The 56,819-nt window shown below is 71.2% G+C and carries 53 protein-coding genes and 2 tRNA genes (2 of these 55 only partly in view); 16 read left to right on the forward strand and 39 right to left on the reverse strand.

Annotated elements, in window-relative coordinates; translation table 11 throughout:
* The 4 genes from ASF89_RS10015 to ASF89_RS10030 form a co-directional block, all read right to left on the reverse strand.
* Nucleotides 1–588, reverse strand: the 5' portion of a protein-coding gene (locus ASF89_RS10015) for a MoxR family ATPase (RefSeq protein ID WP_055796356.1). 429 nt of this gene lie to the left of the window's left edge; the window shows 588 of its 1,017 coding nt (coding positions 1–588); it begins with the start codon at nt 586–588; its stop codon lies off the left edge, out of view.
* Nucleotides 589–696: 108 nt separating this feature from the next.
* Entirely contained in the window at nt 697–1,179 is a 483-nt protein-coding gene (gene coaD, locus ASF89_RS10020; protein ID WP_055796352.1) for a pantetheine-phosphate adenylyltransferase, read from the reverse strand.
* A 64-nt stretch (nt 1,180–1,243) separates the two neighbouring features.
* The gene (locus ASF89_RS10025) at nt 1,244–3,448 is read right to left on the reverse strand and encodes an ATP-dependent DNA helicase RecG (protein ID WP_055796347.1); all 2,205 of its coding nucleotides are present in this window, start codon (nt 3,446–3,448) and stop codon (nt 1,244–1,246) included.
* 51 nt (nt 3,449–3,499) lie between these two features.
* Nucleotides 3,500–5,206 (reverse strand): acyl-CoA dehydrogenase family protein, encoded by a 1,707-nt coding sequence (locus tag ASF89_RS10030; protein ID WP_055814267.1) that lies wholly within the window; start codon nt 5,204–5,206, stop codon nt 3,500–3,502.
* Between the two features lie 135 nt (nt 5,207–5,341).
* Here ASF89_RS10030 and rsmD point away from each other — a divergent pair, with 135 nt between their 5' ends.
* A complete protein-coding gene (gene rsmD, locus ASF89_RS10035) occupies nt 5,342–5,917 on the forward strand; it encodes a 16S rRNA (guanine(966)-N(2))-methyltransferase RsmD (RefSeq protein WP_055796340.1) in 576 nt (191 codons plus the stop codon).
* Between the two features lie 32 nt (nt 5,918–5,949).
* Here the strand turns inward: rsmD and thiL are convergent, their stop codons facing one another.
* Nucleotides 5,950–6,969 (reverse strand): thiamine-phosphate kinase, encoded by a 1,020-nt coding sequence (gene thiL, locus ASF89_RS10040; protein ID WP_055814272.1) that lies wholly within the window; start codon nt 6,967–6,969, stop codon nt 5,950–5,952.
* 24 nt (nt 6,970–6,993) lie between these two features.
* Here thiL and ASF89_RS10045 point away from each other — a divergent pair, with 24 nt between their 5' ends.
* Nucleotides 6,994–7,521 (forward strand): DUF3515 family protein, encoded by a 528-nt coding sequence (locus ASF89_RS10045; protein WP_055796333.1) that lies wholly within the window; start codon nt 6,994–6,996, stop codon nt 7,519–7,521.
* Between the two features lie 40 nt (nt 7,522–7,561).
* Here ASF89_RS10045 and ASF89_RS10050 read toward each other — a convergent pair whose 3' ends face one another.
* From ASF89_RS10050 to leuC, 6 genes are all read right to left on the reverse strand, one after another.
* Nucleotides 7,562–8,716: a D-alanine--D-alanine ligase family protein gene (locus tag ASF89_RS10050; RefSeq protein ID WP_082489918.1), complete on the reverse strand. Its 1,155-nt coding sequence runs from the start codon at nt 8,714–8,716 to the stop codon at nt 7,562–7,564.
* A gap of 76 nt (nt 8,717–8,792) precedes the next feature.
* Complete coding sequence (locus ASF89_RS10055; RefSeq protein WP_055798285.1) at nt 8,793–9,806, reverse strand: NAD(P)H-dependent glycerol-3-phosphate dehydrogenase; 1,014 nt, start codon at nt 9,804–9,806, stop codon at nt 8,793–8,795.
* Between the two features lie 73 nt (nt 9,807–9,879).
* Nucleotides 9,880–10,665 (reverse strand): 1-acyl-sn-glycerol-3-phosphate acyltransferase, encoded by a 786-nt coding sequence (locus tag ASF89_RS10060; protein WP_055814275.1) that lies wholly within the window; start codon nt 10,663–10,665, stop codon nt 9,880–9,882.
* A 7-nt stretch (nt 10,666–10,672) separates the two neighbouring features.
* Nucleotides 10,673–12,040 (reverse strand): UDP-N-acetylglucosamine 1-carboxyvinyltransferase, encoded by a 1,368-nt coding sequence (gene murA / locus ASF89_RS10065; RefSeq protein WP_055796327.1) that lies wholly within the window; start codon nt 12,038–12,040, stop codon nt 10,673–10,675.
* A complete protein-coding gene (leuD, locus tag ASF89_RS10070; protein ID WP_055796326.1) occupies nt 12,041–12,637 on the reverse strand; it encodes a 3-isopropylmalate dehydratase small subunit in 597 nt (198 codons plus the stop codon). It abuts the gene before it with no gap.
* Nucleotides 12,637–14,106, reverse strand: a complete 1,470-nt coding sequence (gene leuC / locus ASF89_RS10075; protein ID WP_055814278.1) for a 3-isopropylmalate dehydratase large subunit — start codon at nt 14,104–14,106, stop codon at nt 12,637–12,639. Before leuC ends, leuD begins: the two co-directional genes overlap by 1 nt.
* A gap of 211 nt (nt 14,107–14,317) precedes the next feature.
* Between leuC and ASF89_RS10080 the strand changes: the two genes are divergently transcribed.
* Entirely contained in the window at nt 14,318–15,808 is a 1,491-nt protein-coding gene (locus tag ASF89_RS10080; protein ID WP_055814281.1) for a PQQ-binding-like beta-propeller repeat protein, read from the forward strand.
* Complete coding sequence (locus ASF89_RS10085; RefSeq protein WP_055814284.1) at nt 15,805–17,319, forward strand: PQQ-binding-like beta-propeller repeat protein; 1,515 nt, start codon at nt 15,805–15,807, stop codon at nt 17,317–17,319. Before ASF89_RS10080 ends, ASF89_RS10085 begins: the two co-directional genes overlap by 4 nt.
* A gap of 119 nt (nt 17,320–17,438) precedes the next feature.
* Here ASF89_RS10085 and ASF89_RS10090 read toward each other — a convergent pair.
* Nucleotides 17,439–17,511 (reverse strand) — tRNA-Glu (locus ASF89_RS10090).
* 273 nt (nt 17,512–17,784) lie between these two features.
* Between ASF89_RS10090 and ASF89_RS10095 the strand changes: the two genes are divergently transcribed.
* The 5 genes from ASF89_RS10095 (at nt 17,785) to ASF89_RS10115 (ending at nt 22,443) form a co-directional block, all read left to right on the forward strand.
* Nucleotides 17,785–18,225, forward strand: coding sequence for a cupin domain-containing protein (locus ASF89_RS10095; protein WP_235484071.1), 441 nt, complete (start codon nt 17,785–17,787; stop codon nt 18,223–18,225).
* A 444-nt stretch (nt 18,226–18,669) separates the two neighbouring features.
* Nucleotides 18,670–20,229, forward strand: coding sequence for an MFS transporter (locus ASF89_RS10100; RefSeq protein WP_369814550.1), 1,560 nt, complete (start codon nt 18,670–18,672; stop codon nt 20,227–20,229).
* Complete coding sequence (locus tag ASF89_RS10105) at nt 20,222–21,202, forward strand: alpha/beta hydrolase (RefSeq protein ID WP_055814287.1); 981 nt, start codon at nt 20,222–20,224, stop codon at nt 21,200–21,202. The genes ASF89_RS10100 and ASF89_RS10105 overlap by 8 nt, the downstream gene beginning before the upstream one ends.
* Nucleotides 21,203–21,367: 165 nt before the next feature.
* Nucleotides 21,368–21,595, forward strand: coding sequence for a hypothetical protein (locus ASF89_RS10110; protein WP_055796311.1), 228 nt, complete (start codon nt 21,368–21,370; stop codon nt 21,593–21,595).
* Between the two features lie 212 nt (nt 21,596–21,807).
* Nucleotides 21,808–22,443: an MBL fold metallo-hydrolase gene (locus ASF89_RS10115; protein WP_055814290.1), complete on the forward strand. Its 636-nt coding sequence runs from the start codon at nt 21,808–21,810 to the stop codon at nt 22,441–22,443.
* A gap of 100 nt (nt 22,444–22,543) precedes the next feature.
* On the opposite strand, the gene serA is transcribed toward ASF89_RS10115, so the two are convergent.
* The 17 genes from serA to ASF89_RS10200 all read right to left on the reverse strand — a co-directional run bounded on the left by serA (nt 22,544) and on the right by ASF89_RS10200 (nt 41,656).
* Nucleotides 22,544–24,133 carry a phosphoglycerate dehydrogenase gene (gene serA, locus ASF89_RS10120; protein ID WP_055796305.1) on the reverse strand — a complete coding sequence of 530 codons (1,590 nt, stop codon included), beginning with the start codon at nt 24,131–24,133 and terminating at the stop codon, nt 22,544–22,546.
* A gap of 116 nt (nt 24,134–24,249) precedes the next feature.
* Nucleotides 24,250–24,633, reverse strand: a complete 384-nt coding sequence (locus ASF89_RS10125; RefSeq protein ID WP_055814293.1) for a hypothetical protein — start codon at nt 24,631–24,633, stop codon at nt 24,250–24,252.
* Complete coding sequence (locus tag ASF89_RS10130; protein ID WP_055814295.1) at nt 24,630–25,067, reverse strand: hypothetical protein; 438 nt, start codon at nt 25,065–25,067, stop codon at nt 24,630–24,632. The genes ASF89_RS10125 and ASF89_RS10130 overlap by 4 nt, the downstream gene beginning before the upstream one ends.
* On the reverse strand, nt 25,064–26,203 hold the full coding sequence (locus ASF89_RS10135; RefSeq protein ID WP_055814298.1) for a mannitol-1-phosphate 5-dehydrogenase: 1,140 nt from the start codon (nt 26,201–26,203) through the stop codon (nt 25,064–25,066). Before ASF89_RS10135 ends, ASF89_RS10130 begins: the two co-directional genes overlap by 4 nt.
* A 168-nt stretch (nt 26,204–26,371) precedes the next feature.
* A complete protein-coding gene (gene ilvC / locus ASF89_RS10140) occupies nt 26,372–27,397 on the reverse strand; it encodes a ketol-acid reductoisomerase (RefSeq protein WP_055796293.1) in 1,026 nt (341 codons plus the stop codon).
* Nucleotides 27,398–27,489: 92 nt separating this feature from the next.
* The gene (gene ilvN / locus ASF89_RS10145; protein ID WP_055796290.1) at nt 27,490–27,996 is read right to left on the reverse strand and encodes an acetolactate synthase small subunit; all 507 of its coding nucleotides are present in this window, start codon (nt 27,994–27,996) and stop codon (nt 27,490–27,492) included.
* The gene (locus ASF89_RS10150; RefSeq protein ID WP_082475205.1) at nt 27,993–29,879 is read right to left on the reverse strand and encodes an acetolactate synthase large subunit; all 1,887 of its coding nucleotides are present in this window, start codon (nt 29,877–29,879) and stop codon (nt 27,993–27,995) included. Before ASF89_RS10150 ends, ilvN begins: the two co-directional genes overlap by 4 nt.
* Nucleotides 29,880–30,008: 129 nt before the next feature.
* A complete protein-coding gene (gene ilvD / locus ASF89_RS10155) occupies nt 30,009–31,721 on the reverse strand; it encodes a dihydroxy-acid dehydratase (protein ID WP_055814300.1) in 1,713 nt (570 codons plus the stop codon).
* Nucleotides 31,722–31,774: 53 nt separating this feature from the next.
* The gene (mnhG, locus tag ASF89_RS15405) at nt 31,775–32,332 is read right to left on the reverse strand and encodes a monovalent cation/H(+) antiporter subunit G (protein ID WP_082475204.1); all 558 of its coding nucleotides are present in this window, start codon (nt 32,330–32,332) and stop codon (nt 31,775–31,777) included.
* The gene (locus ASF89_RS10165) at nt 32,329–32,592 is read right to left on the reverse strand and encodes a monovalent cation/H+ antiporter complex subunit F (RefSeq protein WP_055796283.1); all 264 of its coding nucleotides are present in this window, start codon (nt 32,590–32,592) and stop codon (nt 32,329–32,331) included. Before ASF89_RS10165 ends, mnhG begins: the two co-directional genes overlap by 4 nt.
* The gene (locus tag ASF89_RS10170; protein WP_055796281.1) at nt 32,589–33,209 is read right to left on the reverse strand and encodes a Na+/H+ antiporter subunit E; all 621 of its coding nucleotides are present in this window, start codon (nt 33,207–33,209) and stop codon (nt 32,589–32,591) included. Before ASF89_RS10170 ends, ASF89_RS10165 begins: the two co-directional genes overlap by 4 nt.
* On the reverse strand, nt 33,206–34,837 hold the full coding sequence (locus ASF89_RS10175) for a Na+/H+ antiporter subunit D (protein WP_082475092.1): 1,632 nt from the start codon (nt 34,835–34,837) through the stop codon (nt 33,206–33,208). The genes ASF89_RS10170 and ASF89_RS10175 overlap by 4 nt, the downstream gene beginning before the upstream one ends.
* Nucleotides 34,834–35,379, reverse strand: coding sequence for a Na(+)/H(+) antiporter subunit C (locus tag ASF89_RS10180; RefSeq protein WP_055814303.1), 546 nt, complete (start codon nt 35,377–35,379; stop codon nt 34,834–34,836). The genes ASF89_RS10175 and ASF89_RS10180 overlap by 4 nt, the downstream gene beginning before the upstream one ends.
* Nucleotides 35,376–38,390 (reverse strand): Na+/H+ antiporter subunit A, encoded by a 3,015-nt coding sequence (locus ASF89_RS10185; RefSeq protein ID WP_082489919.1) that lies wholly within the window; start codon nt 38,388–38,390, stop codon nt 35,376–35,378. Before ASF89_RS10185 ends, ASF89_RS10180 begins: the two co-directional genes overlap by 4 nt.
* 135 nt (nt 38,391–38,525) lie before the next feature.
* Entirely contained in the window at nt 38,526–39,305 is a 780-nt protein-coding gene (otsB, locus tag ASF89_RS10190; protein WP_055814306.1) for a trehalose-phosphatase, read from the reverse strand.
* The gene (gene otsA / locus ASF89_RS10195) at nt 39,302–40,801 is read right to left on the reverse strand and encodes an alpha,alpha-trehalose-phosphate synthase (UDP-forming) (protein WP_055814911.1); all 1,500 of its coding nucleotides are present in this window, start codon (nt 40,799–40,801) and stop codon (nt 39,302–39,304) included. Before otsA ends, otsB begins: the two co-directional genes overlap by 4 nt.
* A gap of 54 nt (nt 40,802–40,855) precedes the next feature.
* The gene (locus ASF89_RS10200) at nt 40,856–41,656 is read right to left on the reverse strand and encodes a fructosamine kinase family protein (RefSeq protein WP_055814309.1); all 801 of its coding nucleotides are present in this window, start codon (nt 41,654–41,656) and stop codon (nt 40,856–40,858) included.
* A gap of 18 nt (nt 41,657–41,674) precedes the next feature.
* Between ASF89_RS10200 and ASF89_RS16115 the strand changes: the two genes are divergently transcribed.
* Nucleotides 41,675–42,730, forward strand: a complete 1,056-nt coding sequence (locus ASF89_RS16115; protein ID WP_235476398.1) for a magnesium transporter CorA family protein — start codon at nt 41,675–41,677, stop codon at nt 42,728–42,730.
* Nucleotides 42,731–42,754: 24 nt separating this feature from the next.
* On the opposite strand, the gene ASF89_RS10210 is transcribed toward ASF89_RS16115, so the two are convergent.
* Nucleotides 42,755–43,909, reverse strand: coding sequence for an SLC13 family permease (locus ASF89_RS10210; protein ID WP_055814312.1), 1,155 nt, complete (start codon nt 43,907–43,909; stop codon nt 42,755–42,757).
* 131 nt (nt 43,910–44,040) lie between these two features.
* On the opposite strand from ASF89_RS10210, the gene ASF89_RS15950 reads away from it, so the two are divergent.
* Nucleotides 44,041–44,217, forward strand: coding sequence for a hypothetical protein (locus tag ASF89_RS15950; protein WP_200913438.1), 177 nt, complete (start codon nt 44,041–44,043; stop codon nt 44,215–44,217).
* Nucleotides 44,218–44,292: 75 nt separating this feature from the next.
* On the opposite strand, the gene ASF89_RS10215 is transcribed toward ASF89_RS15950, so the two are convergent.
* Entirely contained in the window at nt 44,293–45,501 is a 1,209-nt protein-coding gene (locus tag ASF89_RS10215) for a mechanosensitive ion channel family protein (RefSeq protein WP_055814315.1), read from the reverse strand.
* 60 nt (nt 45,502–45,561) lie between these two features.
* Between ASF89_RS10215 and ASF89_RS10220 the strand changes: the two genes are divergently transcribed.
* On the forward strand, nt 45,562–46,377 hold the full coding sequence (locus ASF89_RS10220) for an alpha/beta hydrolase (protein ID WP_235484072.1): 816 nt from the start codon (nt 45,562–45,564) through the stop codon (nt 46,375–46,377).
* Between the two features lie 70 nt (nt 46,378–46,447).
* Here ASF89_RS10220 and ASF89_RS10225 read toward each other — a convergent pair whose 3' ends face one another.
* From ASF89_RS10225 to ASF89_RS10240, 4 genes are all read right to left on the reverse strand, one after another.
* Nucleotides 46,448–46,684 carry a hypothetical protein gene (locus ASF89_RS10225; protein ID WP_055796256.1) on the reverse strand — a complete coding sequence of 79 codons (237 nt, stop codon included), beginning with the start codon at nt 46,682–46,684 and terminating at the stop codon, nt 46,448–46,450.
* A gap of 215 nt (nt 46,685–46,899) precedes the next feature.
* On the reverse strand, nt 46,900–47,808 hold the full coding sequence (locus ASF89_RS10230; protein ID WP_055796252.1) for a glycine betaine ABC transporter substrate-binding protein: 909 nt from the start codon (nt 47,806–47,808) through the stop codon (nt 46,900–46,902).
* Nucleotides 47,809–47,873: 65 nt separating this feature from the next.
* Nucleotides 47,874–48,851 carry a proline/glycine betaine ABC transporter permease gene (locus tag ASF89_RS10235; RefSeq protein WP_055814319.1) on the reverse strand — a complete coding sequence of 326 codons (978 nt, stop codon included), beginning with the start codon at nt 48,849–48,851 and terminating at the stop codon, nt 47,874–47,876.
* Complete coding sequence (locus ASF89_RS10240) at nt 48,848–50,152, reverse strand: glycine betaine/L-proline ABC transporter ATP-binding protein (RefSeq protein ID WP_055796245.1); 1,305 nt, start codon at nt 50,150–50,152, stop codon at nt 48,848–48,850. The genes ASF89_RS10235 and ASF89_RS10240 overlap by 4 nt, the downstream gene beginning before the upstream one ends.
* Nucleotides 50,153–50,641: 489 nt before the next feature.
* Here ASF89_RS10240 and ASF89_RS10245 point away from each other — a divergent pair, with 489 nt between their 5' ends.
* Entirely contained in the window at nt 50,642–52,186 is a 1,545-nt protein-coding gene (locus tag ASF89_RS10245) for an amino acid permease (RefSeq protein WP_055798272.1), read from the forward strand.
* Nucleotides 52,187–52,526: 340 nt separating this feature from the next.
* Here ASF89_RS10245 and ASF89_RS10250 read toward each other — a convergent pair.
* Nucleotides 52,527–52,599, reverse strand: a tRNA-Lys gene (locus tag ASF89_RS10250).
* 96 nt (nt 52,600–52,695) lie between these two features.
* Here ASF89_RS10250 and bcp point away from each other — a divergent pair.
* Complete coding sequence (gene bcp / locus ASF89_RS10255; protein ID WP_055796243.1) at nt 52,696–53,166, forward strand: thioredoxin-dependent thiol peroxidase; 471 nt, start codon at nt 52,696–52,698, stop codon at nt 53,164–53,166.
* A gap of 60 nt (nt 53,167–53,226) precedes the next feature.
* Here bcp and ASF89_RS10260 read toward each other — a convergent pair whose 3' ends face one another.
* A complete protein-coding gene (locus tag ASF89_RS10260; protein WP_055814322.1) occupies nt 53,227–53,685 on the reverse strand; it encodes a hypothetical protein in 459 nt (152 codons plus the stop codon).
* Nucleotides 53,686–53,852: 167 nt separating this feature from the next.
* Between ASF89_RS10260 and ASF89_RS10265 the strand changes: the two genes are divergently transcribed.
* The gene (locus ASF89_RS10265) at nt 53,853–54,101 is read left to right on the forward strand and encodes a WhiB family transcriptional regulator (protein WP_055796236.1); all 249 of its coding nucleotides are present in this window, start codon (nt 53,853–53,855) and stop codon (nt 54,099–54,101) included.
* Between the two features lie 116 nt (nt 54,102–54,217).
* Here ASF89_RS10265 and ASF89_RS10270 read toward each other — a convergent pair whose 3' ends face one another.
* Nucleotides 54,218–55,711: a sensor histidine kinase gene (locus ASF89_RS10270; RefSeq protein ID WP_055796232.1), complete on the reverse strand. Its 1,494-nt coding sequence runs from the start codon at nt 55,709–55,711 to the stop codon at nt 54,218–54,220.
* Nucleotides 55,712–55,867: 156 nt separating this feature from the next.
* On the opposite strand from ASF89_RS10270, the gene ASF89_RS10275 reads away from it, so the two are divergent.
* A complete protein-coding gene (locus tag ASF89_RS10275) occupies nt 55,868–56,362 on the forward strand; it encodes an Rv3235 family protein (protein WP_156357315.1) in 495 nt (164 codons plus the stop codon).
* A gap of 115 nt (nt 56,363–56,477) precedes the next feature.
* On the opposite strand, the gene secA is transcribed toward ASF89_RS10275, so the two are convergent.
* Nucleotides 56,478–56,819, reverse strand: partial view of a preprotein translocase subunit SecA gene (secA, locus tag ASF89_RS10280; protein WP_055814326.1) — the final stretch only. Its footprint extends 2,484 nt past the window's final position; 342 of the gene's 2,826 nt are visible here — the last part of the coding sequence; its start codon lies off the right edge, out of view — the gene reads right to left on this strand; its stop codon occupies nt 56,478–56,480.

A 56,819-nucleotide genomic window follows, 5' to 3' on the forward strand; every position in this document is an offset into this window, starting at 1 on the left:
GTAGCCGAGCGAGATCCGGGCCATGAACCGGTCGCGCTGCGCCTCCGGGAGCGAGTACGTGCCCTCCATCTCCACCGGGTTCTGCGTCGCGACGACGAGGAACGGATCGGGCAGGGGGTGCGTGATGCCGTCGACGGTGACCTGGCGCTCCTCCAGGCTCTCGAGCAGGGCCGACTGCGTCTTCGGCGATGCCCGGTTGATCTCGTCTCCGATGACGACGTTCGCGAACACCGGGCCGGGCTTGAACTCGAACCCGCCCGAGGGCCGGTCGAAGACGGACACGCCCGTGATGTCGCTCGGCAGCAGGTCGGGGGTGAACTGGATGCGCGTCACCGTCGCGTCGACGGCCTTGGCCAGAGCGCGCGCGAGCTGGGTCTTGCCGACGCCGGGGACGTCCTCGATGAGGAGGTGCCCCTCCGCGAGCAGGACGGTCAGGGCCGTGCCGATGGCGCCGTCCTTGCCGTCGATGACCGTGCCGATGGCCTCGAGGATCCCCCGGGCGCGCTGCTGCACCTCGGCGAGCGGCATGAGCCCGACGTCGTCGTGGGCGGCATCCGCCAGGTCGGCGGGTCGGCTGGTCGTGGTCATCGGCGTGCTCTCTGACGAAGGGGTGCGCGGGTGCTGCGGGGCGGGGCGTCGAGCGGTGTTCGGAGCGGTCGCCCCCGAGGAGGCGGTGCTCGGGCTGCCGCGTCGGCCTCAGGTGGTCTGGAGGTACTCCGCGACGACCCGCGGCACGTACGGCGACACGTCGCCGCCGAGCCCCGCGACCTGACGCACGAGCGAGCTGGAGACGTGGGCATGGGCGGGGTCGGGCAGCAGGAAGACCGTCTCGACGCCGGCCAGGCTCCGGTTCATGATCGCCATCGGCGTCTCGTAGGCGACGTCCACCTGCGATCGGATCCCCTTGACGAGGACGCTGGCGCCGACGTCGGTGCAGTAGTCGACGAGCAGCCCCATGCTCCAGCTGTGCACGCTGACGCTCTCGGGCAGCCCGGCGTCGCGGAGTGCGGCAGTCAGGAGCGAGACCCGCTGCGCCAAGGGCAGGAGCGCTGACTTGTCGGGGTTGTGGACGACGAGGACGTGGACCTCGTCGAAGATGTTGGCCGCCCGGGCGATCACGTCGACGTGACCGAGGGTGACCGGGTCGAACGACCCCGGGACGACGGCGATCCTGCTCATGGCCACACAGTAGCGGCCCGGCCCGGGAGGTTGGCCGAGCATCCGCCGGACGACGCCCGAGGGCTCAGTTCTTGCCCATGGCCTCGCGACCGCGGTCGTCGAGCCGCCTGGCGATGGCCGCGGCGAGGGCGGGGTGGTCGAGGAGGCGCGGGTCGGCGTCGAGCACCTCGGACGCGTGCTCGCGCGCCAGACCGATGAGGTCGCCGTCGCGCGCGACCCGGAGCAGACGGAGCGACGAGCGGCCGCCCGACTGGAGGTCGCCGAGGACGTCGCCCTCCCGCCGGAGGTCGAGGTCGACCTGGGCGAGCTCGAAGCCGTCGAGCGTCGAGGCCACCGCGTCGACGCGTTCGCGGGCGACGGTGTCGCTCGGGGCCGAGGTCACGAGCAGGCAGAGCCCGGCGTGCCCGCCACGACCCACCCGCCCCCTCAGCTGGTGGAGCTGCGAGACGCCGAACCGGTCGGCGTCGAGGACGACCATGGTCGAGGCGTTCGGGACGTCGACCCCGACCTCGATGACCGTGGTGGCGATGAGCATGTCGATCGCGCCCGCCGCGAAGCGCCGCATCACGTCGTCCTTCTCGTCGGACGACATGCGGCCGTGCAGAGGTTCGATGACGAGACCCTCGAGGACGGGCAGGGACGCCGTCAGGGCGAGGACCGCCTCGACGCTCGCCCGGGGCGGGGCCGCGGGTCGCTCGGCTCCGTCGGTCTCGGCGTCCGAGCCGGAGACGGGCTCCGCCTCGTCGCCCGGCTCGCTCGTCGCCGCGTCGATGGCGGGGCAGACGACGAAGACCTGACGGCCCGCCCGGATCTCCTCCGCCGACCGCTGCCAGACGCGGTCGACCCAGCCCGGGTGGTCGGCGAGCGGCACGACGAACGACTCGATGGGACGTCGGCCCTTCGGCAGCTCGGCGATGGTCGAGATGTCGAGGTCGCCGAAGACGGTCATGGCCACCGTGCGCGGGATCGGCGTCGCCGTGAGCACGAGGACGTGCGGCGGGGTCGCACCCTTCTTGCGCAGGGCCTCGCGCTGCTCGACGCCGAAGCGGTGCTGCTCGTCGACGACGACGAGACCGAGATCGAAGAACCCGACGGTCTCGCTGATCAGGGCGTGCGTGCCGACGACGATGTGCGCCTGACCGCTCACGATCGACAGCAGCGCCTTCTTGCGCTGGGCCGTGGTCATCTGCCCGGTCAGCAGCGTCGGCCGGAGTCGCGCGGCGAGATCGGGGCCGAGGGTGGCGGTGATCGACCGGAGATGCTGCGACGCCAGGACCTCGGTCGGGGCGAGGAGCGCCGACTGCCCCCCGCTCTCGGCGACGGCGAGCATGGCCCGCAGGGCGACGAGGGTCTTGCCCGAGCCGACCTCGCCCTGGACGAGCCGGTTCATCGGCACGTCGGCCTCGAGGTCGCGGGTGATCTCGTCGCCGACGAGCCGCTGATCGCCCGTCCGGTCGAACGGCAGCGCCGCGTCGAAGGCGGCCAGCATGCCGTCGGGGGCGGCCCGCCGCGGCGTCGCCGCCGAGCGCCGGACGAGCGCACGCTGCTGGAGCAGTGCGCTCTGCAGCACGAACGCCTCGTCGAAACGGAGGGCGTCTCGGGCCCTCAGATGGTCGCGGTCGGTCTCGGGGCGGTGGATGCGCTCGTACGCCTCGGCGACGGGCATCAGCTCGAGCTCGGCGCGCACGGACGCGGGCACGACGTCATCGATAGGAGGCAGGCCGTCGAGCAGCACCTCGACCGACTTCTGGACCTGCCACGAGGCGACGGACGCGCTGGCCGGATAGATCGGGATCGGTTGACGCGCCCACTTCTGCGCCTCGGCGTCGCCCACCCCGGCGACGGCCTCGTGCGAGGCGTCGAACAGCTCGTAGTCGGGATGAGCCAGCTGCCGCAGCCCGCGGTAGTCGCCCACCTTGCCCGCGAAGATGCCCCGGGCCCCGGGTACGAGGTCGCGGGCCCGCCACGCCTGGTTGAAGAACGTCAGGGTGAGGATGCCCTGCCCGTCGCCGATGCGGACCTCGAGGATCGACCCGCGTCGGGCCCGCATCGTGCGCTCTCGGACGTCGAGCACCTGGGCCACGATGGTGACCGCCTCGCCGAGGGGGAGCTGGTCGAGGGCCGTGAGCTCGCCCCGCCGCGCGTACCGGCGCGGGAAGTGCGTCAGCAGATCGCCGACCGTTCGCAGCCCGAACGCCTTCTGCAGAGCGGTCGCCGTGCGCCCGCCCAGGGCACCGGCGAGGGACGCGTCGAGGGGTGAGTCGGGCACGGACTCACGCTACCGCCCACCCCCGACAGACGCTCCCGACCCGGGCGGCCGTCACAGGGTGTAGCGATACCCCCCGGAGGCGCGGGTCTCCGCGGCGAGCGCCGCACCCCGTCGATCGTCGTCGACCTCGAGACCGCGCAGATGCCGTGACACCGCGCGCGCCGACTCCCGGCAGTAGTCGACGGCCAGGCGACGCTCGGCGTCCGAGTCGGCCCGCCCCTCCTGCAGGGCCGTCGACGCGCGCGACAGGACCGCCGTCTGGGCGTAGATGCCGCTCGCCGCGTCCGCGAGGCGCTTCTGCACGAGCTGCTTCTCCTGGACCCTCTTGCCGTGGCGACGGAGGGCGCCCTCCGCGCGCTCGCGCAGCCGCGAGACCTGCTCGCCGAGCTCGGCGGCCGGCTTGGCCAGCGAGGGATGCACGCCGACCGGCCGGTCGGGGCGGATCCTCCGCTGCACCCGCCCGGCCACGTAAGGCGCGAGCACGCCGAGGGCGCGGCCCGGGGCTCCGATGCTCAACGACGCCACGTCGGGCAGCTCGTCGCTGAGCGACTTGAGGCCGTTCAACGCCACGAAGGCCCGCAGGACGTCGTTGGCGCCCTCGAAGATCGGGAAGATGCGGAAGTCCCGGAGCGCCTTCGCCAGCGGGTGGCCCTCCATGTACGCCTCGCCGCCGTGCAGCTGGACCGCGCGGTTCAGCGCGTACCACCCGGTGTCGCTGGCGGCGACCTTCGTCATGGCCGACTCGAGGGCGAAATCGGTGTCGCCGCGGTCGACGAGACCCGTGGTGAGATACGACATCGACTCGACGCCGTAGATCTGGCGCGTCATCCAGGCGAGCTTGTCGCCGACCATCTCGAAGTCCGCGAGCGGTCTGCCGAACTGACGACGCGCCTCCGTGTGCTCGAGGCTCAGCTCGAGGAACCTCTTCATGCCGCCCGCGATGGCCGTCCCCATCGACATGCGCCCGTTGTTGAGCGTGTTGACCGCGATGCGGAAGCCGTCGCCGGGCTCGCCGAGCAGGTTCTCGGCCGGCACGCGGACGTCGGTGAACCGGACGCGCTGCAGGCGATTGGCCTTGAGGCCGTGCGTCTCGAACCGCGGCCCCGTGCTGAGCCCGTCCATCCCCTTCTCGACGATCAGCGCGACGTGCCCCAGGTCGCTCTGCGCGAAGACCGTCAGCACGTCGCCGTCGCCGTTGCCGATCCAGCGCTTCTCGCCGTTCAGCAGCCAGCTGCCGTCGCTCTGCCGCTCCGCCCGGGTCTCGAGCGCGTAGGCGTCGCTGCCCACGTTGGGCTCCGTCAGGACGAAGGCGGCGAGCTTCCGACCGCTGGCCAGGTCGGGCAGCCAGCGGGCCTTCTGATCGTCGGTGCCGAAGAGGTGGAGGGGCTTCGTGCCGATGGACTGGTGGACGCCCATGACCGTGGCGAGCGTGCCGTCGACCCGACCGAACTCCTCGTAGACCCGGCAGTACGCGCTCTGTCCGAGACCCAGCCCGCCGTACTCCTCCGAGACGAACAGGCCCATGAGCCCGCGCTCGCCGAGCTCGCGGACGAGATCGTCGCCGATCCACCCGTCGCGTTCCGCCTTCAGGGGGTCGTAGCCGGACAGGACCTCGCGCGCCGAGGCCGAGATCGTCTCGACCTTCTTCTTCTCGTCGGCGGACATCTGCGGATAGGGCAGGACGAGCTCCGAGGCGATGCGCCCCGCGAACATCGACTTGGTGAAGGAGGGACGGATGGTCCGATCGACGCTGGTCATGCTCAGGGATGCTGCTCGACTCGACGGGACGCGCCAAGTCGCTTGTGCGACATCCACGAAGACGGGCGTGGCACCGCGCGACCGACTTGTCGGGTTGCGCGAAGCCGGCCCCGACGACCTGGCAAGGTTGTCCCCATGTCCCGCATCATCTCCGGCTTCGCCGACAACCTCACGCTCGTCGTCCCGAAGGTCGGCACGAGGCCCACGAGCGACCGCGTGCGGGAGGCCCTCTTCTCGTCGCTCGACGCCCGCGACGAGATCCGAGGGCGAGCCGTGCTCGACCTCTACGCCGGGACGGGCGGGCTGGGGCTCGAGGCGGCCTCGCGCGGGGCCGCGTCGGTCACGCTCGTCGAGAAGTCGCCCGCCGCCGCCAAGGTGCTGCGCCGGAACGCCGACGCGGTGCTCGCACGGGCGCCGAAGCCGCCCCGAGGCGCGCCGCCGCGCGTCGACCTCGTCGTGCAGTCGGTGCGGTCGTTCCTCACCGGCTCGGGCGCCCTCGTCGACCTGGTCTTCTTCGACCCGCCTTACGAGCTCACGACGGACGAGCTGGCCGACGATCTGTCGGCTCTCGTCCCGCTCCTCGCACCCGAGGCCCTCGTGGTCGTCGAGCGGGCGAGCCGCGACGGCGCGCCCCGCTGGCCCGACGGACTGAGCCTCGACGTCAAGAAGCAGTACGGCGACACGACCGTCTGGTTCGCCGTCCGCGACTGACCCGCGAGAGGCCGTGCGGGCGACGGACGGCGTCAGCCGCGGTCTCCGGACCACCGGCGGTACGGGTCCCAGCCCCCGGTCGCACCGGGATCGACACCGTCGACCGTGACCGGCGGCGAGCCCGGATCGGCTGCGCGGACCGTTCCGATCGCGCGGAATCCTCCCGGCAGGAGGGAGTCGGGCGGGAACGTCGCGAACAGCGAGTGATCCTCGCCGCCGGAGAGGGCGGCCGTCGGGTCGGTGCCGAGCGCCCCGGAGTCGAGGTCGATCACGACGCCGCTCGCCCGGGCCACCCGACCCGCGTCGAGGGCCAGACCGTCGGACAGATCGAGCATCGCGGTCGCACCGGCCCGCGCGGCCAGGGGTCCGTCGGCCACGGGCGGGGTGGGCGCCAGCTGCCAGCCGACATCGGAATCGCGTCCGCGCAGACCCGCTGCGGCCACCGCGTCGGGCGCGCCGTCGTGATCGACGCCGAGGCGGAACAGGAGCGCCAGCCCCCGAGCCGCCCGTCCGAGCGGACCCGAGACGGCCACGACGTCACCCGCGGACGCCCCGTCGCGGGTGACGGGACGACGCCCTTCGAGATCGCCGAAGGCCGTCACGGCGATCGTCAGCGTCGCCGAGACCGACAGATCGCCGCCGACCACGCCGCAGCCCGGCGCCATCACGGCGCACGCGTCGCGCAGCCCGTCGGCCAGGGCCTCGAGGTCGGCCACCGGGGTCTCCCCCGGCACCGCGAGCGCGACGACGAGCGCCGTCGGCACCGCTCCCATCGCGGCGACGTCGGCGAGGTTCGAGGCGGCGGCCTTCCAGCCGAGGTCGTACGGCGACGACCAGGCCAGACGGAAGTCGGGGCCGTGCACCATCAGATCCGTCGTCACGACGAAGCGGCCGTCGGGCGCCGACACGACGGCGGCGTCGTCGCCCGGTCCGAGGTCCGTGCGCGAGCCTCGGGGCAGTCGGGGCAGGATGCGCGCGAGCGTCTCGAGCTCACCGGCCCCCTGCACCGTCACGGGTGGTTCGACGTCGACCGACGTGGCGGGGTGCTCCATGGAGACGACGGTAGCCTGAACAGCGTGCCCAGCCCGACCAGGCGACCCCGTCGCCGCCTCCTCAGCCTGCTCGCCGCCGGCGCCGTGGTCGTACCCGCGCTCGCCGGCTGCACGGCCGCCGTGCCCCTGACCGCCGCGGCCGACGCGAACGACCCGGCCTGCGCCCAGGTGACGGTGCACCTCCCCGAGAAGGTCGGCCCCGAGAGCGCGCCCTACGAGCGCCGTGAGACCGACGCCCAGGCCACCGGTGCGTGGGGCACGCCGAGTCAGGTGCTGCTGCGATGCGGCGTCGAGGCTCCCGCCGTCTCGGATCTGCCGTGCTACCCGGTCAGCGGCGTCGACTGGCTAGCCGACCAGGATTCCGACGACCCGGACACCTACGTCTTCACGACCTACGGGCGGACCCCCGCCGTCCAGGTCGTCGTCACGGCCGAGGCGGGCAGCAGCGCGCTGTTCGACCTGGCGGACGCGGTGGGGTACCTGCCGAACGACGGCCGCGGCTGCGTCGGCGTCGAGGACCTCCCCGGCACCGAGGCGACGCCGGCCCCCTGAGTCGGCCCGCGCCTCCTCGGCTCAGGTCTCGGCGGCGCTCTCAGCGCTCGGTCTCGAGGCCCAGTTCGATCAGCTCGGTGATGAGCTCGGGGTAGCTGAGGCCGCTGGCGAGCCAGCAGGCCGGGAACATCGAGATGGGCGTGAAGCCGGGCATCGTGTTGATCTCATTGATCACCCAGCCGTCGTCGGTCAGGAAGAAGTCGACCCGCGACAGGCCCGTGCCGTCGACGGCCTCGAAGGCGAGAGCGGCGAGGCGCTGCATCTCGGCCAGGTCATCTGCCGCGAGCTCGGCCGGGCAGACGAGGTCGGCGCCCGGCGCACCGAGGTACTTGGACTCGAAGTCGTAGAAGGTCTCGCCGCCGAGGACGATCTCGCCGCCCACGGACGTGCGCGGAGCACCCCCGTCGCGGCCGCCGAGCACGGCGCACTCGATCTCGCGGCCGACGACCGCGGCCTCGACGAGCACCTTGCCGTCTTCTGCCAGACCGACCTCCATCGCGGCGGCGAGACCGGCCTCGGAGTCGACCCGGGACACCCCGACGCTCGACCCCGCACGCGCGGGCTTGACGAACACCGGGAAGCCGAGATCGGCGACGTCGGCCGTCACCTGGGCGGGGTCGTCCTGCCAGGCCCGCCGGCGGACGGTGCGCCACGGGGCCACGGCGATGCCGGCCGCCTGGAGCACCGTCTTGGTGAAGTGCTTGTCCATTCCCACCGAGGAGGCGAGCAGACCGGCCCCGACGTACGGCAGGCCCACGAGCTCGAGGAGGCCCTGGACGGTGCCGTCCTCGCCGAACCGGCCGTGGAGGATCGGGAACACGACATCGACCGCGCCGAGCAGGCGCACGCTGCCGTCGGGTTCGACGACCGAGAGCTCGCGACTCGAGGTCGACTCCGGCCAGTGCACCCGCGTGCCGTTGTCGACGACGCCCGGGAGGGAGTCGGCGGAGAGCGAGAAGGCCCCGGCGTCGTCGGGCTGCAGGGTGAAGGCGCCGTCCCGGGTGATGCCGACGGGGACGACGTCGTACCGATCACGGTCGATCGCGGACAGCACGCCGCCGGCGGTCGCGCAGCTGATGGCGTGCTCGCTCGACCGCCCGCCGAAGAGGACGACGACGGTCTGCTTGTGCCCGGCGGGGGCTGAGACGGCCGTCGTGGCCCCGGTCTCTGCGGGGCTCGTCGGATCGATGCTCATCGGGGTCCCTCTCGGGTGGTCGGCGGGCGCGGGCCCCGGCGTCGAGCCGCACCGGGGGCGCGCCGTCGACCGGAGGTCACTCGCCCTGGGGCTCGCTGGTCTCGGTGAGGTGCGGAGCGATGTTCCGCGGGTCAAGCGTACCGGCGAGCACCTCGGCCACCTGCTGCACGATGGGCATGTCGACGCCGCGGCTGCGGGCGAGCTCGAGGATGGGCGCGACCGACGCGAGGCCCTCGGCGGTCTGGTTCATCTGACGGACGACGTCGCCGAACGCGTACCCCTGCCCCAGGAGGCGTCCCGCCGTGTTGTTGCGCGACAGCGGGGACTCGCAGGTGGCGATGAGGTCGCCGAGCCCGGCGAGCCCGGCGAGCGTCTCGGCCTTGGCCCCGAACGAGACGGCGAAGGCCGTCATCTCGGCCAACCCGCGGGTGATGATCGAGGCCTTGGTGTTCTCTCCGTAGCCGACCCCGTCGACGATGCCGATGGCGACCGCGATGAGGTTCTTGAGCACTCCCCCGAACTCCGTGCCGATGACGTCGGTGTTGACGAACGAGCGGAAGTACGGGTTGGTGGCCGTGGCCGCCACGAGGGTCGCGGTCTCGAGGCTGTGGGACGACACCACGGCCGCCGTCGGCTGCCTCTTAGCGATCTCGAGGGCGAGGTTCGGGCCGGACGCGACGGCGATGAGGGACCTGTCGACGTCGAGCTCGCTCTCGATCACCTGACTCATCCGGAGACCGGTCGCCTTCTCGACGCCCTTCATGAGGCTGACGACGGGGACGCCGTGCGGGACGAGCGAGCGGATGGCCGTGAGGTTGTCGCGCAGCGTCTGACTCGGGACCGAGAGGTAGACCTGCTCGGCGCCGTCGAGGGCGGTCGCGACGTCGGACGACGCCACGAGCGTGCGGGGGAGGTTGATGCCCGGCAGGTAGTCCGTGTTGCGCTTGCTCTCGGTGATCTCGCGAGCAACCTCGGGCCGCCGCGCCCAGAGCGTGACGTCGGCGCCGCCCTCCGCCAGGACCTTGGCGAAGGTGGTGCCCCAGCTGCCCGACCCGAGCACGGCGACCCGGCGCGGGACGGACTCGCGCATGACGATCGAGATCGCCTCGGTCGTCACGGCGCCCTCCCCGAGGGCCTCGATGGCGCCTTCGCGCGATTCCGAGCTACTCAAAGCTGCCGGTCTCCCTCTGCTCGTTCTTGGACGGGTTCCATCGTTCGGCGGGCGCCTCCTCGTGTCGGATCCGCTCGAGGAGGGCGGTGATCGACTCCATGACGAGCGCCGTGGCCTCGGTCATGGACGCCTGATCGAGGGGCCTGTCGCGGTACGGCGAGAGGTCGACGGGATCGCCGACGATCACGGTGATGCGCTTCCGGGGGAACGGCCTGAGCTTCGACGAGTACCGCCCCATGAGCTCCTGGCTGCCCCAGTGGGCGACGGGGATGATCGGCACGCCGGCCGCCAGCGCCAGTCGCACCGCACCGCTCTTGCCCTTCATGGGCCAGAGGTCGGGATCGCGGGTCAGGGTGCCCTCGGGGTAGACGATGACGCCGCCGCCGACGGCCGTCAGCCGACCGGCGGCGCCCAACGGATCGCTGTCATGGGTGCGCCCCGCGCGCTCGACGGGGATGTGACCCATGGCGTGCATCAGCCGGCCGAAGATCGGCACCCGGAAGAGAGAGGCCTTCGCCATGAACCGGGGCAGACGACCGAAGCGCCACATCACGCGGCCGACCACGACGGGGTCGATGTTGGTGATGTGGTTCGGCGTCAGCACGAACGAGCCCGACGCGGGCAGCTTGTGCCCGTCGACGACGTCGATCTTGGCCATCAGGTCGAACAGCGGCGCCGCCGGAGTCGCGAGGACCCGGAGGACCGCGCCCTTCTCTGGGCGGCGCTCACCCGGGCCGACCGGGACGACGGGGGCGTCGGGGTCGCCGTGGGGTGCCACGCGGGGATCAGCCCTTGAAGTCGAAGTCGGCGCCCAGCTTGCGGAGCTTCGCGATGAAGTGCTCGTAACCGCGGCTGATGATGCCGACGTTGCTGATCTTCGACTCGCCCTCGGCGGTCAGCGCGGCGATCAGGTGGCTGAAGCCGCCCCGCAGATCGGGGACGCGGATGTCGGCGCCGTGCAGCGCCGTCGGGCCGTTGATGACCGCGGCCTGCTCGAACTCACGACGGGCGACGCGTCGGTCGTGACCGGGGAGTCCGTCTTTGTGCACCGTGATGTCGGCGCCCATGTCGTTGAGCGCCTCGGTGAACTGGAAGCGGTTCTCGTAGACGGTCTCGTGCACGATCGATGTGCCCTGCGCCTGCGTGAGGGCCACGATGAGCGGCTGCTGCCAGTCGGTCATGAAGCCGGGGTGGACGTCGGTCTCGACGACGACCGGCTTGAGGTCGCCACCGGGGTGGAAGAAGCGGATGCCGTCCTCGTGGACGTCGAAGTCGCCGCCGACCTTGCGGAAGACGTTGAGGAACGTCATCAGGTCCTTCTGGTCGGCGCCCTCGACGAAGATGTCGCCCTTGGTGGCCAGGGCCGCGGCGGCCCAGCTGGCGGCCTCGTTGCGGTCGTTGATCGCGCGGTGCGTGTACCCGCGGAGCTTCTCGACGCCCTCGATGAAGATCACGCGGTTCGGCTCGACGGAGACGATCGCGCCCATCTTCTGGAGGATGGCGATGAGGTCCATGATCTCGGGCTCGATGGCCGCGTTGCGCAGCTCGGTCACGCCGGTCGCGAGGACCGCCGTGAGCAGGACCTGCTCGGTCGCCCCGACGCTCGGGTAGGGCAGCTCGATGTTCGCACCGGCGAGACCGTTCGGCGCGGTGAGGTGGATGCCGTTGTACGACTTGTCGACGACGGCGCCGAAGGCGCGGAGGGCGTCGAGGTGGAAGTCGATCGGGCGGTCGCCGATGCGGCACCCTCCGAGATCGGGGATGAAGGCCTCGCCGAGGCGGTGCAGCAGCGGGCCGCAGAAGAGGATCGGGATGCGGCTCGAGCCGGCATGCGCGTCGATCTCGGCGAAGTGGGCCGACTCGACGTTCGACGGGTCGAGGATCATCTCGCCGCGAGCGGGGTCGGTGATGCGGACGCCGTGGACGGAGAGCAGCCCGCGGACGACGTTGACGTCGCTGATGTCGGGCACATCGCGCAGGATGCTCGGAGTGTCGCCCAGGAGGGCCGCGACCATGGCCTTGGTCGCCAGGTTCTTGGCGCCGCGCACCTCGATGCGACCGATCAGCGGCTTGCCGCCGCGGATGACGATCTCGTCGGACTTGAGGCCCACACGGGCCCCGGCTGCTGCTGCGTCTTGGATGAGCGAGTTCACTTACTTCACCGGCAATGTCTTCGGGCGCCAGGCGGCGCGGCGGGATTCGAATTCTGTGATGGCCGCTTCGTCGCGGAGGGTCAGGCCGATGTCGTCCAGGCCTTCGAGGAGTCGCCACTTAGTGTAAGCATCGACCTCGAACGGGACTGACAGGTCGCCGAGCGTGGCGCGTTGCGACGCGAGGTCGACCGTGATCTCGACCCCGGGCGAGGCCTCGACCGCGGCCCACAGGCGCTCGATGTCGTCTTCGGCGACCATGGCGGCGAGGAGCCCCTGCTTGCCCGAGTTGCCGCGGAAGATGTCACCGAAGCGGGCGCTCAGGACGACGTCGAAGCCGAAGTCGCGGAGGGCCCAGACGGCGTGCTCGCGGCTCGAGCCCGTGCCGAAGTCCGGCCCGGCGATCAGGACGCGGGCGCCCTGGTACTCGGGTCGGTTGAGGACGAAGTCGGGGTCTTGACGGGCGGAGAAGAACAGGGCGTCTTCGAAGCCCGTCTTCGTCACCCGCTTGAGGAACTCGGCCGGGATGATCTGGTCGGTGTCGACGTTCGACCGCTTCAGCGGCGCCGCCACCCCGGTGACGGTGGTGAACTTCTCCATCAGAGCGCGCCTCCTGCGGGGGTGCCGGTCAGGCGTTCGGCGAGGGCATCGCCGATCGGGGTGTCGGAGGCGAGATCCCACGGGGACGACAGCGTGCCGCGGACGGCGGTCGCCGCCGCGACGAGCGGAGAGACCAGGTGGGTGCGACCGCCCTTGCCCTGCCGCCCCTCGAAGTTGCGGTTCGAGGTCGACGCGCAGCGCTCGCCCGGGGCCAGCTGGTCGGGGTTCATGCCGAGGCACATCGAGCAGCCGGCGAATCGCCACTCGGCCCCGAAGTCGGTGAACACCTTGTCGAGACCCTCGGCCTCGGCCTCGAGCCGCACCCGCGCGGACCCCGGCACCACCATCACCCGCACGCCCTCGGCCTTCGTGCGCCCGCGGATGATCGAGGCGAAGGCGCGCAGGTCCTCGATGCGGCTGTTCGTGCACGACCCCATGAAGACGGCGTCGACGGCGATGTCCTTCATGGCCGTGCCGGCCTCGAGGGCCATGTACTCGAGGGCCCGCGATGCCGCGGCGCGCTCGTTCGGGTCGACGATCGCCGCCGGGTCGGGCACGGAGTCGCTCAGCGAGACGCCCTGACCCGGGTTCGTGCCCCAGGTGACGAACGGCTCGAGCTCGTCGGCGTCGAGGAAGATCTCGGCGTCGAAGACGGCGTCGTCGTCGGTCGGGAGGGTGTCCCAGTAGGCCACCGCGTCGTCCCAGTCGGCCCCCTCGGGGGCGTGCTGGCGACCCCGGAGGTAGTCGTAGGTGGTCTCGTCGGGGGCGACCATGCCCGCGCGGGCGCCGGCCTCGATGGACATGTTGCAGATCGTCATCCGCCCCTCCATCGAGAGGGAGCGGATCGCGCTGCCGCGGTACTCGAGCACGTAGCCCTGACCGCCGCCCGTGCCGATCTGGGCGATGACGGCCAGGATGATGTCCTTCGCCGTGACACCGGGCCGGAGGGTGCCCTCGACCGTCACCGCCATCGTCTTGAAGGGCTTGAGGGGCAGGGTCTGCGTCGCCATGACGTGCTCGACCTCGCTCGTGCCGATGCCGAACGCCATGGCGCCGAAGGCCCCGTGCGTCGAGGTGTGCGAGTCGCCGCAGACCACGGTGATGCCGGGCATCGTCAGGCCGAGCTGCGGACCGACGACGTGGACGATGCCCTGCTCGGCATCGCCGAGAGGGTGCAGACGCACGCCGAACTCGGCCGTGTTGCGGCGCAAGGTCTCGATCTGCGTGCGGCTGGTCAGATCGGCGATCGGCCGGTCGATCGCCAGCGTGGGCGTGTTGTGGTCTTCGGTCGCGATCGTCAGATCGGTGCGACGCAGCGGCCGCCCGGCCTGACGGAGGCCGTCGAAGGCCTGCGGGCTCGTGACCTCGTGGACGAGGTGGAGATCGATGTAGAGAAGGTCGGGGGCGCCGTCTTCGCCCTTGACGACCACGTGGTCGTCCCATACTTTCTCGGCCAGCGTTCTACCCACGGGCCCACCTCTCTCGATGTCTGCTGCTCGGATGATCGTCGAAGTCTACGCCAGCGTCGGGCGCGGGTCCTCGGTCTCGGGGGGCAACGCGCGGGGCCGGTCCGCCCATTCCCGGCGGACGGGCGAGCACCGACGCGGCCGGCTCCGAATACCATGACGGCAGTCGTCGGACGCACCGGCGGCGCCGCTCGACGAGGAGGTCGACCCGCTCGTGTCCGACCCCCTGCCCGGCCCCGCGCGCGACCCGGCGCGACGGCTGCGCGCCGTCCGCGGTCGACGCGCTCCGCGCCTCCTCGGGGGCTACCTGGCGCTGCTCGTCGCCACGGCCATCGTGCTGGTCGCGGGGTGGGCGGCCGACCCCGAGTACGGCGCGGAGCCGCCGTGGCGCGGACTCGTCGTCGACGACCTGCGCTCGGCGCCGGGCGAGACCCTCTGGTCGCTCGACCTCGCGGCGCTGCTGGCCCCCGAGGCGCCCGCGCACTGCGTGCACCTCTGGCCGTCCCCCGCCGAGTCCGGTCTCGTCGCCGTCACCACCTCGATCGACCTCGACCTCGAAGCCGACGTGGACCTCCGCGCCGACGATCTCGCGGAGGCCGCCGAGTGCCGCACCGCCGCGTTCGCCCACGACACGAGCCGCGTCGCCCTCGTCGACGTCCGGACGGGACTCGCCCTCTGGGTGCACGACCTCGTCGAGGACGTCCCCGACGCCGACCCGACGAGCATCCCGTCGGCCCAGGTGGTGCCGGCGGCGGGCCGCGTGCTCGTGCAGACTCAGTCCGACCGGGGGCTCGTCCAGGCGGCGCTGGCGCTCGACGACGGACGCCACCTCGAGACCGCCCGCGAACGCCGCGACCTGCCGAGCGTCAGCGTCGCCACGCTCGGCCGCCTCCAGCTGCGCTCGGCGGCGGCTGCGGTCGGCGACCCCGACGCCTACGCGCTCGTCGACGCCGCCGCGCTGACCGTGCCGGTCTGGCGCGGGTCGGCGGATCGGGGCCGCACCCCCCTGCTGGTGCCCGGCGCCCTCGTCGTGCCCATCGAGGGACGCTCGATCAGGGTCGACGGGCGCACCGGCGAGATGACGCCGTACCGATCGACTCCCGATCTGGTGGCGGCCGGCTCACCGGCACCGGGCGGCGACGACGACCTGTTCGCCGTGCGCTCCGGCCCGGGCGGCCGCGTCGTCTCGGCGCTCGACCGCGACGGCGCCGCCCGATGGGCGCGCCCCCTCGACGCCCGCTCGATCGCCGCGACGCGCGGGTGCCTGCTCGTGACCTCCGACGACGACACGACGACGTGCCTGCGGCCCTCCGACGGCACGACGCGCTGGTCCGTCGACGGTGCGGCCACGACGGCCCGCGGGGTGCCCGGCCAGGTGTCCGACGACGTCTACGGCATCGCCCGTCGCGACGGTCGACCGCGGCTCACGGCGCTCGACGGCCTCACCGGGCGGTCGGTGTTCGACGTGCCCGCGGGTGATCTCGAGACGGTCGTGGCGGCCTCGCGCACCGTCGTCTACCTGGCGATGGGCTCCTCGCCGCAGAGCAGGGCCGTGGCCGCCCACGACGCCGCCTCGGGGCGCCGGCTCTGGACGCTCCGTTCGGCCGGCAGCGTCTCGTTCTGGGGCGGGGCGCTCGTCGAGGTCGACGGGGTGGGCGTCGCTCGACGGCTCGGCGGCGGTCAGCGGATCGGGGCGACCTCATGATCCGGCCGCCCGACCGGCGAGCCGAGGAGGCGCGCGCCGGCGCCCGACGGACGTCCCGTCGACCGAGCGGTCGCCTCCGTTCGCGCTGGCACCGCGCCTCCTCGGCCCGCCGCATCGCGACCGCCTACCTCGTCGGCGTGATCGTCACCGTCGTCGTGATCGTCGCGCTCGTGCCCGGGCAGCCGCGGTACGGGGCGGACCCGCCGTGGCGCGGCGTCGCGGTGGACGACCTGCGGGAGGCCCCAACGGCCAGCGGCTGGTCGATCGACCTCGGTGCCGCGCTCGCGCCCGGGACGCCGGCGGAGTGCCTGCGGTTCCGGGACGAGCCGATCGACGATCGTCGGGTGCTGCTGCGTGCGGCCGGCGCGTGGACCTACGGCTTCGCCAACGACGGCGACTGCGGCGGGGCCACGGCGGGCGTGGGCACTCGACTGGCGTCGTTCGACACCGACCTCGGGCGCGTGCTGTGGGTGTACGACGTGGCCGACGACCTCCAGGCGCTCGGGCTGCGGGGCCCGGTGGAGCTCGCGTCGGCCACGGTCGTCGACGACGCCCGCATCGTCGTGGTGCGGGCCCGGGCGGGCGGCCAGACGGTCCTCGTCACCCTCGACGCGACCACCGGTGAGCTGAGGCAGCGGACGGCGCCGGTGACGACGGTCGACTCGGAGCAGTTCCAGACGGCGGGCCGGACGGTGATGACCGGCGGGCAGACGGCCGAGGGCGCGACGTTCGCGTTCCAGCTGCGCGACGTCCGCGATCTCGACCTCGTGCTCTGGGCCGGCCCCGGGAGTCTCGAGGGCCAGGCCCTCGCTCTGCCGGACCGCCTCGTGGTCGCCCGCCCGGGAGGCACGGTGCAGGTCGGACTCGACGGTCGCGAGACCCCGTGGCGCGGGGACCTCGCCGCGCTCGGGGGCTACGTCGCCCGCCCGGACTCGATCGTGGGGCCGGTCCGCGGCGTCGACCGGGGCTTCGCCGCCGTCGACTTCGACGGACGCCCGATCTGGAGCTCCACCCCGGCGGCGTCGGGCTCGTACTCGACGTCGCGGACGTGCCTCACCGTCACCGATCTGAGCGACGACCAGCTCAGCTGCGTCGACTGGAGCACCGGGGAGGTGCGGTGGTCGAGGCCGGCGGACGGGGCCTCGAGCGCCGACGGGCTGCCCGGGCAGACCGACGACACGGTGTACGCCACCGTCACCGCACCCGGCGCCGGCCCGCAGTCGGTCGTCGCCCTCGACGGCGAGACCGGGGCCGCCCGCGCGACCATCGCCCTGCCGGACGGCGCGGTGGTGGTCGCCGCGTCGCGCACCGTCGGGTACGCCCTCGCCTTCGGCAGCTCGGGCGGGCGCTCGACCCTCGTCGGGTTCGACCTCGCGACGGGCGAGACGCTGTGGTCGTTCGCGGGTCAGCTGCAGATCGGCACTTGGGCCGGGCGCTTCGTCGAGGTCGACGTGGACGGGGTGGCCCGTCTGCTGGAGGGGACGGCCCGGAACGTCGTGCCCTCGCGGTGACGGACCGAGCGGGCGGCGGTTCTCGGGGGTGCCGGGTGCCGGTGCCGGGTGCCGGCGGCCCGCAGGCGCGGGGAGACGACGAAACCCGCTCAGCCTGAGCTGAGCGGGTTTCGTGGTTGTGACCCCAACGGGATTCGAACCCGTGTTACCGCCGTGAGAGGGCGACGTACTAGGCCGCTATACGATGGGGCCGTATTTGCAACTCGTCGAGTATGCCACAGCTGTCGAGCGCCGCACAAATCGAGCCGACGGCGCGGCGCGAGCCTGAGGCCCCCACGGGGGTGTCCCGTCAGGCACACCCTCGCAGCATCCCGTCCGGGTACACCGACGACTGACGACTCGCCCGCGAGGAGCGGCTCGGCGAAGGGTGTCACATCAGTGCCTCCCTCAGGACTCCCGTCCGGGGTTTCGTGGCATCCAGGCGATGACGACATCGTCGAGCACGCACCAGGCAGGAGAAGAGTGATGGCAGACCAGCCCAAGCAGGTCGGGGGCGGACGGAACATGTTCGGGGACTTCGCCCCGAAGCTCGCCGCCCTCACCGACGACGTCCTCTTCGAGGACGTCTGGAACCGCGCGGAACTGTCCGCACGCGACCGCAGCCTGATCACCGTCGCCGTCCTCGTCCGCTTCGCCCCGGGCGCCCGTACCGCGTGGCACTCCCACGAGAAGGGCCAGTACCTGCGCGTCACCGCCGGCGTCGGCCGCTTCGGCACCCGCGACGGTCGGATCATCGACGTCCACCCCGGTCAGACGATCTACACCCCGCCCGGCCAGGTGCACTTCCATGCCGCCGCCCCCGGCGTCTTCATGGAGCACATCGCGATGCTCGAGAACGGCGACGACCCGGCCAGCACCACCACCTGGCTCGAGCACATCACCGACGATGACTTCGCGGGCAGATGAGAAGTGCAGTCACGGGCCTGCCGCTCCGTGCCGCTCCTGGACGGTGCGCGACAGGGAAGGAGAATCGATGACCAGCTTCAGCAGCGACACCCTCGCGAGAGTCGCCGAGAGCGACGACTGACCGACACCTCCTCGAGTCGGGCGGATCGCCGGGGCCTCCCTGGGCACGACGCGCTGCTCGATTCGAGCGCGCCCGTCACCCCGAGCAGGACCAGCGCGTCATCCGTCGCGATCGCAGGCGGAGCACCCGGCGCGCGAGGCCGTCCGATACCGCCCGGGCGGGAGCGGACGTTCGCGGCTGAAGGCTCGATCAAGAGTGGAGTCCGCCTTCCGCAGCAGCCGGTGTATCGTTCACGTCACCGAGGTAAAAGGCGTCGCGCTCTGCGACGCACCCGCACGCGGCATCGAACGAGTCGCCACTTCTTCCCAGAAGGAGTGCGTCTCGTGCCACCCAGCCCCTCTCTCCCCCGCGGCCGGCGGGTCGCCGCCGACGCGCCTCCCCGGCTGTCCGATGCGTCGATCGCCCTGGCCGGGCTGTCCGCGGTGTTCCTGTTCGAGATGCTCGACACCTCGGTGCTGAACGTCGCGCTGCCGACGATCGGCCGCGAGCTGGACTCGTCGACCACGGGGCTGCAGTGGGTGTCCGGCGCATACGCGGTCGCCTTCGGCGCGCTCATGCTGCTCTTCGGCGCCGTCGCCGACCGGGTGGGACGCCGCCGGGTGATGCTCGTCGGCCTCGCGCTCCTCGCCGTGGCGAGCCTCGCGACCGTGGCGGTCACGACCACCGAGCAGCTCATCGCCGTCCGGGTGCTGACGGGTGTCGCCGCGGCGATGACCACCCCCGGGTCGATGGCGCTGGCGTTCCGGCTGTTCGACGACGAGGGCCTGCGCGTGCGGGCCCTGACGGTGATCTCGACCGCGGGGCTCGTCGGCCTGGCCGTCGGCCCGACCGTCGGCGGGTTCGTGCTCGCCATCGCTCCGTGGCAGGTGCTGCTGCTGGCCGACGTGCCGATCGCCGCGCTGGCGTTCGTCGGCATCCGATCCGGGGTCGCTCCGGATGCCCCCGCGGGGCTGCGGCACGACCCCGTCGACGTGGGCGGCGCTCTGCTCGGGGCCGCGACCGTGACGGGGCTGCTCGTGACGCCGACCGTCGTCGTGGGGGCGACCACCGCCTCCTCGTGGGGGTGGGTCGCCGTCGCCCTGACCGTCGCATGCGGGGTCGGATTCGTCGTGCGCGTGCGGACCGCGCGGCACCCGGTGGTCGACCTGCGTCTGCTCGCCCGCCCCCTGGTGTCGAGCGGGCTGGCGTTCAAGGCCGCGTCGGGCCTCGCCGTCGCCGGGATGTCGTACCTCGTGACGCTGCAGCTGCAGTTCGCCTGGGGCTGGCCGCCGGCCCTCGCCGCCGTCGGCACGTCGCCGCAGGTCGTCGTGCTCCTGGCCGGAGGGCGCCTCGTGGGGCCGTTCGTGCAGCGGGTCGGCCTGAGCCGCGCCGCATGGGTCAGCGCGGTCACGGTCGTGTCGGGCCTCGTGGTCTTCGGCGCCCTGAGTCGTCACGGGTACGTCTGGGTGCTCGTCGCGCTCGTGCTCGTCGCCGCCGGCATGCGCGTCGTCGGCGTCGTCGCAGGCGCCTCCGTGCTCACGGGCCTCCCCGTCGACCGCACCTCGATGGGCGCGGCCCTCGTCGACACCTCGAGCGAGCTCGCCGGCGGGGTCGCGATCACCGCCGCGGGAACCATCGTCGCCGCGTTCGTCACCGGGAGCATCACGACCGTCCCGTGGACGGCCCCGCGTCTCTCAGGATTCGAGGACGCCCTCACCATCGCCGGGCTCGGCCTCGCGGCCGTCGCCGCCGTGCTCGTCGCGGTCGGCATGCTGCGGGCGCGGACGTCCGACGCGCCGGCCAGCACGGCCACCCCCGCCGGATCGACCACCCGTGCCCCTTCGACCGCATCCGCCCCTTCGACCGCCATCGCCACCCCTGCCGAGGAGTCCTCCCGTGCCTGACACCATCCCCCTGCCCCGCCCGCCGTTCGACCCCGAGTTCGTGCCCTTCCTGGAGGCGATGGACGCCCGCGGCCGCTTCCGGCTCGAGACCGGGATGCTGCCGCGGATGCGACAGCTGGACATGACGGAGGCGCAGCTCGACGAAGGACTGCGAGCTCGCGGTCTCGAGAGGCGCAGCATCACCGTGCCCGGGCACCTCGGCGAGCCGATCGCCCTCGCGGTCGTCCAGCGCATCGGCCGCACCGGGACGGCGGCCTGCGCCTTCGCCGTCCACGGGGGCGGCATGATGTTCGGTCACCACCTCGGCGATCTCGATTCGTACGACGACTGGCTGCTCGTGCACGACGTCGTCCTCGTCAGCCCCGATTACCGTCTCGCCCCGGAGCACCCCGACCCGTACCCGGTCGAGGACTGCTACGCCGGCCTGGTCTGGACCGCCGAGCACGCCCACGAGCTCGGCATCGACCCGGAGCGGATCGTCCTCGTCGGCCAGAGCGCCGGCGCCGGACTCGCGGCGGGCACGGCGCTCCTCGCCCGCGACAGGAACGGGCCGGCGGTCGTCGGGCAGGTGCTCGTCAGCCCCATGCTCGACGATCGCGACGAGACCCTCTCCGCCCGGCAGTTCGACGGGGTGGGCGTCGCCGACCGCGAGATGACCCGTTTCGGCTGGGACGCCTACCTCGGCCACCGTCGCGGCGGAGACGATGTGTCGATCCACGCCGCTCCGGGCCGTGCGACCGATCTCGCCGGCCTGCCGCCGGCGTACCTGGACTGCGGCAGCACCGAGGTGTTCCGCGACGAGACCGTCGCCTACGCCACCGCGCTCTGGGCGGCGGGCGTCCAGGCGGAGTTGCACGTGTGGCCCGGGGCGTTCCACGGGTCGACGAGCATGATGCCGGAGGCGACCCTGTCTCGCAGGGCCGTCACCGCTCTCCGCGACTGGACCGAGCGCCTCCTCGGCACGACGCACTGACCGGAGAAAGGGGGCGAACCGAGCTGCCCATCAGCCCGGCAGCCGAGGAGAGGCACCGGGCCCTGTGGTCGCTCCCGTGTCGGGCCCGGTCGGTCCGATTCGAGATCACCACTTGCGGTCACCGGGAACGAGGCGGCAGTCTTGGTCGATCCTGAGGGGGACATCATGAACACAGCCGCAGTCGTCATCATCCTGATCGTCGTCGTCATCGTCGCGGCCACGATCGCGCTCGTCCTGCGCGAACGCCGCGACCGTCTGACGGCCGAGCGTCTCGACGGCGCCGACCCCGGGGCCGGTCTTCGGGCCCACGCCGATGCCGAACGCCGGGCCGCCGGCATCCGAGGGGAGGCCGGGGGCACGTCATGGTCCGCCGGCGGCAAGAACTCCGCCTGACCCACGGTGGTGAGCGTGAGCGCATCACATGACCTCACCCCGCGCCGGCGCTCCGCCGAGCGTCCCCGTCTCGACGCCCCCTGTGCGGAGATCAGCGCTGCGAATCCCGAAGACCCCCTGAGCTGACGAGGCACCCCGCCGCACTCCCCGGGCAGCCGCACGTCGACCCGGGCATCTCCGACGCGCGAGGCTCGGGGCGTACAGTCGCGCCCATGCGCCTCACCAAACTCGAACACGCCTGCCTGATCATCGAGATCGAGGGGCGGCGCCTGGTCGTCGACCCCGGCTCGTTCGGCTCGCCGATGATCGACGTGGCCGACGTCGACGCCGTCGTCGTGACGCACGAGCACCCCGACCACTGGACACCCGACCAGCTCGGCCACCTGCTCGCGACGAACCCGGGCATGACGATCTACGGTCCGGCCGGCGTCGCCTCGGCGGCGGCCGACTTCGACGTGCACGTCGTGGCGGACGGCGAAACGATCGAGGTCGGTCCGTTCGACCTCGCGTTCCACGGCTCACGTCACGCCGTCATCCACGAGTCCATCCCCGTCATCGACAACGTCGGCGTGCTCGTCGACGGTCGGCTCTTCTACCCGGGCGACGCGTTCACCGTCCCACCCGTCGCCGTCGAGATCCTCGCCGCTCCCGTGGGCGCTCCGTGGTTGAAGATCACGGAGGCCATGGACTACGTCACCGCCGTCGGCGCGACCACCGTGTTCCCCACGCACGAGCGCACCCTCAGCGACGCCGGGCTCGCCATGCACTTCGACCGGCTCCGGTCGAGCGCCGAGTCGGTCGGCGGGCGGGCCGTGCTGCTGGCGGCGCACGAATCCCTCGAGATCTGACGCCGCGCCTCCTCGGCCCGGTCTCGGTCGCCCGACCGCGAGACGACGGACCGCCCGCCCCTCGATACGGGGGCGGGCGGTCCGTCGTCGTCGGGAGAGGCTAGAGCGTGATGTCGATCTCGCGCAGCAGCTCGGCGTCGATGGCGACCCGGACCTTCTCTACCAGGTCGTCGGGGGCCGGGCTGTCGATGGTCAGGACGCTGAGCGCCTGTCCGCCGGCGCTGCGACGGGCGATCTGCATGCCGGCGATGTTGATGCCGGCCTCGCCGAACTCGCGCCCGTAGACCGCGACGATGCCGGGTCGGTCGCCGTACACCATGACGATGTGGTGCTTCGCGAGAGGCACCTCGACGTCGTAGCCGTTGATCTCGACGATCTTCTCGACCTGCTTCGTGCCGGTCAGCGTGCCCGAGACCGAGATCTGCGACCCGTCGCTGAGCGAGCCGCGGAGGGTGATCACGTTGCGGTACTCGTCGCTCGCCGGATCGGTGAGCAGACGGACGGTGATGCCCCGCTGCTCGGCGAGCAGGGGCGCGTTCACGTAGCTGACCGATTCGCTCACGATGTTCGTGAAGATGCCCTTCAGGGCGGCAAGCTTCAGGACGCTGACGTCGTACTCGACGAGGTCGCCGCGCACCTCGACGTCGACGCTCGTGAGAGGGCTGTCGGCGAGACCCGAGAAGACCTGGCCGATCTTCTCGACGAGACCGATGCCGGGGCGCACGTAGGGGTCGATGACGCCGCCCGCCACGTTCACGGCATCGGGCACGAGCTCGCCGCCGAGCGCCAGGCGCACCGAGCGGGCGACCGAGACGCCCGCCTTCTCTTGCGCCTCGGACGTCGAGGCCCCGAGGTGCGGGGTGACGACGACGTTCTCGAGACCGAGGAGCCGCTGGTCGACGGGGGGCTCGGAGACGAAGACGTCGAGACCGGCGCCGGCGATCTCGCCCGTGGTCAGCGCCTCGTAGAGGGCGTCTTCGTCGATCAGACCGCCGCGGGCCACGTTCACGACGAACGCGCTCTTCTTCATGGCCTTCATCTGCTCGAGGCCGATCATGCCGGTCGTCTCGGGGGTCTTCGGCATGTGGATGGTGACGAAGTCGGCCGTGGCCAGCAGATCGTCGAGCGAGAGCAGCGTGACCCCGAGCTGCTGGGCTCGCGCCGGGGTGACGTAGGGGTCGTAGGCGACGACGTTCACGCCGAACGCCTGCAGACGGGCGGTGATCAGGGCGCCGATGCGACCCAGACCCACGATGCCGACGGTCTTCTCGAAGAGCTCGACGCCGGTGTACTTCGAGCGCTTCCACTGACCCTGGGCCAGGGCGGCGTGCGCCGCGGGGATGTGACGCGCGAGGCTCAGGATGTGACCGACGGTCAGCTCGGCGGCCGAGACGATGTTCGAGGTCGGCGCGTTCACGACCATGACGCCGGCGGTCGTCGCCGCCTTGATGTCGACGTTGTCGAGCCCGACGCCGGCGCGGGCGACGACCTTGAGGTTCGGCGCGGCGGCGATGGCCTCGGCGTCGACCTGGGTCGCCGATCGGACGAGCACCGCATCGGCCTCGGCCAGCGCCGTGAGGAGGGCCGGACGATCGGTGCCGTCGACCGATCGCACGTCGAAGTCGGGACCGAGGGCCTCGACGGTTGCGGGTGAGAGTTCTTCTGCGATCAACACGACGGGCTTTGCCACGGAGACGAGGTCCTTAAAGAGAGAGTTCGGGGGGACGGCCGCGACGCGCCGTGGGCGCGGCTGTCGTCACTCTATCGACTCCCCCGCCATGTGACGCCCCGGGTCGGCGGGGCGGGTCAGATGCTCTGGACGTAGGCCGTGATCGTCAGGCTGAGGGCCGCGACCGCACCGAGGGCCGCGAACAGCACCAGCACGACGACGGGCAGTGCGCGACGGCGGGCGACGACCAGGGCTGCGACGAAGGCTGCGGGTGGCAGGGCGACGTTCGAGACGAGGGCGAACCACGGCGGCGACGCCACCAGCCCGTCGAGGCCGTTCTCGGCGTAGAAGTCGTTGTTCGCGTACCGGGCCTCGTTCGGCACCGAGATGAGGTTCGTGACGGCCTCGACGAGGTCGTAGGCGAACAGCAGCCCGAACAGGATCACCAGAGCGACGACGACCACCGAGGAGGCGCGGTCGCGGCGGGGAGCACCCGTCGCGTCACCACGTGCGCGGCTCATGCGCCCACCCCGACGAGCAGCGGCCAGGGGGCCACGACCAGCACGCCGATCAGCAGCGCGACGAGACGCCGACGGCTCGCCGCCGCCGGGACGACCGCGATCGTCGCCGCGAACCAGAGCACCGGGGCGGCGACCGCGACGACGACGCCGAAGCGCCAGAGGCCCGTGGCGAAGGGCGTGTCGAAGGTGTACGTGAAGCGACCCATGAGGGTGACCCAGCCCACGGCGCAGAGGAGGAGGGCTCCCCCCAGGATCCCGTGGCCGATCAGGGCCGCCGAGCTCATGGGCTTGACCGCGGCGGGGTCGTCGGGTCGGTCGTCGGGTCCGGGCTCGCCGGCCCGCGCCGGCCCGTCGACGTGACTCGCGTCGAGCTCGTCACCCCAGCTGAGGGCCTCGTCGTCGCCGTCGACCGGCTCGGGCCGGCTCGACGTCATGCCGACGTCTTGGCCGCGACGGCGTCGCGCAGGGCCGGGAACAGGGGGTGGTCGGTCAGGACCCCCGTGAGCGTCGTCGTCAGCTCGTCGGCGGAGAGACCGGAGCTGAGCAGCGCCTGCAGCTCGACGCTCTCGACGTCGTCGGCGACCGAGAAGTCGAGGGCGGCGCCGACGGCCCGGACGAGAGCGTCGGAGGGCAGGCCGCGCTCGGCCAGCTGAGCCGCGGGCCCGACGAAGCGCTCGTGCCGGCTGAGCTTGCGAAGGGGGTTCCGCCCCACGCGCTCGGTCGTGTCGGGGAGGTGGGGGTTGGCGATGCGGACGAGGTTCTTCTCGATGTAGGCCTGCTGCGCGTCCGCATCGAGACCGTGCTTGGCCACCAGCAGCGACTTGGTCTCGGACAGGACGCCCCGCACCTCGGTCATCACCTCGGCGTCGTCGAGGGCTTCGCGGATGCTCGCGAGACCGCGACGGAACCCGTGATAGGCGGCCGCGGCATGAGCCGTGTTGACGGTGAACAGCTTGCGCTCGATGGAGGGCTCGAGATCGTCGACCCAGGTGACGCCCTCGATCTCGGGACGCGAGTCGCCGAACGGCGTGCTCTCGACCACCCATTCGAAGAAGGACTCGATGGTGACGTCGAGGGTGCCGCCGGCCTGCTCGGGGACGATGCGGTCGATGGCGCAGTTCGCGAAGACGGCGTTCTCGGCGGGGTCGTGCTCGCGCACGGCCGCGGCGAGCGAGTCGGTGGCGTTGATGGCGTTCTCGCACGCGATGACGGCGAGCGGCGGCAGGGCTGCGTCGCGGGCGGCGAGGCCCTTGGCGATCACGGGCGCGACGAAGGGGAGGATCCGGGCTCCGACGGCCGTGGTGACGATGGCGGCGGTCGCGATCTCGGCGACGAGCGCCGCCTCGTCGGACCGGCTGTTGATGGCCCGGTAGCCGTCGACGACGGTGACGCGGCTGTCTTCGCCGACCTCGTGCACCTCGAAGGACGACTGCGACTGGAGCGAGCCGATCAGGTCGTCGTTCACGTCGGCGAAGACGACCTCGTAGCCGCTCGCGTGGAGGAACTGGGCGACGAAGCCGCGGCCGATGTTGCCGGCGCCGAAGTGGACTGCTGTCTTGCTCTCTGCCATGCCTTAGATCATGCCACGGCGTCGCCGTGCGGGCGGACGCCGAGAGGGCCCCGCACCGTCCGGTGCGAGGCCCTCTCGGGATGACTCGGAGGCGTCAGCGCGCAGCGCTGCCGTCGCCCGTCGGCGGAGCCGACCGATACGGCCAGCGTCGCCCCGACTGCGTCGGCGTCAGCGCGCAGCGCTGCCGTCGACGTAGTCGCTGTCCTGCTGCTTCCAGGCGAACAGGGCGCGGAGCTCCTGGCCGGTGGCCTCGATGGGGTGCTCCTCGCCCTTCTTGCGGAGGGCGACGAACTCGGGGGCGCCGGCGTCCTGGTCGTCGATGAAGCGCTTCGCGAACGCGCCCGACTGGATGTCGGCGAGGACGGCCTTCATGTTGTCCTTGACGTCCGGGGTGATGACGCGAGGGCCCGAGACGTAGTCGCCGTACTCGGCCGTGTCGGAGACGCTCCAGCGCTGCTTGGCCAGGCCGCCCTCCCAGATGAGGTCGACGATGAGCTTGAGCTCGTGCAGGACCTCGAAGTAGGCGATCTGCGGCTGGTAGCCGGCCTCGGTCAGGGTCTCGAAGCCGTACTGGATGAGCTGCGAGGTGCCGCCGCAGAGCACGGCCTGCTCGCCGAACAGGTCGGTCTCGGTCTCTTCCGTGAAGGTGGTCTTGATGCCGCCGGCGCGAAGGCCGCCGATGCCCTTCGAGTACGACCACGCGAGATCCCAGGCGGCGCCCGAGGCGTCCTTCTCGACGGCGACGATGACGGGGACGCCGCGGCCTGCCTCGAACTCGCGGCGGACCGTGTGACCCGGGCCCTTGGGGGCGACGAGGACGACGTCGACGCCCTCGGGCGCCTCGATGTAGCCGAAGCGGATGTTGAAGCCGTGCCCGAAGACGAGGGCCTTGCCGTCGGCGAGGTTCGGAGCGATGTCGTCGGCGTAGACGTGACGCTGGACCTGGTCGGGGGCGAGGATGACGATGACGTCGCCCCAGGCGGACGCCTCGGCGGGGGTCTGAACGGTGAAGCCGGCCTCTTCGGCCTTGGCGCGGCTCTTCGAGCCCTCCTTCAGGCCGACGACGACCTCGACGCCCGAGTCGCGGAGGTTGAGCGCGTGCGCGTGACCCTGCGAGCCGTAGCCGATGACGGCGACCTTCTTGCCCTGGATGATCGACAGGTCGGCGTCGTTGTCGTAGACGATTTCAGTCACAGTGGTGATTCTCCTCGGTTGTCGACGGATGTCGGTGGGGATGTCGGTTGATGGGATGACGAGGAGGCGCAGGTCGACCGCGCCGCGCCCGTCTAGTTCTTGAAGACGCGGTCGGTGATCGACTTGGCGCCGCGGCCGATGGCCAGGAGCCCGGACTGCGAGATCTCCTTCACGCCGTAGGGCTCGAGCACCCGCAGCAGGGCGGTCGTCTTGCCCGTGTCGCCGGTGACCTCGATCACGAGGGAGTCGGTCGAGACGTCGACGACCGACGCGCGGAACAGCGTCACCGCCTCCAGCACCTGCGAGCGGGTCGTGTTGTCGACCCGCACCTTGATGAGCATGTGCTCGCGCTGCACGGACTGCGAGTAGTCGAGCTCGACGATCTTGATCACGTTGACCAGCTTGTTCAGCTGCTTCGTGACCTGCTCGAGCGGCAGCTCCTCGACGTCGACGACGACCGTGATGCGGCTGAAGCCCTCGAGTTCGCTCTTGCCCACGGCGAGGCTCTCGATGTTGAAGCCGCGGCGGGCGAAGAGACCGGCGACGCGGGTCAGCAGACCGGGCTTGTCTTCGACCAGCAGGCTCAGGACGTGGCTCATGCGTGCTCTCCTGTCATGTCGCCGTCGCGGGTGGTGTCGGAGGCGCTGGTGCCGGGTGCCTCGTCGTCCCACTCGGGGGCGAGGGCGCGGGCGTGCTGGATCTCGGAGTTCGAGACGCCCTGAGGCACCATCGGCCACACCATGGCGTCGCGGCTGACGACGAAGTCGATGACCACGGGGCGGTCGTTGGTCTCGAGGGCGAGCTTGATGGCGGCGTCGACCTCGTCCTCACGGCGGACCCGGATGCCGAGGGCGCCGTAGGCGTCGGCCAGCTTGACGAAGTCGGGCACCATGCGCGTCTCGTGCCCGGTGTTGAGGTCGGTGAACGAGTGGCGACCCTCGTAGAAGAGCGTCTGCCACTGGCGGACCATGCCGAGCGACGAGTTGTTGATGATCGCGACCTTGATGGGGATGTCGTTGATGACGCAGGTCGCGAGCTCCTGGTTGGTCATCTGGAAGCAGCCGTCACCGTCGATGGCCCAGACCACGCGGTCGGGCTGGGCGACCTTCGCACCCATGGCGGCCGGGACCGAGTAGCCCATCGTCCCCGCGCCTCCGGAGTTCAACCAGGCGTGCGGACGCTCGTACTGGATGAACTGCGCCGACCACATCTGGTGCTGACCCACCCCGGAGGCGTAGACCGCCTCGGGGCCCGAGAGCTCGCCGATGCGCTTGATGACGCCCTGAGGCGAGAGGAGCCCGTCGTCGGGCTCGGTGTAGCCGAGCGGGAACTGCTCGCGCAGACCGTTCAGGTGCTCCCACCAGGCGGAGATGTCGGGGCGGACGCCGCCGGTCACCTCGGCGAAGGCGCTCGTGAGGTCGGGGATGACGATCTTGGCGTCGCCGACGATGGGCACGTCCGCGAAGCGGATCTTCGAGATCTCGGCCGGGTCGATGTCGACGTGCACGACCTTCGCGTTCGGGGCGAAGAGATCGGCCTTGCCCGTGACCCGGTCGTCGAATCGGGCGCCGAGCGCGATGATCAGGTCGCTCTCCTGGAGGCCGAGCACGGCCGGGACCGTGCCGTGCATGCCCGGCATGCCGAGGTGCTGGTCGTGCGAGTCGGGGAACGCGCCGCGGGCCATGAGCGTCGTGACCACAGGGGCCCCGGTGGCCTCGACGAGCGTCTTCAGCTCGGCCGACGCGCCGGCGCGGATGACGCCGCCGCCGACGTAGAAGACGGGCTGCTTCGCCTCGGCGATCATCTGCGCCGCGGCCGTGATCTGCTTGCCGTGGGCCTTGGTGACCGGACGGTAGCCCGGCAGGTCGACGACGGGCGGCCAGATGAACGGCGCGCTGTTCTGCTGCGCGTCTTTCGTGATGTCGACCAGCACCGGTCCGGGGCGACCCGTCGTGGCGATCTGGTAGGCGGCCGCCAGCGTGGCGGGGACGTCTTCGGGCTTCGTCACGAGGAACGAGTGCTTGGTGATCGGCATCGTGATCCCCACGATGTCGGCCTCCTGGAAGGCGTCCGTCCCCATGAGGGTCGAGAAGACCTGACCGGTGATCGCCAGGAGCGGCACGGAGTCCATGTAGGCGTCGGCGATCGCCGTCACGAGGTTCGTCGCGCCAGGGCCGGAGGTGGCGATCGCCACGCCCAGGCGGCCGGACGAGGCGGCGTAGCCCTCGGCCGCGTGACCGGCGCCCTGCTCGTGCCGGACGAGGATGTGCCGGATCGCCGTCGAGGCCATCAGCTCGTCGTAGAACGGGATGATCGCGCCGCCGGGAAGACCGAACACGTCGGTGACCCCGAGGTTCTCGAGCGACTTGAGGATCGCGCCGGATCCCGTCAGGACGGGAGGCGCGGTGGTCGCGGCCGGGCTGTTCGCGCGACCGGAGGCACGGGTCGTGGCTCCGGGCAGTGGCGTCGTTTCGGAGGGCATGAGTGCCGGGTTCCTGTTCGTGGTGATGTGACGGTGATGACGGGTGTCGTCGACGACGGACGGGCCCTGGCCGCCGAGCCGGCGGTCGCGGTGGGCCGACCCTGTCACGGCCGGCCGAGGAGGCGCGGCCTAGTAGGTGACGGCGCCTTCCGCTGCGGAGCGGACCTGGCGTGCGTACTTGGCGAGGACACCGCGGGTGTATCGCGGCGGGAGGGGCTCCCAGCCGTCGCGGCGGGATTCAAGCTCAGCCGGATCGACGAGTAGGTCGATCGAGCGAGCGGCGATATCGACCCGAATCAGATCACCATCGCGCACGAACGCGATCGGACCGGAGTCGACCGCTTCGGGTGCTATGTGGCCGATGCACAGGCCGGTTGTGCCGCCTGAGAATCGTCCGTCAGTCAAGAGTAGTACATCTTTTCCGAGCCCCGCGCCCTTGATGGCCGCCGTGATGGCGAGCATCTCGCGCATGCCCGGGCCGCCCTTGGGACCCTCGTAACGGATGACGACCACGTCGCCGGCCTCGATGCGCCCCTCGGTGAGGGCGTCCATGGCGCCGCGCTCTCGTTCGAAGACCTTGGCGGGCCCCTGGAACACCTCGGCGTCGAAGCCGGCGGTCTTGACGACCGCGCCCTCGGGGGCGAAGGTGCCGCTCAGGACCGTCAGACCGCCCGTCGCGTGGATCGGGTTGTCGAGCGTGCGGAGGACCTCGCCGTCGAGCGGCTTGGGCTTGATCGCCTCGAGGTTCTCGGCGACCGTCTTGCCGGTGACGGTGAGGCAGTCGCCGTGCAGCAGACCGGCGTCAAGCAGGGCCTTCATGACGACGGGCACGCCGCCCATGCGGTCGACGTCGTTCATGACGTACTTTCCGAAGGGCTTGAGGTCGCCGATGTGCGGCACCTTGTCGCCGATGCGGTTGAAGTCGTCGATCGTCAGGTCGACCTCGGCCTCGTAGGCGATGGCGAGCAGGTGGAGCACGACGTTCGTCGAGCCGCCGAACGCCATGGCGACGGCGATGGCGTTCTCGAACGCCTTCTTCGTCAGGATGTCGCGGGTCGTGATGCCGAGGCGGAGCATCTCGACGACGGCCTCGCCCGAACGGTGCGCGAAGTAGTCGCGGCGACGATCCGCCGACGGCGGGGCCGCCGAGCCGGGGAGGCTCATGCCGAGGGCCTCGGCCACGCTCGCCATCGTGTTCGCGGTGTACATGCCGCCGCACGCGCCCTCGCCCGGCACGATCGCGCACTCGATGGCCTTGAGGTCCTCCTCGCCGATGGTGCCGGCCTTGTAGGCACCGACGGCTTCGAAGGAGTCGATGATCGTGACGTTCTTCTCGGTGCCGTCGCTCAGCTTGACCCACCCGGGGGCGACGCTGCCCGCGTAGAGGAAGACGCTGGCGAGGTCGAGTCGGGCGGCGGCCATCAGCATGCCCGGCAGGGACTTGTCGCAGCCGGCCAGCAGGACCGAGCCGTCGAGGCGCTCGGCGTTCATGACGACCTCGACGCTGTCGGCGATGACCTCACGCGAGACCAGCGAGAAGTGCATGCCTTCGTGGCCCATCGAGATGCCGTCCGAGACGGAGACCGTGCCGAACTGAAGCGGATAGCCGCCGCCTGAGTGCACGCCCTCTTTCGCGCCCTGGGCGAGCCTGTCGAGCGACAGGTTGCAGGGGGTGATCTCGTTCCAGCTGCTCGCGATGCCGATCTGGGGTTTGTCCCAGTCGGCGTCGCCCATCCCGACGGCACGGAGCATGCCTCGGGAGGTCGTGGCTTCGACGCCGTCGGTGACGACTCGGCTCCGCGGTTTGATGTCGTTCCCGACCGGGGTGTCCTTCTCTGGCATGGGTCGAGTTTAGGGCGTGGCGGCGGCGCCTCCGTCCACCCCGCGCGGAGCGGTCAGAGGCCGCCCGGACGGCTCCCGCCCTGCTCGCCCGCCGTCGACGGACGACCCTCGACGTCGCGGTCGACCTCGCCGTCGTCGGCGTCGTGCTCCCCGAGACCCTCGACGCGATCCAGCTCGACGGCCAGGGCGTCGGCGGAGCCGACCGGCAGGTCGGACACGTCGATGTCGGCCTCGTCGCCCTCGACGGTGTCGGCGAGCTCGCCGGCCGCGCGGGCCACGGCCTCGTCGAGTTCGTCGACGACCAGCTGGTCGCGGAGGAGGTCGCCGTTGCGGTACCCGGCGCGCCCGATCATGTGGGCCGAGATGGGCGCCGTCAGCATCTGGAAGACGAGGACGACGAGCAGCGAGGCGATCGTGCCGACGGTGTGCTGATCGAGGGCGATCGCGGCGAGGACGAGGATCAGCCCGAAGATCTGGGGCTTGGTGGCCGCGTGCATCCGCGACAGCGCGTCGGGGAAGCGGAGCAGACCGATCCCCGCCGCCAGCGAGAGGAGGGCGCCGCCGATCAGCAGCACGGAGGAGGCGACGTCGTAGACGGACTGGGGGATCATGACGGGTCCTGCCGGGAGACGTAGCGGGCGACCGTGATGGATCCGAAGACCGCCGACAGGGCGAGGACGATGATGACCGGGATCGTGCGGGTGTGACCCGAGAAGACCATGTCGGCCGCCAGGACGCAGATCAGGGTGGTCAGCAGCATGTCGGAGGCGATCATGCGGTCGAGGATCGACGGACCCTTGACGATGCGGATGACGGAGGCGAGACCGGCGAAGGCGAACAGGGCGCCCACGACGTATTCGACGACGATCACGAGGGACCCCCTTCGGAGGACGAGGACGGTGCCACGGGATCGTGCACTTCGGACGCGGCCGGCGTGCCCGCCGCGATGCGGCGGAGGTCGTCGGCGCTGCCGAGCACGCGCGCCAGGCGCTCCTCGACGACCAGCACGTTCGCGCGGACGGCGGCGACGCCGTCGGCGTCCTCGACGGCCAGCGCGTGCAGGTAGAGGATCGACCGCTCGCGGTCGGCCTCGACCACGAGCGACCCGGGGACGAGCGAGATCGCCTCGGCCACGAGCGTCATGATGAAGTCCGACCGCGTATGGAGCTGGACGGCGACGATGGCGTTGGAGTCGACTCCGCGCGGCCGCACCGCCTGCCAGGCGACCTGGACCGATGCCCGGACCAGGTCGAGCACGAAGTGCCCGAGGAACACGAGTGCGAACCAGACGTTGAAGCGTCCGCTCAGCTCGACCGGAGGGAGGAAGAACACCCGCGTGACGAGCAGGGCTACGGCCACGCCGGTGACGAAGGCCAGCACGGTGAACTGGTTCCACAGGCACATCCAGAGGACGACCAGGCCGATCAGCAGCGGCAGCTGGCGGGCGAGGCTCCGGCCCACCTCACCGCGGGACGGTCGGGCGCTCATGGCGCGCTCCCCTCGTCGGCCGGTCCCCCGGCGGGTGTCGGAGCCGGCGACGACGTCTCGGTCTGGGTCTCGCCCTCACCCGACGGGAAGACCAGCTGCACGTACTCGTTCGAGCCGTACACCCGGCCGGCAGCCCGCTCGGCCACGCCGTAGAGCGGACCGGCCGCGAAGGTCAGGACGAGCGACACGAGGACCATGCCCGCCGTGGCACCGACCATCGTGCGCGGATTGGTGCGCTTCTGCTGGACCGCGACACGGTGCGGCGCCTCCTCGAGGTGCTCGGTGAAGGGCGACTCGTGATCCTCCACATCGGCCTTGGGCCGCCAGAAGGCGAGGTTCCAGGCCCGCATGAGTGCGTAGAGGGTGAGCAGCGACGTCAGCGCGCCGGCCCCGATCAGCACGTAGACGAGGGGGTCGTCGAGACGGGCACCCGCCTCGAAGAGCGCGACCTTGCCGATGAAGCCCGAGAACGGCGGGATCCCGCCGAGATTCAGAGCCGGGATGAAGAAGAGCACCGCGATGATCGGGGCCGCCTTCAGGAGTCCGCCCAGTCTCGTGATGGAGGCCGTGCCTCCTCGGCGTTCGATCAGACCCGCCCCGAGGAAGAGGGTCGTCTGAACCGTGATGTGGTGGACCACGTAGTAGATCGTCGCCGCCAGGCCCTCGACCGTGCCGAGCGCGATGCCGAAGATCATGTAGCCGATGTGGCTGACAAGGGTGAACGAGAGCAGCCGCTTGATGTCGGCCTGAGCCACGGCGCCGAGGATGCCGACCACCATCGTCAGCAGCGCGATGATCAGCAGGTAGACGTTGACGTTGCTCTCGACGAACAGCACGGTCTCGGTGCGGATGATCGCGTACACGCCGACCTTCGTGAGCAGCCCGGCGAAGACCGCGGTCACGGGAGCGGGCGCCGTCGGATACGAGTCGGGCAGCCAGAACGACAGCGGGAAGATCGCCGCCTTGATGCCGAAGGCCGTCAGCAGCATCACGTGGATGATCGTCTGGACATCCGCCGGGATGGTGTCCATCCGCTGCGCGATGTCGGCGATGTTGACCGTGCCGAGCGCCCCGTAGATCATGCCGATGGAGGCCAGGAAGAGGACCGACGACACCAGGCTGACGACGATGTACACGACGCCGGCGCGGATGCGCTGCTCGGTGCCGCCGAGGGTGATGAGCACGTAGCTCGCCACGAGCAGGATCTCGAACCCGACGTAGAGGTTGAAGAGGTCGCCGGCGATGAAGGCGTTGAAGACCCCCGTCGCGAGGATCAGATACGTGGGGTTGTAGATCGAGACGGGAGCCTCGCCGTCGCCGTCGGCCTGCCCCTGCCCGACGGAGAACACGAAGACCGCCAGCAGGACGATCGACGAGATGCTGAGCATGAGGGCCGCGAGACGGTCGACGACCAGCGTGATGCCGTACGGGGCCTCCCATCCGCCGACCTGGACGGCGATCGCGCCCTGCGTGTCGACGACGACGAGCAGCACCAGGCTGATGACCACGACGACGCCGAGCGCGACGATCGAGAGGATCGACTGGAGGCGGGGCCGGCGACCCGTGATGAGCGCGGCCGCGGAGCCCAGCAGAGGGACCAGGACGACCAGCGGGACGAGGAAGCTCATGCGTTCTCGCTCTCGTCGGTCGGTGTGCTTCGGGGGCGGGCGGAGGCGGGAGCGCCCGGGTCGTCGGGCGCGACCCGGTGCGTCGCATCGGCGGGCACCGCCGCCTCGGCCCGATCGCCGAACTCGCTCTCTCCACCCGACTCGTCGTCGCCGTCGCCTTGCGAGTCCTCTTCTTCGGCGGGCACTCCGCGCCGGCCGATCTCGAGGTCCTCGACGTCGTCCGCCACCGTGTCGGCCTGGGCCAGGCGCCAGGAGCGGTAGATGAGCGCGAGCATGAACGCCGAGATCCCGAACGTGATCACGATGGCGGTGAGCACGAAGGCCTGCGGCAGCGGGTCGGCGAAGTCGACCGGCGGTGCCTGCCCGTCGACGATCGGGGCGGCCCCGCGTCGACCCGACATGATCAGGATCAGGATGTTGGTCGCGTTGCCGACGAGGAGGAACCCCAGCAGCACACGGGTCATGCTGCGCTCGAGCAGGAGGAACACCCCGCACGCGTAGAGAGCCGCCATGACGACGATCAGGACGAGCGATACGCTCATGCGCGGCCTCCGTCGTTCGTGGTCGGCCCGGATGTCGCGACCGGGATGGTCTCGCTCCCGCCCTCGCCTCCGGCGTCGTGCTGCGGGACGGACGACCCCGTGTCGTCCTCTTCTTCCTGACGGTCGACCTCGGCCCCGAGGCTCCGGAGCACGTCGAGCACCAGCCCGACCACGACGAGGTACACGCCGATGTCGAAGAAGGTCGAGGTGACGAACTCGAGGTGCCCGAGCACGGGGACCTCGCCCTCGACCCAGGTCGACGTCAGTGCGTCGACGCCGAAGAACAGCGGGACGAGCGCCGTGGCCGTCACGGTCAGGAGACCGGCGCCGAGCAGCTTGCCCGCGTCGAGGGGTGCTGCGGCGCCGAGCTCGTACCGGCCCCCGGCGAGGTAGCGCGCCACGAACGCGAACCCCGCGACGAGACCACCCGCGAACCCGCCGCCCGGGGTGTTGTGACCGGCGAAGAGCAGGTAGACCGACACGACGATGATGGCGTGGAAGATCAGCCGCACGACCACCTCGAGGAGGATCGACCGGTTCTGCGGCGCGATCTTGCGGCCCGCCAGGAGCCACGCGCGGCGGTCGCCCTCGGCGCTGTCGCCGATCTGCACGGCGGATCCGCCGTCGGGGACGACCGGAGCCGGCTCACGCAGGGGACGGACCCGTGCGAGGAACCGCTGCGCCCGGGTCCGCCTCTCGGGACGCGGCAGGACGTCGGCCCGCGACGTGATGAAGACGAGGCTCGCGACCCCGGTCGCGGCGACGATCAGCACGGCGATCTCGCCCATGGTGTCCCAGCCGCGGATGTCGACGAGCGTGACGTTGACGACGTTCTTGCCGTGACCGCCGTCGACCGCCAGCGACGGGAAGGCGCCCGAGATGGTCGCCCCGGGCCGGGCGCCGAGCGCGACGACGGCGATGGCCGCCATGACCGACCCGACGGCGATGCCGATGACGGCGCGGGCGACGGTGTGCGTCCGGCCGTTGCGGTCGCCGAGCCGGGCCGGCAGGCGCCGGAGCACGAGCACGAAGGCGATCAGGGTGATGGTCTCGATGAGTGCCTGGGTCAGCGCGAGGTCGGGGGCGCCGTGCAGCGCGAAGAGCGCGGCCATGCCGTAACCGGTGACCCCGACGAGCACGACGGCCTGGAAGCGCTTGTTCGACAGCGCCGCCGCGATGGCGCCCATGATCATGAGGGTGCCGATGGCGAGCTGGGCCGGGTAGTCGAAGAGCACCGCCGTGCTCGGCCAGCTGCGGTTGAGCGACAGCGTGACGATGGACGACGCGATGAACACGACGAGGATGGTCGCGAGGTAGAACGGCAGGGATCCACGCTGCGTCGTCGACGTCGTGCGTGACGCCGTCCGGTCGATGCCGGCCATGATCGCCACATAGCCGTCGGAGGCGCGGGGCAGGAACGAGACCGCCTTCTGCAGAGCGCTGACCCGCTCGCGCTGCCAGAAGAGCAGGGCTCCGACGCCGAGGGAGACGACGGTGAGCCCGAGTGCGGGCTCGAGCCCGTGCCAGAGGGCGAGGTAGTACGGCTCGTGGTCGCCGCCGCCGGCCGGCAGGGTGTCGGCGTAGAGGGCGAAGACGGGATCGATCGGGTGCGCTGCGAGACCGAGGACGAGACCGGCGAGGGAGAGGATGACCGGGGCCAGCAGGAAGTCGATGTGCTCGCGGACGAACTCGACCGGCTCGACGCCCTTCTTGCGCGCGAAGGCCCCCCAGAGGAAGCGGAGGCTGTAGGCGGTCGTGAGGATCGATCCGACGACCACGCCCACCAGCGCGACGAGACCCCAGACCGAGCCGGTCTCGGCGTCGTGCAGCAGCGAGGTGAGCACCGCCTCTTTGGCCACGAAGCCGAAGAGCGGCGGCACGCCCGCCATCGAGGCGAGGGCCAGCACCGTCACGACGAGCAGCACCGGCGTCTGCCGGCCCAACCCGCTCAGTCGGCGGAGATCCCGGGTGCCCGTGCGGTGGTCGATGACCCCGACCACGAGGAACAGCGTGGACTTGAAGAGGGCGTGCGCGACGAGCAGGGCGAGCCCCGCGAGAGCGGCGTCGCGGGTGCCGAAGCCGACCACGATCACCAGGAAGCCGAGCTGGCTGACCGTGCCGTAGGCCAGCACCAGCTTGAGGTCGTGCTGGCGCAGCGCCCGGTAGCCGCCGAGGATCATCGTGACGACGCCGACCGTGACGATGACCTCCTGCCAGCCGGGAGAGTCGTGATAGCCCGGCGCGAGACGGGCGACGAGGTAGATGCCGGCCTTGACCATCGCGGCCGCATGCAGATAGGCGCTGACCGGGGTCGGCGCGGCCATCGCCGCCGGCAGCCAGAAGTGGAACGGGACGAGAGCGGACTTCGAGAGGGCCCCCACGAGGACCAGGATCACGGCGACGGTGACCGCCGTGCCGGCGGGCGGGTCCGCCACCAGCTCGGAGAGCGAGCTCGTCCCGCCCTGCACGGAGAGGATGACGAGTCCGACCAGCATGGCGAGTCCGCCGGCCGTGGTGACGATCAGCGCCTGCAGGGCCGCGCCGCGGCTCGCCTGCTTCGACGTGTAGTGGCCGATCAGGAGGTACGAGAAGACGCTCGTGGCCTCCCAGAAGACGAACAGGACGAAGACGTCGTCGCTGGTGACGAGACCGTACATCGCACCGGCGAAGGCCACCAGGACGGCGGCGAAGCGGGCGAGTCCGGTCTCGTCGTCGCGGAAGTAGCGCGCGCAGTAGACGAGCACGAGACCACCCACGCCGGTGACCACGAGCGAGAGCACCCAGGCGAGGACGTCCATGCGCAGGGTCAGCGAGATGGCGAGCTGCGGGATCCACGGCACCGTCTCTTCGGGGATCTCACCCGAGAGGACGGCTGGCCCCTGCAGGGCCGTGAAGACGAAGACCGCGAACGGGACGAGCGACGCCCAGAGGAAGAGCGAGACGCCGATCCGCCGGCCGACCGCGGCCACGATCACGGCCGCAACGGCGAACGCTGTCAGGGCTGCGATCACGAGGACCTCCGTCGGCTGGCGACCTCGTCTGCCGATCGGATGAGCGGGCGCGGGGAGTCGGGCGGAGGGTCCAGACTACCTTGCAGTCGCCTGGGAAGGCCCAGATCGGTCAGACGCCCCGGGACACATGCTCCGTCAGGAATGCCCCAGGTGCTCCCGCAGATCGGCCAGCTCGCCGAGGAGGCGCGCGATCGCCGCCGGGTCGGCCACGCGGTGACCGGCCACCGACTCGCCCGGACCGACCTTGACCGCCAGGTCGCCCTCGCCGAGGGCGGCGAAGCCGTCCTCGTCGGTCACGTCGTCGCCGGCGTAGAGGACGCCCGTGGCGCCGACGATCTCGCGGAGGCGGTCGATGCCGTCGTTCTTGCCCGTGGCTCTGACGGCGAACTCGAGGACGTTCTTGCCGGTTCGCTCGTGGATGCCCTCGAGGGCGCCGACGGTGCGCCGCGCCTCCGACAGGACCGTCTCGGTCGTCGTGGCGTCGGCGAGGCGCGTGTGCAGCGCCAGACCCGCGGGCTTCTCTTCGACGAAGACGCCGTCGTGGCCCTCGGCGGCCGCGTGGACCGCCTCGGAGAGGCGCGCACGAGCGGCCGCCTCGTCGTCGGTGAGACTCGTCTCGTGGCCCGCCATGCGGAGCTCCACGCCGTGCGAGCCGACCAGGAGGACCTCGTCGGCCGTCTCGCTGATCTCGCTCAGCGACGCCAGGTCGCGCCCCGAGACCAGGGCCACGGTCGTGGCCTCGGCCGCCGACAGCCGGGCGATCGCCGTCAGGGCCTCGGGTAGAGCGCGGGCGGCCATCGGAGCGTCGACCTCGGGCGCCAGCGTGCCGTCGAAGTCGAGGGCCACGAGGAGGCGCGGGGTCGTCGCGAGGCGTCCGAGGGCGTCGGACAGGGCGCGGGGGTCGTCTGAGGTCATTCGGCTTCGCTCTCGTCGGTGGTCTCGGTGTCCGCGGGGGTGATCTGCTGCCCGGGTCGCACGTTCTCGAGCGCCTGGAGGAACGACGCCGACCACTTGGCCACGTCGTTGTCGAGCACTCGCCGACGCAGGGCACGCATGCGCGTCGTGCGGTCCCTCCTCGGCATCTCGATCGCCCTCATGATGGTGTTCTTCAACCCGCCGATGTCGTGCGGGTTGATCAGCAGGGCCGTCTTGAGCTCGTCGGCGGCACCCGCGAACTCGCTGAGCACGAGCACGCCGTCGTTGTCGCGGCGGACCGCGACGTACTCTTTCGCGACGAGGTTCATGCCGTCGCGGAGCGCGGTGACCAGCATCACGTCGGCGGCGAGGTACAGCGCGACCATCTCTTCGCGGGGGTAGCCGTGGTGGTGGTAGCTGATGGCCGTGTGGCTCATGGTCGCGTAGTCGCCGTTCACGCGTCCGACCGTGAGCTCGATCTCGTCGCGGAGCTGCTTGTACGTCTCGACGCGTTCGCGGCTCGGGCTGGCGACCTGCACGAGCGTGGCGTCCTCGACGCTGAGACGACCGTCGGCCAGCAGCTCGCCGAACGCCTTCATGCGGTGGCGGATGCCCTTGGTGTAGTCGAGACGGTCGACGCCGAGCATGACGGTCTTGGGGTTGCCGAGGCCCTCTCGGATCTCGCGCGCCCGGGCCTGGATGTCGGGGCGCGCCGCCAGCTCCTCGTAGCTCGCCGCGTCGATCGAGATGGGGAAGTGCTTGGCCAGCACACGGCGCACCTTCTTGCCGCGCTTCGAGACCGATGCGCTCTCGTCGTCGACGGGCACCTCGACGTAGGGACGCGTCGTGCCGTAGCCGAGGAGGTGGCGGACGGCGCGGGAGAAGTTCGAGGCGTCGTCGGCGCGCTGGAACCCGATGACGTCGGCGCCCAGCAGCCCCTCGAGGATCTGCTTGCGCCACGGCAGCTGCGAGAAGATGCCGAGAGGCGGGAAGGGGATGTGGTTGAAGAAGCCGATCGTGAGGTCGGGGCGGGCCTCGCGGAGCATCCGCGGGACGAGCTGGAGCTGGTAGTCCTGCACCCAGATGGTGCCGCCCTCCTCGGTGATCTCGGCGGCGCGATCGGCGAAGCGCTGGTTGACCTGCACGTAGGCCTCCCACCAGACGCGGTGGTACGTGGGGGCGGCGATCACGTCGTGGTAGAGCGGCCACAGCGTGTCGTTGCTGAACCCCTCGTAGTACCGCTGCACCTCTTCGGCGCTGAGCGGCACCGGGACGATCGAGATGCCGTCGTCGTCGAACGGGTCGAACTCGAGATCGGGCTGCCCGGCCCAGCCGACCCAGGCGCCGTCGTTGGCCTTCATGACCGGCTCGAGGGCGGTGACGAGCCCGCCGGGCGAGTGCTGCCACGAGGCGCTGCCGTCGTCGGCGATCACGCGGTCGACGGGGAGGCGGTTGGAGACGACGACGAAGCCGTAACGTTCGGAGGGGTCGGGCATGAGGTGGGTCAGCTCCTGTCGGATCACCCGCACGGGCGCGGGACGGCCAGATTATCAGCGGGCCCGGGCGGCGCCCCGGAGGTCGTACCCCAGCCGGAGGGTCTCGTCGGCCGCCGAGACGAGCGCCGCGCCGTAGCCGGGGCCGTGACCGGCCGCGTGCACGGCGAGGGGATGCAGCTGATGCACGGCCACCCGGTCGCGCCATCCGTCGCGCAGCGGTGCGCGCTCGTCGTAGGCCCCGAGCACGTCGTCGAGGAACGGGCAGCCGAAGAGCGCGAGCATCGCGAGGTCCGACTCGCGGTGCCCGCCGTGCGCCGCCGGGTCGATCAGCACCACTCCCCCGGCGCCGAAGAGCACGTTGCCGGACCACAGGTCGCCGTGCAGCCGGGCCGGAGGCTCGTCGTCGTCGAACACGCCCTCGGCGAGCAGCGCGCAGGCCCGTTCGACGACGTCGAGACCCGACCGGTCGAGGTTGCCCGCGTCCAGCGCCGCGACGGCGTAGGGCAGCACCCGCTGCTCGGCGGAGAAGGCACCCCAGGTCGGGGCCGGCCGCACCGACATCGGTCGGCGGCCGATGAAGCACGGACCGTCGTACCCCTCGGGAGGCGCACCGAAGGCGTCCGCGCCGGTCGCGTGGGTCACGGCGAGCGCCGCACCGAAGCGCCGGGCGGCCTCCGCGGTCGGACGCGCGGTCGACACGGCCTCGAGGTCGATGCGACCCGGGGAGACCGCGTGCAGGCCCACGATGCGCGCGCCTCCTCGGCTCTCCGCCGCGGCCAGCCAGCCGAGGCCCGCCGCCTCGGCCTCGAAGAATCCGGGAGGGGCGTCGACGCGCTGCTTGGAATGGAGGCTCACGGGATTAGCATGCGCCTCATGACCGACACCCGCCCCGCGCGCACCGAACCCGACCCCGGCGATGGGGAGGGCCCCGCCGGACGGGTCCGAGGGCCGAGCGGCGCTCCCGTCTCGACCCGCGCCTACCGGGGAGGGCGCCTCATCTCGGAGGGCTTCACGCTCGCCGAGGTCAGCGATCATCTCGAGAAGGACGGCTGCGTCGTCTGGGTCGACCTGACCGACCCCACGGCCGCCGATCTCGCTGCGCTCGAGGAGGAGCTCGGGCTGCACGAGCTCGCCGTCGAGGACGCCCTGCAGGACGGTCAGCGGCCCAAGATCGACCGGTACGAGGGGCACCTGTTCACCGCCCTCTACGACGTGCGCTTCGACCGGAGGACCGGCGTGCTGACCACCAGCGAGGTGAAGGCCTTCGTCACGGAGCGGGCTCTCGTGACCATCCATCACCCCGAGTTCGACCGGGCCCGACTCGAGCGCGTGTTCGACGACAGCTCGGATCTCGCCGAGCACGGCGTGACCTTCCTGCTGTGGGGCCTGCTGGACTGCATCGTCGACCGGCACTTCGAGGCGACGGACGCCCTCGACGACGAGATCGAGGGCATAGCCGACGACCTCTTCGACCCCCGCCCGCGCACGGTGGACGTGCAGAAGCGGTCGTTCGCCTTGCGCAAGAGCCTCGTGCAGCTGCGCCGGGTTGCGTCCCCGATGCGCGAGGTGCTCAACACCCTGCTGCGGAGGGACCTCAAGCAGGTGGACTCCGAGATGCAGCCCTACTTCCACGACGTGTACGACCACGTGCAGCGGGTGGCCGAGCAGAACGACTCGCTCCGGGATCTCGTCTCGACGATCCTCGACACGAACCTCAATCTGCAGTCCAACCGGATGAACCTCATCATGAAGAAGGTGACCAGCTGGGCGGCCATCATCGCCGTGCCGACGGCCATCACCGGCTTCTACGGCCAGAACGTGCCGTACCCGGGGTTCCAGTCGACGACCGGCTTCATCACGTCGTGCGTGCTGATCGTCGCGATCGGCGGTCTCCTGTGGTGGCAGTTCAGACGGCGCGACTGGCTCTGACCCTCGTCGCGCCGGGACCCCGGGCTAGGGGACGACGACCAGCGCCAGCATGGCGAGCGGCACCGCGACGGCCGCCACGGCGAGGCCGCCGAGGATGACGCGCGGCCACGAGACCTCGACGCCCATGGCCGTCAGGCGCGAGTGCCAGAGCAGCGTGGCGAGCGAGGCCCACGGCGTCACGAGACAGCCGATGTTGACCCCGATCAGCAGAGCCACGAGACGCAGCGGGGATCCGGCGACGGGCTCGAGCGCCAGATAGGCCGGGAGGTTGTTCGCCAGGTTGGCCGCCGCGGCCCCGCCCCCGGCGAGTCGGAGCAGGTCGGGCAGCGAGTCCCCTCCCCCGACGACCGAGCCGAGCAGATCGGCGAGACCGAGCGAGTGCGCCGCCTCGACGACGACGAACAGACCGCCGGCGAACAGCAGCGTGCTCCACGGCACCATGCCCGGTCTGAGGACCGCCGGGCGGCGCACGGCGAACGCGACGACGAGGACGGCCGCGGCGACGGCCGCGGGGATCCAGACCTCGACGCCCGACACGAGGGCGGGCACCAGCAGCGCCGTGACGAGGGCGGCGACGCGGAACAGCACGGGGTCGTCGGCCTCGTCGGGCTCGGGAGGCGCGAACCGCCCGGCGAGCTGACGGCGGTATCGGACGCCGATGGCCGCGACGGGCACGACGATCCCGACGGCCGCCGCAGGCGCGACCAGCGCCGCGAAGGCGAGCGGGGCGGGCGAGCCGAGCTGACCCAGGGCGAGCAGGTTCGTGAGATTCGACACCGGGAGGAGCATCGACGCGCAGTTGGCGAGCCAGACCGTCGTCAGGGCGAACGGCATCACCGGCAGACCGGCGTGGCGCGCCACGAGCACGACGACGGGCGTCAGCAGGACGGCCGTCGTGTCGAGCGAGAGGAACACCGTGCAGAGGACGGCCAGCACGACGACCAGGAGCCACAGCACGACGACGCGCCCCCCGGCGAACCGCGAGCAGGTGCGCGCCAGCCAGGCGAAGAGCCCCGCCTCGGCCGCGAGCTCGGCGACGATCGTCAGGGCGACCACGAAGCCGAGGACCGGGGCGACCCGCTCGACGAGGACCACGAGCTCGGGGCCCGTCAGGACCCCCGTCAGGAACGCGACGAGCCCCACGGCGAGGAACACGGCGCCGAGCACGGCTGTGCGCACAGGGACTCCTTCGCGATCGACGAGGCGGCCCGTCCGACCGGCGGGCAGCTCAACCTACAACCGCCGGCCCGACCTCCGGACAGCGCTGCTCGCAGCGGATAGCGTGATCACAACGAACACGGGAGCGAACAGTGCGCAAATTCCTTTTCAACGGAGCCATCCTCAGCTCGATCTTCTCGGGCGTCAGCCTCCTGAAGAGCCTCACGGCCGGTCCTCGCGACTGGCGGCTGCTGCTGACCGCCGTCGCCTGGGTGGCGACGACGGCCATCGCCATCGGCAACGTCGTCGACGCCGCCAACGACGACTGACCCGAGCGGAACACGACGGAGGCGCGTCCCGACGACCGGGACGCGCCTCCTTCGCGTCTCCCCCGGGATCGCGGGTCAGCGGTCCGGTCGGGCGACGGGGCGGCCGTCGGGACGACCGCCGTCGTCCGGGCTCTGGACGGGGATGGCCGAGGTGAACAGGGCCGTCCGCTCGCTGTCGGCGTTCTCGCCGCTGAAGAGCCCTCCCGCCTCGGACGTCGACCGGCGCGGTCGTCCCGAGACCGCGGGCTCGTCGGCGATCATCTGCACCCTGGCCCTCGGGATCGAGACCGGACTCGATTCGTGCAGCCAGGAGATGAGGTCCTCGCGGACGAGGCAGCGCAGGTCGAACAGCGTCGGGGCGTCCTTCGCCGTGACGAGCACCCGCACCCGCACGTACCCGCCCGTCGCGTCGGTGACCTGGAGCACCTTGACCCGGCCGTCCCAGAGATCGGTCCGCTCGAGGATGCGATCGAGTTCGGCGCGCATGTCGCCGGGCTGCACCCGCCAGTCGAGATCGAACTCGACGGCGCCGAGCAGCTCGCTGTTGCGGCGGGTCCAGTTCTCGAAGGGCGTCGTCGTGAAGTAGGTCGACGGCAGGACGAGGCGCCGGTCGTCCCAGATGTGGACGACGACGTACGAGAGGGTGATCTCCTCGATGAGACCCCACTGCCCCTCGACGACCACGACGTCGTCGATGCGGATCGCGTCGCTGAAGGCGAGCTGGATGCCGGCGAACACGTTGGCGAGGGTCGACTGGGCCGCGAGACCGGCGACGACCGACACCAGACCGGCGCTGGCCAGCACGCTGGCCCCGACGGCCTCGACCCCGGGGAACCCCAGCAGCAGAGCGCCCGCCGCGACGATGACGATGAGGGCGACGGTCAGTCGTCGGAGGATCAGCACCTGCGTGCGCACCCGCCTCGCCACCCTGTTGTCGGGGGTGTCGACCCGGTAGCGCGAGAGACCGAGATCCTCGAAGAAGATCGCGAGGGCCCCGACGAACCAGGCGACGACGACGATGATGGCGCAGCGGAACACCTGGGACACCGCCTCGTCGCCGGGGTAGTCGGCGCCGAGGCTGCGGGGCAGCGTGGTCGACAGGGCGATGGTGAGCAGCACGACGAGGAGGGACCACCGGAACGGGCGGCGCATGCGGGTCACGAAGTCCACCGCCCAGGTCTTCCGACGGGCGACGAACGAGAAGACCCAGCCGACGAGGGCCGAGACGACGAAGGTGAGGACGACGGCCGAGACGACGGCGACGACGGGTGCGATCCAAGGCATCGGACCAGCCTGGCGGACATCCTCAGCGAGCACGACCGCCGATCGGCCAGGATGGGAACCGTGAGACAACGCACAGCTTCCCGTCACGAGCCCGCCACACGGGTGCCCGCACTCCACCGTGGGTCGCGGTCGCGACGCATCGTCAAGATCGTGGCCTCGGTGCTGTTCGCCGCGGTGGTGCTCGGCGCGACCGGCTTCTTCACGTGGGCCAAGCTGCCCATGGCGGCCACCGCCTCCTCGGTCGCCGCCGTGGCCGAGGACACCGCCGTCGACGTGACGGACCGCCCCGACACGGTCGTCATGCGTCCGGCCGACACGACGCCGCGGGACCAGGGCCTCGTCTTCCTCGCCGGCGCGCGCGTCGACCCGCAGGCGTACGAGGAGGTGCTCTCGGGGGCCGTGCGCTCCGGGGTCACCGTGATCATCGTCCGACCGGTGCTCGGCTTCGGCCTCTTCGACTGGCGGGCCCTCACCGACTTCACATCGGAGGCGCCCGAGATCTCGCGCTGGGCCGTCGGCGGTCATTCGCTCGGTGGCGTCCGCGCCTGCGGCTACGCCGAGAGCGACCCGCGCGTCGACGGTCTCGTGCTCTTCGGCTCCTACTGCGCGACCACCGATCTCTCCGACGAGACCGACCTGCCCGTGCTCAGCCTCGGCGGCAGCGAGGACGGCCTCAGCACGCCCGACGACATCGAGCGGTACCGCGACCAGCTGCCGCCCGATGCCTCCATCGTGCAGATCGAGGGGTCGAACCACGCGCAGTTCGGCGCCTACGGCGATCAGGCGGGCGACGGGACCGCGACGCTGACGGACGAGGAGGCGCGGGTCGAGATCGATCGCAGCCTGCGGTCGTTCCTCGCCTCCGTCGGACCCTGAGCCCGCGGCGGGTCCACCCGGTCGGAGGGCCGGCCGACCGCCCGGGGGACGGCAGCCCGACGCGGTGCCGTCAGACGGAGCGCTTGCGCAGGCGCAGAGCCTCGAGGGCCATGCCCTGCGTGGCGTAGCGGCCGACCTCGTCGCCCCAGTGCGGGTTCGATCCGCGGACGGCGACGTACGCGCCGTTCTCGACGCGGATGTGGCCGAGCACGCGGTCGGGGGTCGACACCTGCACCAGGTCGGCTGCGATCGTCCGGGTGCTGACCCGGGCGTTGCGGCGGACGGCGTCGATGCTGGTGATGCTCACGGGTGGTGCCTCTCGTGCTGTTCCCCGGGGTGTCCGGGGTGGTGGTGCCGTCGCGGGATCGGAATGCGACGTGCTCGACGCTAGTCGCGCCTCCTCGGCCACGTCCTGCCGATTCACTGTGGGTCGCCCGCCCGTCGGCTGGGGATACGCCGGCATGCCGCAGGGCCCCGGGGACGACGTCGCCCGGGGCCCTGCGGTCGGCCGCAGCCGATCCGTCAGCTGGTGAGGCCGTCGACGTAGTCCTGGTTGTCGGCGACCCACGCCTCGACGACCTCGGTGTAGTCGCTCCCGTCGACGCCGCTGTTGAACATGGCGTTCTCGAGCGACGAGAGGCGGTCGTTGTCCATCTCGAAGCCCTCGAGCCACTCGGCGAACTGCGGGTAGTCGGCCGTGAAGCTCTTGCCGCCGAACGAGTGGATGCCCTCGGCGTCGCCGAGCGTGCCCTTCGGGTCCTCGAGGTCCTTGATCGGGAACGCGTCGTACGCCCAGTGCGGGCTCCACAGCGTGACGGCGATGTTCTCGCCCGAGTCCGTGGCGCTCTTCAGCTCGGTGAGCATCGCGGCGGTCGACGACGTCTGGAGGGTCAGGTCGTCGATGCCGTAGTCGGGGATCGTCGCGTTCTCGACGGCCGAGGTCAGGCCGGCGGCCGGCTCGATGCCGACGATCGTGCCGCCGAACAGGTCGGCGTTCTCGTTCAGCTCCTCGATCGAGTCGATCGGGGCGTCGGCGTTGACCGCGATGGCGAGCTTCGCGCCGTCGTTCCAGGCGCCGAGGTCGGTGAGGTCGTCGCCGAACTGGTCGATGTACTCCTTGTGCGTGACGGGCAGCCAGGTGTCGAGGACCACGTCGTAGTCATCGGTCGTGAGGCCCTGGTAGACCGGTGCGACGTCGGCCATCTTCAGATTGACCGTGTAGCCCTCCTCCTCGAGCACGGACTTCCAGAGCCAGGAGGCGGCGATGCCCTCGTCCCAGCCGTTGAAGACCGCGATGTCGACGACGCTCTGGTCGCCGTTGTCGAGGGTCTCGCTCTCCGTCGAGCTGCCGGGGGGCGAGCAGGCGGCGAGGCCGAGGACGGCGGAGGTGCCGAGGGCGACGGAGGCTGCGATGGTGGTGCGCTTGTTCATGTGATCCTTTCGGGTGGTGCGGGAGGTGCGGGCCGACCTGATGACTCCGGTCGCCCCGTCGGGGTCTAGACGGACGCCGGCGTCCGATCGGGGGCGGGCGCGTCGGGCAGCGGGGACTCGGACGGCGAGGCGTCGGCGGACGCGCCGGTCGGACCGGATTCCGGGACCGCGTCATCGGACCCGCGGGCGATGCGGGACGGCCGGCGCCGTGCGCGACGGTCGGCGCCGAGGGCGGCCGTCATGCGGTCGAGGATGATGGCGAGGACGACGACCGAGATGCCCGCCTCGGCGCCGAGGGCGACGTCGATCCGGTTGAGGCTCGCGACGATGTCGCCGCCGAGTCCGCCGGCTCCGACCATGCCCGCGATGACGACCATGGAGAGCGAGAGCATGATGACCTGGTTGACCCCGGCCATGATGCTCGGCTTCGCCAGCGGCAGCTGGATCTGACGCAGGATGCGCCAGGGCGACGAGCCGAAGGCCTGGCCGGCCTCGACCACCTCGGTGTCGACCCCGCGGATGCCGAGCTCGGTGAGCCGGACGCCGGGCGCCATCGCGAAGACGATCGTGGCGACGATGCCGGGGACCACGCCGACGCGGAACAGCAGCAGCGCGGGGATCAGGTAGACGAAGGCGGGCGTGGTCTGCATGAAGTCGAGCACCGGTCGGATGATCTGCGAGGCGATCGACGACTTCGCGGCGAGGACGCCCAGCGGGATGCTGACGGCGATCGCGATGACTCCGGCGACCAGCACGAGCGCCAGCGTGGACATGGCGTTCTCCCACTGGTTGACCGAGCTGATCAGCAGGAGGCCGACGGCCGACCCGAGGGCGAACCTCCACCCCCGGGCGACGAACGCGAGCGCGGCCACGACGAGCACGATCGCCCAGAACGGAGGCGCGCTGAGGAGGTACTCGGTCCACTCGTAGAAGAAGAGGAAGACGGCGCGCACGACGTCGAACAGGCCGCCGAGGTGCGTGGTGATCCAGTCGACGACGGCCGAGACCCAGCTGCCGAAGGGGATGCGGAGGATCTCGTTCATCGGGTGGCTCCTTCGGTGGCGGCGACGGGGGTCTCCCCGGTCGCGAGGGTGGCGTCCAGCTCGCTCTCGGAGTAGCGGGTGACCGGTTCGAGCACGGGGATCGGCGAGGTCGTCGTGTCGACGTTGCCGAGGGCCGCGAGGAGCGTGACCCGCGGGATGACGCCGATGAGGCGGTCGTGGTCGTCGACCACGGCGATGGGCAGCGGGCTCTCGACGGCGAGTTCGAAGAGGTCGACGAGGGCGGCGTCGGGGCCGACCTTGGCGAACTCGGTGGTGACGATGGCCTCGAGATCGGTGTCGTTCGACTTGACCTGACGCATGACGTGCCGGTCGCGCACCCAGCCCAGCAGCCGGCGGTCGCGGCCGAGGACGAACAGGGCGGCCGTCTGCAGGTCCCGGAGGGTGCGCAGGGCTCCGCGGGGCCCGGCGGTCAGCTGCACGACCGCACGGGCCGGCTCCATGACGCTCGAGGCCGTCAGCACGCGGGCGCGGTCGACGTCCTGGACGAACTGGGCGACGTAGTCGTTGGCCGGGTCGGTGAGGATGTCCTCCGGCGTGCCGATCTGCACGATGCGGCCGTCGCGCATGACGGCGATGCGATCACCGAGGAACATCGCCTCGTTGAGGTCGTGCGTGATGAAGACGATGGTCTTGCCGAGCTTCGCCTGGAGCTCGAGCAGCTGCTCCTGCATCTCGCGGCGGATGAGCGGATCGAGGGCGCTGAACGCCTCGTCCATCAGCAGGATGTCGGTCTCGGCCGCGAGCGCTCGGGCCAGGCCCACGCGCTGCTGCATGCCGCCGGAGAGCTCGCTCGGGAGCTTGTCCTCCCACCCGGCGAGACCGACGATCTCGGTGACCTCCCGCGCCTTCGCCAGCCGCTTCGCCTTCGCCACGCCCTGGACCTCGAGGCCGTAGGCGACGTTGTCGATGACGGTGCGGTGCGGGAGCAGGGCGAAGTGCTGGAACACCATCGACACGTGCTGACGCCGGACGTCGCGCAGCCGCTTGGCCGGGACGTCGGAGATCGAGGTGCCCGACACCTCGACCGACCCGGAGGTGGGCTCGAGCAGCCCGTTGAGCATCCGGATCAGCGTGGACTTGCCGCTGCCCGAGAGCCCCATGACGACGAAGATCTCGCCGGGCTGGACGTCGAAGGACGCGTCGATGACGGCCGCGGTGCCGAGGGCCGAGGCCTCGGTGCGGCTGGCACCGGACTCGAGTCGGGTGACCGCCTCTCGGGGTCGGCGACCGAAGACCTTGTAGAGGTTCTTCGCACGCACGGCGGGTGGTGTCGTTGTCATGGGCTCTCCGCGGGCACGCCGGGGAACGCCTTCCGCTCGGGCAGGCGCGCCGTCGGCGGCGTTCTGGTCGGGCGGACGGGTCGACGGCGCATGCGGGACGTGCTGGCTCAAGCATCGTGATCCTGGATGCGAACCTGTACCCCGCTGGTGCGGTCATGGGACCGGCACCGACGCCACCAGACCGTACGGGGATCGGGATCCGAGACTGCCGGACCGCCGATCATCGCGTCCTGATGATGACGGGCCCACCGGAGCGGGCCTCGACGACCGTAGCGAACATGTGTCGTCCATCCCAATCCGCACCCCCCTCCGGAGGGACCGGACGTGTACCCCGATCCCCTCCGATCGCCGTGTTCATGGGCATCGACATCGTGGCCTTTTCGTTACACGCCGTGCACCTTCGAGGGCCGTCGTCCGCGGAGCGCAGGTCCCCCGACATGCCGACCGCTCGATGTGCACGAACTGCAGACTCGGGCCTACCCTCTCGGCATGAGCGCATCTGACGGAGACCGCGGCTCGGCCGCGCACCCGGACACCGTCCCCCAGGACTTCAGCCACGAGCAGGAGGGTTTCCAGCACGGCCTCAAGCCCCGGCAGCTGCAGATGATCGCCATCGGCGGCGCCATCGGGACGGGGTTGTTCCTCGGCGCCGGCGGGCGGCTGGCGACGGCGGGGCCCTCTCTCGCGATCGTCTTCGCGATCTGCGGCGTGTTCGCGTTCTTCATCCTGCGCGCGCTCGGCGAGCTGGTGCTTCACCGCCCCTCCTCGGGATCCTTCGTCTCGTACGCCCGGGAGTTCTACGGGGAGAAGTTCGCCTACGCGGCGGGCTGGATGTACTTCCTGAACTGGGCGATGACGGCGATCGTCGACGTCACCGCCGTGGCCCTCTACCTGCAGTACTGGAAGGCCTTCACGGCCGCCCCGGAGTGGCTGCTGGCCCTCGTGGCCCTGGCCGTCGTGCTGTCGGTGAACCTGCTGGCGGTGAAGGTCTTCGGCGAGATGGAGTTCTGGTTCGCGATCGTCAAGGTCGCGGCGCTCGTGGTGTTCCTGGTGGTCGGGGTCGTCTGGCTGGCCGCGGCGTTCCCGGTGACGCACGACGGCGCGACGGTCGACACGGGCTGGTCGGTCGTGGCCTCGAGCGGGATCCTCCCGAGCGGGCTGCTGCCGGCGGTGCTGGTCGTGCAGGGCGTCGTCTTCGCGTACGCCGCGATCGAGCTGGTGGGCACGGCGTCGGGCGAGACCGAGAACCCGGAGAAGGTGGTGCCGAGGGCGATCAACACGGTCATCCTCCGGATCGCGGTCTTCTACGTCGGTTCGCTGGTGCTGCTGTCTCTGCTGCTGCCGTACACCGCCTACGCCGAGGGCGAGAGCCCGTTCGTCACGTTCTTCAGCAGCATCGGGAGCCCCGAGGTCGGCCGCATCGCGGGGTCGATCATGAACTTCGTCGTCGTGACGGCGGCGCTGTCGAGCCTGAACGCCGGGTTGTACTCGACCGGTCGGGTGCTGCACTCGATGGGGATGAACGGATCGGCTCCGAAGTTCACGACGAAGATGTCGAAGGGCGGTGTCCCGTTCGGCGGCATCCTCCTGACGGCGTCGATCACCCTGCTGGGGGTGGGTCTGAATGCGATCGTCGGGGCGAGCGCCGCGTTCGAGATCGTCCTGAACATCGCGTCGTTGGGGATCCTGACGGCGTGGGGCACGATCATCCTCTGTCAGATGCGGCTGCGTCGCTGGGCTAAGGAGGGCAAGGCGGAGGAGCCGTCGTTCCGTCTGCCGGGGGCGCCGGTCACGAGCTACCTGACGCTGGCGTTCCTGCTCGCGGTGGTGGTGCTGATGGCGATCGACTGGCCGATCGGGTCGTTCACGGTGATGTCGCTGGTCGTCATCATCCCGCTGCTGATGCTCGGCTGGCACCTGCAGCGCGACCGCATCCTCGCCGCGGCGCGCCTCCGCGAGGGCATGACCGGCCCCTACCCCGTGACCGGCCGGGATTCAGCCGCCCAGCACCCCCGCCCCTCGGACCGCCCCTAGCGGTGACGGAGGCCCGTCTCCCCTCGTGGGGCTCGGTCCTCGTCGGACTCGACCCCATCGCGCCGGGGATCCAGGCGCTCCTCGCTCACAGCTCTCAGGGCTTGACGCGCGAAGCGCCGTCGCCCTCCCCCTGACGCGCGAAGCGCCGTCGCACCGTGACGCGCGAAGCGCCGTCGCACCGTGACGCGCGAAGCGCCGTCACCCCCGGGCAACAGCGACCTGGCGGCAAGGACCCCCACCCCGCGCGGCCCCAGGCCGCACGTCGGCGCAGCCGACCAAACCGGCACGACGACAAATCCCCCGCTTCATCGAATGATGAACACGGGGGATCGATTTGTCGTGCACCCCCTCGGACTTGAACCGAGAACCCACTGATTAAGAGTCAGTTGCTCTGCCAATTGAGCTAGAGGTGCGTGCTGCGGTGAGTCCCGCAACGAGGATCAACATTAGCATGAGTTCTGACACCTGTTGAACACCGGGGCGCTTCGCGCGCCGAAGATCGGAGCACCATGGCCACGAAGCTCGAGAAGGGCGCTGCTGCGCCGTCGTTCACCCTCGAGGACGAGAGCGGTTCGCCGGTCTCGTTGTCGGACTTCGCGGGGCGGAACGTGATCGTGTACTTCTATCCGGCGGCGTCGACGCCGGGCTGCACGACCGAGGCGTGCGATTTCCGCGACAACATCAACTCGTTGAAGTCGGCCGGGTATCAGGTGCTGGGCGTCTCGAAGGATGCTCCGGAGGCGCTGCGCCGGTTCAAGGACGAGCAGGGCTTGAACTTCCCTCTGCTGAGCGACCCGGAGCTCACCGTGCACGAGGCGTACGGGGCGTACGGCGAGAAGAACAGCTACGGACGGATCGTCACCGGCACCATCCGGTCGACGTTCGTGGTGGACGGCGAGGGGGCCGTCGTGCTCCCGCTGTACAACGTGAAGGCGACGGGTCATGTGGCGTCGCTGCGGAAGAAGCTGGCGCTCGACTGAGGGCGGTCCCGGGGCGCCGTCGCGCGCCTCCTCGGCTCCGCGCTCGTCTGCGAGGCGGCGTCAGTAGGTGCGGGGCGGCGCTTCGTCGCGGGCGGCGGTGGCTGCGGTCACCGACGGGGTGATCAGCAGGACGACCACGAGCACGGCCGGGACGATGAGCCAGAGCCCCACGGTGGGGTTCGCGAACGTCCCTTGGAGGCTGCCGACGCCGACGGCCACCTGGAGCACCTGCCAGACGATGGCGGCGCCGCGGATCCAGGCCCGGCCACGGAAGGCCCCGACGACGATCGAGCCCAGCCACGCCGCCGCCATCAGCGTCAGCACGAGCACGGCCACCGCGGAGGGGTACGACGACGGGGTCGCGACGACGAGCTCGATGAGCAGGTAGGCCGCGGCCCCGCCCACGACGACGAGTTCGCCGACGAGCAGCACGAGCAGCACCCACAGGAGGGGCGGTCGACGTGTCGCGGCAGACGGATCTGTCGGCTCGGCGGGGTCGTTCTCAGCCGCTCGGCTCATGCGTGGCCCTCCACAAAATCCTTGATTTGGCCGTACCAGTATGCGACCATATTCGAGGTCGAAGTGACGTGCACACGGCTGTGCGCGCCTCCCGAATTCTTTCTCTTTCCCCCATCCGGAACCGGTGCTTCGTTGCGCCGGTTCAGCATTTAAAGGAGTACCCATCGATGGATTGGCGTGACAAGGCCGCCTGCCTGACCGCAGACCCGGAGCTGTTCTTCCCCGTCGGCAACACGGGCCCCGCTGTCGACCAGATCGACAAGGCCAAGACCGTCTGCGGTCGGTGCACCGTCACCGAGACGTGCCTCCAGTACGCCCTCGAGACCAGCCAGGATTCCGGCGTCTGGGGTGGCCTCAGCGAAGACGAGCGTCGTGCGCTGAAGCGCCGTGCGGCTCGCGCTCGTCGCGCCAGCTAGACCTTCTCGCCCGACGGCGGTCGCGACCGACCGACGGGCTCGTCACGAGGCCGGCTCCCTTGGGGAGCCGGCCTCGTCGCTGTCCGGGCACGCTCGTCGCGTGCTCGGGCGGGCCGTCAGGACTGGGTGAGCCAGCGGAACGGGATCTCGATGGTGACCTCGGTGCCGCTGCCGACGAGCGTGTGCCAGTCGATCGTGCCGCCGAGCTCGCCCTGGATGAGCGTGCGGACGATCTGCGTGCCGAGACCGGAGCCGACCTTGCCCTCGGGCAGACCGACGCCGTTGTCGCGCACCTTGACGGTCAGCTGCTCGTCGTCGCGCTCGGCGACGATCTGCACCTCGCCGTCGCGGCCGTCGAGGCCGTGCTCGACCGCGTTGGTGACCAGCTCGGTCAGCGCCAGCGCGAGCGGTGTCGCGTACTCGCTCGGCAGGGCGCCGAAGCTGCCGACGAGGGCGGGCCGCACGGTCGTGTTGTGACTCGAGGCCACTTCGGCGATGAGCATGAGGACGCGGTCGAAGACCGTGTCGAAGTCCACGTTCTGGCTGAGGCCCTCGGACAGCGTGTCGTGCACGACCGCGATCGAGGCGACCCGCCGCATCGCCTGGGTCAGCGCCTCGCGGGCCACGTCGGTGTGCGTCCGCCTCGCCTGGATGCGCAGGAGGGACGCCACGGTCTGCAGGTTGTTCTTGACCCGGTGGTGGATCTCGCGGATCGTCGCGTCTTTGGTGATGAGCTCGCGCTCCTGGTGCCGCAGCTCGGTGACGTCGCGGCAGAGCACGATGGCGCCCATGCGCTCGCCCCGATCACGCAGCGGGATCGCCCGGAGCGACACCGTCACACCCCGGGCCTCGATGTCGGTGCGCCATGGCGCCCGCCCGGTGACGACCAGCGGCAGGGACTCGTCGATGACCAGCTTGCCCTGCAGCAGGTTCGTCGTCACCTCGGCGAGGGACTCCCCTTCGAGCTCGCCGTCGAAGCCCATGCGGTTGAAGGCCGAGAGCCCGTTGGGGCTGGCGAAGGTGACCGTGCCGTCGACGTCGAGGCGGAGGAGCCCGTCGGAGGCGCGGGGAGCGCCGCGCCGGGGGCCGGTCGGCGCCCCGAGGTCGGGGAAGTCCCCCGCGGCGATCATCGCGAACAGGTCGTTCGCGCACTGGTTGAACGTGAGCTCCTGCCGGCTCGGGGTGCGGGCCTCGCTGAGGTTGGTGTGCCGGGTGATGACGGCGATGGGCGCCTCGGTCACATCGGGGCGGCTCGCACCGAGTCGACGCAGCACGGGGACGGCGCGCACCCGCGTGGGGGTCTCTTCGTACCAGTCGGGGGCGGCGGAGTCGACGATGCGGGTGGACGAGAACGCCGCATCGATCTGCACGCGCCACTCGGGGCGCACCTCTTGTCCGACGAAGTCGCGGTAGAAGAGCGTCGCGCTGCTGGACGGGCGCGCATGGGCGACGGCGACGAAGCTGCCCGTCTGCGTGGGCACCCAGAGCACCATGTCGGCGAAGGCCAGGTCGGCCAGCAGCTGCCAGTCGCCGACCAGCAGATGCAACCACTCGATGTCCGCTTCGCTGGAGCGGCCCTGGGCGAGTACGAGATCACTGAGCGTCGACACCGCCCCAGTCTAGGTCGACCCGTGGACCCTGGGAGGCGCGGGTCGCGCTCTGTGGACGACCGCGATCTCTCCACAGCCCGGCCTGTCCTTGTCGAACCAATACCGGATGTCATATGTTGTGTACGACCGAGCCGCCGTCACGAAAGTACGAGCACGATGCCCTCTTCACCACGCGCCACCACGTCAGCCCGCCCCCGCACGGGCGTCGAGTCGCCCACGGGGTCGATCCCGCTGGAACGCCATCTGAGCGCCGTGCCCGGCTGCGGGACGCTGGCGGCCATCTCGCCGGACCCCTTCGCACCCCGGGGCAAGCCCATCACCGCCGAGGCGGCCGTCGAAGCCCTCGCCCGTTCGGTGCTCGAGGTCATGGCCGGGGCACGCGACATCGAGCAGCTGTCGCGCTGGGTCACCGCCGAGGTGTTCGCGACCCTGCGCAACAGGGTCAGGATCTCGACGAGGGCCCGCGTCGCCCACGGCGTCCGACCCCAGCGCCCGATCCTGCGGTTCGGGCCGGTGCGGATCGCGGAACCCGTTCACGGCATCGTCGAGGGCGTCGTCGTCGTCCACGGTCGGGGGCGCAGCCGCGCCGTCGCCGTGCGCCTCGAGACCGTCCGGGGCCGGTGGCAGGCGAGCGCTCTCCACATCCTCTGATCCGAGAGGCGGCGCCGACACGGGGCCTCCCCCGCCGACGACGGAGGCGCACCCGCCTGAGCGGGTGCGCCTCCGTCGTCGCGCGACCGGTCGGGACCGATCGTCCGGTGCCGGCCTACTTCTTGCCGGCCGCCCGGCGCTCGGCCCGGTTCACGGGTGCGGGCTCGTCGCCTCCGGTCTTCTGACCGAACGCGCCCTTGCCCGCCGGCGCCGTGCCGCTCGATGCCCGCGCCGCGGCCACCTCGGGCGCCGTCGTCTGCGTGGCGGTCTCCTGCAGGCGCTGGGCGCGGGCCGTGGCCCCCTTCTCGAGGCGGCCCTTCTGGTCGCGGACCTCGACCTCGCCGTCGATGTTCGGCGCCGAGTACTCGAGGGCGGGAGGGGCCTGCTCGTTGCCGAGCCCCTTCGCAGCGATCACCGGCGTCTTCTCGGCGCCGACCTGGTTCTGGACCTCGACCTC

Source organism: Frigoribacterium sp. Leaf172 (genome assembly GCF_001424285.1).
Lineage (GTDB): Bacteria > Actinomycetota > Actinomycetes > Actinomycetales > Microbacteriaceae > Frigoribacterium.

Excerpts from the sequence above, each read along its gene's own strand:
- coaD (WP_055796352.1), bottom strand. The coding sequence starts at position 1,179 with ATGAGCAGGATCGCCGTCGTCCCGGGGTCGTTCGACCCGGTCACCCTC.
- ASF89_RS10030 (WP_055814267.1), bottom strand. The coding sequence starts at position 5,206 with ATGACCAGCGTCGATCGGACCATCCGTCCCTCCTTCACCAAGTCGATG.
- rsmD (WP_055796340.1), top strand. The coding sequence starts at position 5,342 with ATGTCCCGCATCATCTCCGGCTTCGCCGACAACCTCACGCTCGTCGTC.
- thiL (WP_055814272.1), bottom strand. The coding sequence starts at position 6,969 with ATGGAGCACCCCGCCACGTCGGTCGACGTCGAACCACCCGTGACGGTG.
- ASF89_RS10050 (WP_082489918.1), bottom strand. The coding sequence starts at position 8,716 with ATGAGCATCGATCCGACGAGCCCCGCAGAGACCGGGGCCACGACGGCC.
- ASF89_RS10055 (WP_055798285.1), bottom strand. The coding sequence starts at position 9,806 with ATGCGCGAGTCCGTCCCGCGCCGGGTCGCCGTGCTCGGGTCGGGCAGC.
- leuD (WP_055796326.1), bottom strand. The coding sequence starts at position 12,637 with ATGGAGAAGTTCACCACCGTCACCGGGGTGGCGGCGCCGCTGAAGCGG.
- ASF89_RS10085 (WP_055814284.1), top strand. The coding sequence starts at position 15,805 with ATGATCCGGCCGCCCGACCGGCGAGCCGAGGAGGCGCGCGCCGGCGCC.
- ASF89_RS10095 (WP_235484071.1), top strand. The coding sequence starts at position 17,785 with ATGGCAGACCAGCCCAAGCAGGTCGGGGGCGGACGGAACATGTTCGGG.
- ASF89_RS10110 (WP_055796311.1), top strand. The coding sequence starts at position 21,368 with ATGAACACAGCCGCAGTCGTCATCATCCTGATCGTCGTCGTCATCGTC.
- ASF89_RS10115 (WP_055814290.1), top strand. The coding sequence starts at position 21,808 with ATGCGCCTCACCAAACTCGAACACGCCTGCCTGATCATCGAGATCGAG.
- ASF89_RS10125 (WP_055814293.1), bottom strand. The coding sequence starts at position 24,633 with ATGAGCCGCGCACGTGGTGACGCGACGGGTGCTCCCCGCCGCGACCGC.
- ASF89_RS10130 (WP_055814295.1), bottom strand. The coding sequence starts at position 25,067 with ATGACGTCGAGCCGGCCCGAGCCGGTCGACGGCGACGACGAGGCCCTC.
- ASF89_RS10135 (WP_055814298.1), bottom strand. The coding sequence starts at position 26,203 with ATGGCAGAGAGCAAGACAGCAGTCCACTTCGGCGCCGGCAACATCGGC.
- ilvN (WP_055796290.1), bottom strand. The coding sequence starts at position 27,996 with ATGAGCCACGTCCTGAGCCTGCTGGTCGAAGACAAGCCCGGTCTGCTG.
- ASF89_RS10150 (WP_082475205.1), bottom strand. The coding sequence starts at position 29,879 with ATGCCCTCCGAAACGACGCCACTGCCCGGAGCCACGACCCGTGCCTCC.
- ilvD (WP_055814300.1), bottom strand. The coding sequence starts at position 31,721 with ATGCCAGAGAAGGACACCCCGGTCGGGAACGACATCAAACCGCGGAGC.
- mnhG (WP_082475204.1), bottom strand. The coding sequence starts at position 32,332 with ATGATCCCCCAGTCCGTCTACGACGTCGCCTCCTCCGTGCTGCTGATC.
- ASF89_RS10170 (WP_055796281.1), bottom strand. The coding sequence starts at position 33,209 with ATGAGCGCCCGACCGTCCCGCGGTGAGGTGGGCCGGAGCCTCGCCCGC.
- ASF89_RS10175 (WP_082475092.1), bottom strand. The coding sequence starts at position 34,837 with ATGAGCTTCCTCGTCCCGCTGGTCGTCCTGGTCCCTCTGCTGGGCTCC.
- ASF89_RS10180 (WP_055814303.1), bottom strand. The coding sequence starts at position 35,379 with ATGAGCGTATCGCTCGTCCTGATCGTCGTCATGGCGGCTCTCTACGCG.
- otsB (WP_055814306.1), bottom strand. The coding sequence starts at position 39,305 with ATGACCTCAGACGACCCCCGCGCCCTGTCCGACGCCCTCGGACGCCTC.
- otsA (WP_055814911.1), bottom strand. The coding sequence starts at position 40,801 with ATGCCCGACCCCTCCGAACGTTACGGCTTCGTCGTCGTCTCCAACCGC.
- ASF89_RS16115 (WP_235476398.1), top strand. The coding sequence starts at position 41,675 with ATGACCGACACCCGCCCCGCGCGCACCGAACCCGACCCCGGCGATGGG.
- ASF89_RS10215 (WP_055814315.1), bottom strand. The coding sequence starts at position 45,501 with ATGCCTTGGATCGCACCCGTCGTCGCCGTCGTCTCGGCCGTCGTCCTC.
- ASF89_RS10230 (WP_055796252.1), bottom strand. The coding sequence starts at position 47,808 with ATGAACAAGCGCACCACCATCGCAGCCTCCGTCGCCCTCGGCACCTCC.
- ASF89_RS10235 (WP_055814319.1), bottom strand. The coding sequence starts at position 48,851 with ATGAACGAGATCCTCCGCATCCCCTTCGGCAGCTGGGTCTCGGCCGTC.
- ASF89_RS10240 (WP_055796245.1), bottom strand. The coding sequence starts at position 50,152 with ATGACAACGACACCACCCGCCGTGCGTGCGAAGAACCTCTACAAGGTC.
- ASF89_RS10245 (WP_055798272.1), top strand. The coding sequence starts at position 50,642 with ATGAGCGCATCTGACGGAGACCGCGGCTCGGCCGCGCACCCGGACACC.
- bcp (WP_055796243.1), top strand. The coding sequence starts at position 52,696 with ATGGCCACGAAGCTCGAGAAGGGCGCTGCTGCGCCGTCGTTCACCCTC.
- ASF89_RS10260 (WP_055814322.1), bottom strand. The coding sequence starts at position 53,685 with ATGAGCCGAGCGGCTGAGAACGACCCCGCCGAGCCGACAGATCCGTCT.
- ASF89_RS10265 (WP_055796236.1), top strand. The coding sequence starts at position 53,853 with ATGGATTGGCGTGACAAGGCCGCCTGCCTGACCGCAGACCCGGAGCTG.
- ASF89_RS10275 (WP_156357315.1), top strand. The coding sequence starts at position 55,868 with ATGCCCTCTTCACCACGCGCCACCACGTCAGCCCGCCCCCGCACGGGC.